The sequence below is a fragment of the Alcanivorax jadensis T9 genome (genome assembly GCF_000756655.1).
Lineage (GTDB): Bacteria > Pseudomonadota > Gammaproteobacteria > Pseudomonadales > Alcanivoracaceae > Alcanivorax > Alcanivorax jadensis.
Genome location: NZ_ARXU01000001.1, coordinates 344,909 through 400,667, shown reverse-complemented (window position 1 = coordinate 400,667; position 55,759 = coordinate 344,909). Strand labels below are relative to the sequence as shown.

Here is a 55,759-nt window from a genome sequence, read left to right as displayed (position 1 = left end):
GCCGGGCGGTGTTCGGGTAGGCCGGGTTGCCATCGTAGAGCACCAGGGTGGCACCGGTATGCAGACCACACAGCAACCAGTTCCACATCATCCAGCCGCATGTGGTGAAATAGAACAGGGTGTCATCTGCGCCCACGTCCGCATGCAGCTGCAATTCCTTGGTCTGCTGCAGCAGGGTGCCGCCGGCGCCATGAACGATGCATTTGGGCTGCCCGGTGGTGCCGGAAGAATAGAGAATGAACAGCGGATGATTGAACGGCAGTGCGGCGAAGTCCGGTGCCGGCCCGGCACTGTCGAGCCAGGTTTGCCAGATGAGTGCCCGTCGCACCGGTGTACTGTTGCCCTTGCCGGGCACCACCACCATCAATGCCGGTTTCAGGGCATCATGCAGGGCGTCGATTCGCTCGCCCAGGTCGATCCATTTGCCGTTGTAGTGATAGCCATCACAGGCTAGCAGCACGGTGGGTTCGATCTGGCCGAAGCGGTCCAGCACGCCGGATACGCCAAAGTCCGGCGAACAGGATGACCATACCGCGCCGATCCAGGCAGCACCCAGGGCGGCGATCACCGTCTCAATACGATTTGGCATGAAGCCGGCGACCCGGTCGCCAGGTTTAACGCCGGCAGCCTGCAATTGGGCAGCCACCTTGCCGGCGGCTACACGCAGGCCGGCGTAACTGACCTCGGTGCGGGTGCCGTCTTCCAGCACGCTGATCAGGGCCGGGTGAGTATCGTTGCGGTGTAACAGGTTTTCCGCATAGTTCAGCGTTGCTTGCGGAAACCAGCGGGTGTCCTGGAAACGGTCGCGGCGGGTGAGTACGGTGTTGCCGGGCTCACCCACCAGACCACAGAAGTCCCACACCTGTTGCCAGAATGCCTCCGGTTGCTCCACTGACCAGGCATGCAGGGCATTGTAGTCGTCCAGCGGCTGGCCACTGTGGTGGCGGGCCTGTTCCCAGAATCTGGCCAGTCGGCTGTTCTGTTGTGCTTCACCCGGTTGCCAAAGCGGTGCGGCCATTGTGTTCTCCCAAGGGTCTGGTGTCCGGCAGCAGGTGTCCGGCGGTTTCAATCAGGTTGGTCATCGCGGCCGAAAGGCCGCGATTGTCAGTCGTCAGCGGTTTCTTCAAATTCCACCAGCAGGGTGCCTTCGCTGACGCTGTCGCCGGCTGCCACATGAAAGTCATGCACTGTCCCCGGCACCGTAGCGCGCAGGGTGTGCTCCATCTTCATGGCCTCCAGTGTAATCACCGCATCGCCAGCAGCAACGGTATCGCCGGCCGACACGTGCAGGGCCACGATAGTGCCGCTCATGGGCGCGATGAAGCCGGCTTCTTCGTCGTGCCGGGCACTCTCACGGCTGGGGTTCAATGTGACCGCATGGGCCTGACCGGCCACGAACAACAGCAGGGTGTGATCACCTTTGCGGGCATGGCGTGCGCGCAGACCAAGGTTTCCCCAATGCAGGGTGATGTCGTGATCCGTGAGAGTGGCACTGAGAGGCGCTTGTTGGTCGCCCACGGCGGCACAGCCGTCCTGCTCGCGAACGGTTACCAGGTCGCCATCGACTTGAAGTAGCGTCTGCCGGAAACGCCTGCCCAGCGGCCGCCAGCCCTGCAGGCTTTGCCAGGGGGAACTGCTGGCGTTGTTGGCGGCGAATACCTGGCTGGCGGCCAGGGCCAGCAGCGCTGGATCAGTCCCGTTGGCCTCCAGCAGTTGCGGGCGGTGTTCCAGAAGACGGGTATCCAGTTCGCCACCGGCAAAGGCATCGTCGTTGAGCACCCGGTGCAGGAAGGGAGCGTTGTGATGGATGCCGGTCAGTTCCAGGGCTTCCAGAGCAGTGATCAGTTTCTGGCGGGCCTCATTGCGAGACGCACCATGGCAGATCAACTTGGCGATCATGGGATCGTAATGATCGTCCACCCGGTCGCCATTCTCATAACCAGCATCCACCCGGGCCACCTCATGGGGCCAGCGCAGGTGGCTGAGCAGACCGGAGGAGGGCAGGAAGCCCTGTTCCGGATTTTCCGCATACAGCCGCACTTCCATGGCGTGGCCATGGCGTGTGATGTGACCCTGTGCCTTGGATAATGGTTCGCCAGCGGCGACTGCGAGCTGCCAGGCCACCAGATCCTCGCCGGTGATCATCTCCGTCACCGGGTGTTCCACTTGCAGACGGGTGTTCATTTCCATGAAGTAGAACTGGCCATCGGGACCGTAAAGGAACTCGACGGTACCGGCACCACGGTAATCAATAGCCTTGGCGGCCTGAACGGCGGCGTGGCCGAAGGCTTCCCGGGTGGCCTCGTCCAGTCCCGGTGCCGGCGCTTCTTCAATGATTTTTTGATGGCGGCGCTGTACCGAACAGTCGCGCTCGAAAAGGTGCACGGCATTGCCGTGATTGTCGGCGAATACCTGCACTTCTACGTGGCGAGCGGTGGGCAGATAGCGTTCCAGTAGCACCCGGTCATCGCCGAAGGCGCCGCTGGCTTCGCGGCGTGCCGCCGCCAGTGCTTCGGTGAACTCGCTGGCGCTGTTGACCACACGCATACCTTTGCCACCACCACCGGCTACGGCCTTGATCAGTAGCGGGAAACCCACCTGCTCGCTGGCGCGAACCAGGTCGTCATCACTGGCGCCTTCTTCATCGAAACCGGGCAATACCGGTACGCCGCTGGTCGCCATCAATTGCCGGGCGGCGGCCTTGTCGCCCATGACCTCGATGGCGCGGGCATTGGGGCCGACAAAAATGATGCCGGCGTTTTCGCAGGCGGCGGCAAAGGCGGTGTTCTCGGAAAGGAATCCGTAACCCGGGTGAATGGCATCGGCGCCGGTATCTTTGGCGGCAGCGATGACCTTGTCGATCACCAGGTAGCTTTCCCGCGCTGGTGCCGGGCCCAGGCAGACCGCCTGATCCGCTTCACGCACATGGGGCAGGGTGGCATCCGCTTCCGAGTAGACCGCCACGGTAGCGATGCCTTGCTGACGGCAGGTGCGGATAATGCGCCGGGCAATTTCGCCACGGTTGGCGATCAGGAGTTTTTTTATCTGTGCCATGTTGTTGCCTTTGTCCTGCCGTAGGAGCGTCGCTGGCGGCGCGATTCCGGCATGGGTTATCGCGCCGCCAGGGGCGCTCCTACGGATAGTGGATCAGATCCAATTTGGGCTTCGTTTTTCCAGAAAGGCACTCAGCCCTTCCTGGCCTTCTTCGCTGGTACGCAGCTTGGCGATGAGGTCGGCGGTGTCGTTGAGCATGCTCTGATCAATAGGGCCGTCGCTGACGCGGGCGATCAGATTGCGTGCCGCGATCTGGGCCCGGGGGGCGGCGCTGAGCAGGGCGCTGGTGAGGGTGTTAACTGCCTCATCCAGTTCATTTTCCGGTACCACTTCGTGGGCAAGCCCAAGAGCGACCGCCTTGCTGGCAGGAATGACCTCAGCGGTCATGAAATAGCGATTGGCCTGGCGGGCGCCCATGGCGCGGACCACATAGGGGCTGATCACAGCCGGTACGATGCCCAACTTCACCTCGCTGAGACAGAAGCGGGCATTGTCGGCAGCCACCGCCATGTCAGCGGCGCAGATCAGACCCAGAGCGCCTCCGAAGGCGGCACCCTGCACCCGGGCGATGACAGGTTTGGGACTTTGGTCGATGGCCTGCATCAGCCGCGCCAGTTTCAGTGCATCATCCCGGTTCTGTTGCGCATCCAGCTTGCCCATGGCGCGCATCCAGTTGAGATCGGCGCCGGCAGAAAAATGGTTACCGGCGGCCTGCAACACCACAACGCGCACGCTGTCATCGCTCCCGACGTGTTCAAACGCATCGGTGAGAGAGGCGATAATGGTGTCGTCGAAGGCGTTGCGCTTGTCCGGATTGTCCAGCGTAATGCGGGCCACCGGGCCTTCGATCTGTGTTGTTACACTCATATCCTGCTCCAGGTTTTAGCATGTTGCGTGAAGCGTGCCTGCGTACAAGCGTCCCCGTCACATCCGAAACACGCCATAACGCGTCTCTTCAATCGGTGCGTTCAAGCTGGCAGAGATGGCCAGCCCGAGTACGTCACGGGTATCCGCCGGATCAATCACGCCGTCGTCCCACAGTCGTGCGCTGGCGTACCAGGGTTGCGCCATTTCCTCGTAGCGCTCGGTCATGTCTGCCTGAAATGCCGTCGCTTCCTCGTCACTCCATTGCTGACCTTTCTTCTTCAGCGAAGCCTGCTTGACCTGGGTGAGGACGCTGGCAGCCTGTTCACCGCCCATCACACAAATACGGGCATTGGGCCACATGAACATGAAGCGTGGATCGTAGGCGCGCCCGCACATGCCGTAATTGCCGGCACCGAAGCTGCCACCGGTGATCACGGTAAATTTGGGCACGCTGGCACAGGCCACGGCGTTGACCATCTTGGCGCCATGTTTGGCGATCCCTTCGGATTCGTATTTCTTGCCCACCATGAAACCGGTGATGTTCTGCAGGAACAGCAGCGGAATCTTTCGCTGGTTACACAGCTCGATAAAGTGCGCGCCTTTCTGGGCGGATTCGGAGTAGAGGACCCCATCGTTGGCGAGAATGCCCACCGGGTAGCCGTGGATGTGTGCAAAGCCGCACACCAGGGTGGTGCCGTAGCGGGCCTTGAATTCATCCAGTTCGGAGCCGTCTACCATACGGGCAATCAGTTCCCGCGCCGGCATGGGCTGGCGGGTAGTGGTGGGGATGACGCCGTAGAGTTCCCTGGAATCGTAGGCAGGCGGGCGTACCGCCTGACGGTTTACCTGATCCGGTTTGTGCCAGTTCAGGTGCGCGATGGAGCGGCGTGCAAGCTCAAGGGCGTGGGGTTCGTCATCGGCCAAATGGTCGGCCACCCCAGACTGCTCACAGTGAAGATTGGCACCGCCCAGCTCTTCGGCGGTGACCACCTCACCGGTGGCGGCCTTCACCAGGGGTGGGCCGGCCAGGAAGATGGTGGCCTGTTCCTTCACCATGATCACTTCGTCTGCCATGGCCGGCACGTAGGCGCCGCCGGCGGTGCAGGAGCCCAGCACCACACTGATCTGGGGAATGCCCCGGGCAGACATGTTGGCCATGTTGAAGAAGATGCGGCCGAAGTGATCCCGGTCCGGGAAGACTTCGTCCTGACGGGGCAGGTTGGCGCCGCCGGAATCCACCAGATAGACACAGGGCAGACGGTTTTCGGCGGCAATGGCCTGGGCCCGCAGGTGTTTCTTGACGGTCAGCGGGTAGTAACTGCCGCCTTTTACTGAGGGGTCGTTGGCGACGATCATGCATTCCACACCGTGGATCTGACCGATGCCGCCCACACACCCTGCTGCCGGAACGTCTTCACCATAGACGCCTTCGGCAGCCAGGGCGGAAATCTCCAGGAACGGCGAGCCCGGGTCCAGTAGAAGATTAATTCGCTCCCGCACCGGCAGTTTGCCGCGTTCGCGCAGACGCTGCTCGGCGGCCTCACCACCGCCGTGGGCGATGTGGTCCAGTTTGTCCTGAAGCTGCTGGCGCAGTGTCAGGTTGTGTTCCCGATTGGCCTGGAATTCCGGGCTGGCGGGATTGATCTGGCTATTGATCTTGGGCATAGGAGTCTCGCAAAAACCGTTTCTTACCACAGAGGTCACAGAGCACACAGAGACCAGGTTTTCCTCAGTGAACTCTGTGCCCTCTGTGGTGAAAATTTCTTTTGCTGGCCTGGTCAGGCGGTCTCGTTAAACAGCTCGCGACCGATCAGCATGCGACGAATTTCACTGGTGCCGGCGCCGATTTCATATAGCTTGGCGTCACGCAGCAGTCGGCCGGTGTTGTAATCATTGATGTAGCCGTTGCCGCCCAGGGTCTGGATCGCTTCCAGGGCCATTTTTGTCGCGTTCTCGGCGCAGTAGAGAATCACGCCGGCGGCATCCTTGCGGTTGGTTCCACCGCGGTCGCAGGCCTGGGCCACGTGATAGAGATAGCTGCGGCTGGTGTTGAGCATCACGTACATGTCGGCGATCTTGCCCTGCATCAGCTGGAATTCGCCGATGGCCTGGCCGAATTGTTTGCGTTCATGGATGTAGGGCACCACCTCATCCATGCAGGCCTGCATCACGCCCACCGGACCACCGGACAGAATGGTGCGCTCATAGTCCAAGCCGCTCATCAGTACCTTTACGCCCTCATTTTCCTTGCCAAGGATGTTCTCGGCGGGGACTTCGCAGTTTTCAAACACCAGCTCGCAGGTGTTGGAGCCACGCATACCCAGCTTGTCCAGCTTCTGGGCCCGGGAGAAACCGGGGAAGTCACGCTCGACGATGAAAGCCGTAATGCCACGGGGGCCCGCGCTGGTATCAGTCTTCGCATAAATTACGTAGGTGTGGGCGTCAGGGCCGTTGGTGATCCACATCTTGTTGCCATTGAGGATGTAGCGGTCGCCTTTCTTTTCGGCGCGCAGTTTCATGCTCACTACATCAGAGCCGGCGCCGGGCTCGCTCATGGCCAGAGCGCCGATGTGCTCGCCGCTGATCAGTTTGGGCAGGTACTTGTCTTTCTGCTCAGCGCTGCCGTTGATGGCAATCTGGTTGACACACAGATTGGAATGGGCGCCGTAGGACAAGCCGATGGAGGCAGAGGCGCGGGAAATCTCTTCCACCACGATGGTGTGGGCCAGATAGCCCATATTGGCGCCGCCGTATTCTTCGCCGGCAGTGATTCCAAGAAGACCCAGATCACCCATCTTCTTCCACATCTCCAGGGGGAACTCGTTACTGCGGTCGATCTCGGCGGCAATGGGAGCGATTTCCTTCTGGGCGAAGGCGCGGGCCGTATCACGCAAGGCGTCAATGGTTTCGCCCAGGTGGAAGTTGAAGGTGCTGTTAAACATTTTCCTTGGACTCCAGTTGGTTAAGACTTTCCAGGCAGCGTTGTTCTGCGTTATCCAGTTCCTGGTGCAGTAGCTGGATATCACGCAGTTGCTGATCAAGCTGTACGCGGCGCTGGTGAATTTTTTCCTGTAAGGCGAGCAACTGGCTGCGATTGTCGCTTTGTGGCTGGTACATGCCGATCAGTTCGCGGGATTCGGCCAGCGAGAAGCCCAGGCGCTTGCCACGCAGAATCAGTTTCAGGGTGACCCGGTCGGCGGGGGTGTAGACCCTTGTCTGCCCGCGGCGCTCCGGGGCTACCAGGCCCTGGTCTTCGTAAAAGCGGATGGTGCGGGTGGTGACATCAAATTCCCGGGCCAGCTCGCCGATGCTGTAGGTCTGTTTTTTGCTCATGGTAAAAGAGTAGGGGAAGTTTACGTTAACGTAAAGTATCTGATTTTGGCCCTTTCGGTCCGTGACACAGTGTTTACCCCTGCCTAGACTGCGGCTACCGAATAAGGGGGATACGCATGAAAGACGCATGGAGTCGCTGGGTGGTGACACATCCGGTGTGGGTACTGCTGGCCTGCACGGGCCTGTGCCTTGCCATGGCCGGTGGCATGAGCCACTTCCATAACAACAACGATCCACGAATTTTCTTCACGGAAGAGAACCCGGACTTCAAGCGCTTTGTGTCCCTGGAAGACAGCTTCACTGCCAACGAGATGGTGTTGTTTGTGGTGCATCCGAAAAACGACCGGGTGTTTGAACCGCAAACGCTGGCGGCCATTGAAGCCCTGACCGATGATGCCTGGACGTTGCCACATTCCACCCGGGTGGACTCGCTGACCAACTTTCAGCACACGGAAGTGGAGGGCGATGACCTCTTTGTGGCCCCACTGGTGGAAGATGCGCTTACCATGTCGGCGGAGGATATCGAGCAAGCCCGTGAGATCGCCCTGAACGAGCCCGCGCTGGTCGGCCGACTCGTCTCGGACAAGGGGCATGTGGCCGGGGTGGTTGCCACGGTCACCATGGGGGAGGGCAATACCGAGGCCCCGGAAATCACTGCCGCCGCCCGGGAAATGGCGCGGGCCTATGGTGAGCAATACCCGGACATCGAATTCATGGTGACCGGTACCGTGGTGTTCTCCCAGGCCTCTGCTGAAGCCACGGAGCAGTCCATGGCGACCACGCTGCCACTTGCATTTTTGGTAATGCTGCTGTGTCTCTGGCTGATCCTGCGTAGTGCCATGTTTGTGGCGGTGACCGTGGTGGTGATCGCCTTCTCGATTGCCTCGGCCATGGGGATTGCCATGTGGCTGGGTATCGAGTTCTCGCCCATCGTGGGTATGGCGCCGGCCATGATCCTGACCCTGGCGGTGGCGGATTCCGTGCATCTTCTCGCCAGCTATCGGCATGAGCGTCTGCAGGGAATTGCCAAGACGCCGGCGCTGCTTGAAAGCCTGCGTATCAATCTGCAACCAATCTGGTTGACCAGCCTGACAACGGCGATCGGCTTTGCCATTCTCAATTTTTCCGAATCACAACCGTTCCGGGCGCTGGGCAATGTAGTACTGATCGGGGTGCTGCTGGCCTTTGTGTTCTCGGTACTGCTGCTGCCGGCGCTCGTGATGCTGTTGCCGCACCGCATCGAGCCGGGCAGACAGCGTGATTATGCCCCCTGGATGAGCGCACTGGCCGGTCATCTCAGCCGTCATTACAAGCGCTGGCTGGCAGGCATGTCGGTTGTCGTCGTGGTGTTGACGGCGAGCGTGGGGCTTAACCGTACCAACGATGTGTTCAACGAATACTTTGACGAGACCTTCGAGGTAAGGCGGGTCAACGATTTTGCCATGTCGGAAATGACCGGCATGCACCGTATTGATTATGCGGTTCCCTCCGGTGAGTCCGGCGGCACCATGGAGCCAGAATATCTTCAGCATCTTGATGATCTGATGACCTGGCTGGAGCAGCAGGATGAAGTGGTCTACGCCACCTCCTATACCAATGTGATCAAACGCCTTAACCGGGACTTGCACGGCGGTGACCCTGCTTACTATCGCATTCCGGACTCCCGGGAACTGATTTCCCAGTACACACTGTTGTACGAGTTGTCCCTGCCCCAGGGGCTGGGACTGGAAGACCAGCTCGATATCGACAAGCGCCAGGCTCGCGCCATCGTGGTACTGGAAAACATCGGCTCAAAGCCGGTGCTGGATTTCAACGACCGGGTTGAGCAGTGGATGCAGGATAACTGGCCCGCGGCCATGCAAACCAAAGGGACAGGCATGGATATCCTGTTCGGCCGGGTCACCATGCGTAATATCGAAAGCATGCTGGGCGGCGCCCTGATCGCACTGATCAGTGTCTCGCTATTGCTGATCTTCGCACTTCGCTCGGTTCGCTATGGTCTGTTGTCGTTGATTCCCAACCTGTTGCCGGCGGCCATGGCGTTTGGTCTCTGGGGGCTGATCAATGGCGAAATCGGTCTGGCGGTATCGGTGGTGGCCTGTATGACCCTGGGGATCGTGGTGGACGATACGGTGCACTTTCTCAGCAAGTATGTGCGTGCCAAACGGGAGCTGGGCCTGAATACGGAGAAAGCCGTGGACTATGCTTTCCGGACCGTGGGAGTGGCCTTGGTAGCCACCTCCGTGGTGCTGGTGGCCAATTTCGCGATTATTGGCACTAGCCACTTCTATCCCAATGCCAGCATGGGGTTGCTATCGGCGATCACCATTGCCATGGCGCTGTTTGTGGACTTTTTCTTCTTTGTACCGTTACTGATTGCCCTGGATCGTGCGCGGCGGAGTAGCCAGCCCGGAAAAGCAGTGCTAACGTAGCGCGACACGTCCAATCAGGTTCCACGGAACACGACACAGTGTCATACAAGAAAGATCGAAAGGTTCTCAAGCGCGTCGATTACGGGGCCGCCAAGAACTCCCTGATGGGGGTGTTGGCGGCCCTTCTGATTTATGCCCTGGTTTTTGCCTGGGGGCAGGTCTATCAGAGTTTCGAACTCGAAGCGCTCATCGGAGGCGGGGCCGTTCTGGCTGTCACCGCCTATCGACTATGGCTGGTTGCCCGTTTCGATGCCCTCTACGGCTCGGGGCCGGCACGCTGGCGCAAGCTGTTTGGCGCAGGTTTGGCCATGCATGCCCTGCTGTGGGGTATCCTGCCGGCCTGGCTGGCCTGGCGACTTGGCTCCGGTTTCAACTTCTTCGCGGTACTGCTTTATAACGTCGGTGTCACTACGGCCCTGGGTAGCTCCTGGATGGCCGGTCTGCGGGTGCGTCAGGCGTATATCGTGCTGATGTTCCTGCCCACCGTGCTGGTACTGCTGATCACCGGGTCGCTGCACGACTGGGTGATCGCGATCATGATCAGCATCTATGCGTTCTACCTGTTCCGGCTCTATCGCGGCCAGTATGAAACCTTCTGGCATGCCATGACCCGCGAACGCCGCGGACGGGGCGAAAGCAGCAGTCAGCAACCAGTGCGCAGTAGCACGGAGGTGCAGCTCAGTCTGGTCTACCGCCTGGCCCACGAACTGCGCACGCCGATGAATTCCCTCATGGGAATGATGTCCCTGCTGGAAGATACCCGTCTGGATGATGAGCAGAAGGATTACCTGCAAGTAGCCGGGCGTAGCGGCAAGCTGCTGTTGTCGCTGATTGATGACGTACTCGATTATTCCCGCATCCTGTCCCGGCGGGTCACTCTCAATTCCGAGTTCTTTGATTTCCGCACTGCCATTGAGCAGGCGCTGGAAGCCTTCGGCCCCATGGCTCAGACCACGGGGCTGGAACTTACCTGTGTGATCGACCGGTTGCTCCCCAAACGCATTCGCGGCGACCGTGAGCGCCTCATGCAGGTGCTCAACAACCTGTTCAGCAATGCCATCAAATTCAGTGATAACGGCGAGATCCGCCTCGACGTAGATTTTACCGTGGAAAGCGAAAGCAACGGTGTGTTGAGGGTGCGGCTCAGCGACCAGGGCTCGGGAATGGATCCGGAAACCCTGCGCCACCTGTTCCAGGACCGCTTTATCGAAGAGGGCCAGGATGTCTACAGCAGCCGCCATACCGGCTTCGGCCTGCTGGTCTGCAAGGGCCTGATTGATGCCATGGGAGGCACTCTGGGCGCCGAGAGCGTACCTGGAGAGGGCTCCACCTTCTGGTTCACCGTGCCGGTGCAGATGCAGCCGGACATGCGCGAAGCCCAGGATCTGATACGAGCCCTTGATGGCGCCGAGGCCGTGGTAGTGGGCGCCGCCTCCGGTACCGTAGCCTGCCTGCAGGAAGAGCTCGAGACGCTTGGTTGTCAGTGTTCCTCCGCCCAGGGCTATGACCATGCGTTGCAGGCCCTGCGGGCCGGCCACCGTGAACACAGCGATTTTGATCTGCTACTGGTGGATACCTGGACGCGGCCGGAACTGGCCCTGAACCTGTGCCGCAACGTGCTGGAAGATCCTTCCCTGCGACCGGTGCGGTTGGTGCTGCTGGCCACTATCGAAGAGCGCGGTACCCCGGCGGTGCAGAAGCTGATCGACAAACACGAACTGGTGGTGGTGGTGCGCCCGGCCCATCGCCGCAGTCTGCGCAATGCCCTGGCTCGCCTGGTGGGCCTGCAGCGTCAGCAACCGGTCGGCGATGCGCCCATGCAGACCCGTGAGGAGCGCCAGCGGCGCAAGCAGTTCCGGCTGATGCTGGTCGAAGATAACGAGGTCAACCAATTGGTGACTCGGGGCATGCTGAGCAAGCTGGGTTATCAGGTGAAAACCGTCAGTAATGGGGAAACAGCACTGGCCCTGGTGAACCAGGAAGGGTTTGATCTGATCCTGATGGATTGCATGATGCCGGAAATGGACGGGTTTGAAGTGACCCGGCGGCTGCGCGATCGCGAGAAGCAGAACGATGGAGCGCGTACACCGGTTGTGGCGATTACCGCCAACACGGCGGAAGGCGTGCAAGCGCGTTGTCTGGCGGCGGGAATGGATGATTTTCTGGCGAAACCGGTGCATCTGGACGCACTGGAAACGGTTCTACGGCGCTGGTTGCCTGCGGAGCCGGATCTTGATGAGGATGATGAATGACAAGAAAAGCCTTGCTGCTGGGGGCCACCGGACTGGTCGGTAACGACTGTCTTGCCAATCTGCTGGAAAGTGATGAGTACGAACAGGTACGGGTACTTTGCCGTCGACCCCTTTCCATAGAGCATCCCAAACTGGATGTTCAGGTGGTTGATCTGGATAAGATGGAAGCCTGCCAGTCGTATTTTCAGGTAGATGATGTGTTTTGCTGCCTGGGCACGACCATGAAGAAGGCCGGGTCCCGGCAAGACTTCCGTCATGTGGACCATGATCTGGTGGTACTGGCCGGGCAGATGGCCCTGCGCGCCGGCGTGCAGCGTTTTCTGGTGGTGTCGGCCGTCAATGCCAACGCCCGCTCTCCGTTTTTTTATGCCCGGGTAAAAGGCCAGATGGAAAAAGCGCTGGTTAAACTGGAATTGCCGTTACTGGCCATCCTCCAGCCCTCCCTGCTGCGCGGGCAGCGAAATGACCGGCGGCCGGCTGAGGACTGGGGTAATATCTTCAATCGCGTGATCGAGCCGCTAACCCGCTGGACTGATGCCCATTGGCTGCCAGTTGACAGCCAGAAGGTGGCGGATGCCATGGTAGGCATGGCCCTTGAGGGGCCGCAGACCGGTCTTTACAAACTACGCTACCGGGATTTTCTGGTGTTTGCCGGCAAGTTCCGTAACCCACGAGAAGTGAAAGGCGAATAGGGGAGTTGGATGCAAGGGCGCGAATCTGGCCGCCACCCTGGAACACCTTTCTCACTACTGTTTTAAGGAGTCAGTATGACCTTTGTGACCTGCGATCTCTGTGATGAGAATGCCGACAGCGTGTCTGTGGTAACCGGCCATAACTGGTTCAGCTACGGTGGGCGCAGTGCCTTTGGTGGGGAAGTGGTGACAGTGAAATGCTTCGAGGACAACAGCCGCGTCAAGGAGCACCTGGCCACTGACGGCAAAGGGAAAGTGCTGGTGGTCGACGGTGGCGGTAGCCTGCGCAATGCCCTGATCGGTGACATGATTGCCGAGAACGCGGTCAAGAATGGCTGGGAAGGGGTGATCATCTATGGCGCATGCCGCGATGTGGATGAGCTGGCCAAGCTGGATATCGGTGTTGTCACCCTGGGCTGCGTGCCGATCAAATCCGTGCGCCGCGATGAAGGGCAGCTCAATATCGACATCACTTTTGGTGGCGTGACCTTTCACCCGGGGGAGTATGTGTACGCGGATAACAACGGCATTATTACCTCGCGCCACGCGTTGCTGTAACCCATCTTTGTAAGCTGCCCTGATAGAGGGCAGCTCTCAGACGCGGATTTCTGGTGCTAGCCCAAATGACGCTTTTGCTTGCATATCGCGGATATACATCATCAATTCTTGTTCTGCCTCCCAGTGGGTATCAAAAGGGCCTTCAACGGTATTCTCCCGGGTCGAAAAGAACCAACGTCCCCCTTCGTTGAAAAAACGATCGCTGCGAAACCACGTCTTTGCTTCCATGTCTTCGGCTCTGACTTTCATAAAATTCCCTTTTTGCATATAAGTCTTTTCAAAAGGTAACATTGCGTAACTGTTTGCATCTACAGCCATTCGTCGTTCAGAGGCTAAACAGAGTCCGTGGTGATCAGAGCAATATCTGTTATAAAAGGAACGATTGGCCTATTTCGGTCCGATACACAGGAAAGTTCTCTCTCATGCTGAAGTCCATTCGGGTTGCCGATTACATGACCCGCAACCTGGTTACCCTGAAACCTCATGTTTCGGTCAATGATTCCATTCGTATCCTCCTGGAGAACCGGATTTCCGGTGCCCCAGTGGTGGATGATTCAGGAAGTTTGGTAGGGGTTTTTTCCGAGTCAGACTGTCTCAAGGGCGCTTTGCAGGCCAGCTACCATGAAACAGAAATTGGCTCGGTTGCCGAGTACATGACCCAAGACCCTCAGACTATCTCTCCGGATAGCTCAATACTGGATGCGGCAGAAATCTTTATTGCCGATCACCGGCGTCGTCTTCCGGTGGTGGACAAGGGTAAGCTTGTCGGTCAGATCAGCCGTCGCGATCTACTGCGGGCGATGGATGATTTCAGTCGCAAGCACACCCTGTAAGGAATCAACAGTGGCCGGCTGCCGGCTCCAGGAAGGTACAGCTAATACCTAGATTCGAAGTTGCAGTTCTCTGTTCGGCTCTTTCTCTGAGCTATTGCAGGAAGTAGCAGCAATGACAGAGGCTGACCTTTTCATCAGTAATCACTATCGCAAGGGGGGGGGGGGCATGAACCAGCCTTACCAAGCTCCATCGGCGGATGTTTGTATCGCCAAAGTTGATGAGCGCTATCAGCCAAAATTCTTTGCCGCATCAGGTCGTATCGGCCGAATGCGCTACGTCGTCTATGCCTTCGGTTTGACCATGCTCTCCTACCTGGCGATTGCTATTGTGGGTGGCATTCTGGCGGCAATCATGGGCGGCTTTGACAGCGCTTCTGCCAATTCCGGGGCCACGATGCTGCTGGGCTTCCTGGCCATGGTCGTGATGCTGTTTATTCTGGTGATGACGGTGATCTATGCAATTCGCCGCTTGAATGACATCAATGCCAGCGGTTGGTTTGTGCTGTTATTTCTGGTTCCCATTGTGAACCTGATCATGGGGTTGCTGTTGATCTTCATGCCGGGCACCAAGGGACCGAACAAATTCGGGCCCAAACCGGTTGCCAACAGCGGCGGTGTGGTAGCGGCTTTTGTTGTGGTGGCGGTGTTGTTCGTGGGGTACATCGGCGTACTGATGGCAGTGGCCGTGCCGGCCTACAACCAATATGTGGAGCGTGCCCAAGCTGCTTCTGAAATGCAGTACGACTACGACTACTGAGCAATAGCGCTGCATACATTGACCATAAAAAAAGGGGCTCCGGAGAGCCCCTTTTTCATGCCTGCGAAACCTTACGGCAGCAGGTGGGAAACGGCGTCACGTTCTTCCGCCAGTTCCTTCTCGGTGGCTTCCATCTTGCCACGGGAGAAATCGTTCACTTCCAGACCCTGAACGATGCTCCAGTCGCCATCCTTGCAAGTGCAGGGGAAGGAGTAGATCAGGCCTTCCTGGATGCCGTAGGAACCGTCGCTGTAGATGCCCATGGAAACCCAGTCACCGTCGGCAGTACCGAGGGCCCAGGAACGCATGTGATCAACAGCTGCGGAGCCAGCGGAAGCAGCAGAAGATGCGCCGCGGGCCTTGATGATGGCGGCACCACGCTGCTGTACTTCCGGAATGTAGGTGCCTTCGTACCAGTCTTGCTCAACCTGGTCGATGGCTACCTTGCCGTCCACTTCGCAATGGTGCAGGTCCGGGTACTGGGTGGAAGAGTGGTTGCCCCAGATGGTCATCTTGGTGATGTCGTTGACCGTCTTGCCCAGTTTGTTGGCCAGTTGCGCCATGCCACGGTTGTGGTCCAGGCGGGTCATGGCAGTAAACTGACGCGGGTTGATGTCCGGCGCATTGCGCTGGGCAATCAGGGCATTGGTGTTGGCCGGGTTACCGACAACCAGCACCTTGATGTCTTTGCTGGCGTTGTCGTTGATGGCTTTGCCCTGGGCTGAGAAGATTGCTGCATTGGCTTCCAGCAGATCTTTACGCTCCATGCCTGGACCACGCGGACGAGCACCAACCAGCAACGCGTAGTTGGCGTCCTTGAAGGCCACGTTGGCATCGTCGGTGCCAACGATGCCGGCGACCAGCGGGAAAGCACCATCTTCCAGTTCCATGATAACGCCTTTCAGGGCTTCCATGGCCGGGGTGATTTCCAGCAGTTGCAGAATAATGGGCTGGTCTTTGCCGAGCATGTCGCCGGAGGCGATACGGAACAGCAGGGAATAGCTGATTTGGCCAGCGGCGCCGGTAACGGCTACGCGTACGGGTGCTTTCATTAACAATCTCCTAGCTTTAATTCGGGAGAACTTATGGGGCTGAAACCAGGGGAGCCACTGAGCAATGGCGAATTCCGCCATGGGTCAGGGGTCCCGGACGGGGCGCATTATAAAGGAAGCAAAGGCCTATTCATACTTGGACCGAGGTCTTGAGCCGGAGCGAACTGATTTGACACGAGGCAATGAATGACGAAATGGGATGTGGTGGTGGTTGGCGCCGGCCAGGCCGGTTGTGCCGCCGCCTGGGACCTGGCGGCGGCGGGGCAGCGTGTGCTGGTCCTGTCACGGCCTGCCGGGCAGGGCAAACCCTGTGCTGGTGGAGTGACGGCGAAGACCCTGAATCGCTACCGGTTTTCCATCGCCCCGGTGGTTCGGGAAGTGGTGTCCACGTTGTGGGTAGGTCGCTTTCCTGCCGGTAGTCAGGCTTTGCAAGCTGCCAGCCCCTTCTGCGTGATGACCGAACGTGCCGAACTGGATGCGTTCTGTCGCCAACAGGCCCAGGAGCAGGGAGCCAGCTTTGCCGAAACCCGGGGGATTCAGACCCTGCGGCAGGATGGCCGCTCTGTCACCCTGACCACCCGTGAGGGCGAGCGCTTTCAGGCCAGCGCAGTGATTGCTGCCGATGGCGCCCACAGCCCGGTACGCAAGCTGTTGGGGGAGTGCCGTTATGGCGGCGCCGTGGCTATCGAGGGATGTGTGCCCCGGGAGCAGCTCTCCTGGTATCCGGGCATGACACTGGATTTTGCGGCAATCAAAGGTGGCTACGGCTGGCTATTTCCCAAGGGCGATCATGTCAACGTAGGGCTTTACGTGTGGCGTCAGGGAATAGCCTCGCCGGGCCGTGAGCAGCTTGATCGCTACAGTCAGCAACAGCTGGGCGTCCGTCCCTCGGGGGTGCAGGGCTACCCGCTGGGCACCTGGCTGCCACTGGCCCGTTTGTGTCAGGGGAGAATCCTGTTTGCCGGTGATGCGGCCGGTTGTACCGAAGCGTTGCTGGGAGAAGGGATTTATGGCGCCGTTCTCAGCGGCCAGCTGGCCGCCCAGGCGATTCTTGCCGGGCAACTGGCGAGCTACTCCGGGTGGTTGGCGGGCTGGCGGGAAGAGATGGCGACGGTAGAGCAGCTGGCGCGGCTGTTCTACCCGTTGATGCCTCTGTCCACCCGCATGCTGCAGGGCAATCTGGGGGAGACCCTGGTGGAGGGGTTTGCCCGTGGGCTTACGCTGGGCCAGTGCAAGCGCCGCTGGCGCGGCGCATCAATGGTCGGGGGATAACGCGCTACCTTGCTGTTCCCGGTAGTGCACCGGGGTGACGCCGAACCAGCGTTTGAAGGCCCGATTGAAAGCGCTTTGTTCCGAATAGCCCAGATCCAGAGCGATCTGGTTTACCGAGCGGTCGCTGTGCAATAACCAGTCACAGGCAAGGCGGCGGCGTTCATCTTCCAGCAGGCTGGAGAAATCCGTGTTTTCTGATCGTAACTGGCGGCGCAGGGTCCAGGGCTTGATGCCTAATTGGTCGGCGATAGGTTCCAGTTGCGGGACCCCCTGCTGCAGGCGTTTTTGAATCTCCAGGCGTACCTGTTCCAGCAGATTGTCGCGGGCATGGTACTGGGTGACCGCCCGCTGCATGCGAGAACGTGCCACCTTGTGCATTTCCGGGTCTGCATCGCGCAGCGGCAGGTCCAGCAGGCTGGCATCGAGGACGATGGCATTCTGCGGCTGCTCGAAGGCGACCTCACAGCGGAAGATGCGCTGGTATTCCTGCTCCTCGCCCTGTGGTGGGTGGCGAAACAGCACCCTGGCCGGCGACATTTCCTTGCCGATCAGCCAGCGGCCGTAAGTGATGGCGCCGGCGAAGTTGGCATCTATGCGAGCCGGATACGTGGCCAGGTCTTCCAGGTCGCTTTCCCAGATCAGCCACAGGGACTTGTCACGCCACTCGAAGCGCAGCTGGGCACATTCACTGGTGACCTTGGTAAAGGGGATCATCAGCTCGATGGCGTCACCGAGGGTGGCGCTGGACATGCTGGCATAGCCGAGCTCGCCTATGAAGCGCGGGCGGATGCCTTCGCCCATGTGCAGACCGAAAAGCGGATCACCGCTCTTCTGCATAGCCTGCTTGAGTAGCTGGTTCTCAACCGTCATGGCAATGCGGGACTGGGGGTTTTCCAGATCGTCGTTGCTGATACCCAGATCCACCAGGGCACCACTCAGATCGACACCGGCACGCAGGGCGGCATCCAGCAGGAACTCAAGCCAGAAAGGGGCGACGGTACGTAATTTCAGTGAAGAAGACAGGCTGGCGGACATCTTGGCTCGCGTCGTTTTTGTTATCTGCGGAGGCTACTAGATAACGAGAGGCGGGCGGGGAAGTCAACGGTTCAGGTGAGACAAAGAGGAGAGAGCAGGGGCGGCGGTACCGCCCCTGAGACTGGCAAAAAGCGATTACTTCGCTTCTTTGGCCAGCTTGTTGACCTTGCGAGTCAGGGTGGCCAACTTCTTGTTCAGGGCTTCTACCTCATCACGGGTGGGCAGACCCAAAGCGGAAGCAACCTTGCCTCGCACTTCGTCCAGCTGGGACGGCTGCTTCTTGGCAGTAGTTTTTTTCTGTGGCTTGGCCACGGCTTTCTGACGCTTCTCGCCAGTTTTCACCAGGGTCTGGAACAGCTCAGTGCCGTTTTCTTCCAGACGGGTGTAAGCACCACGTACGGCGGTGTTCAGTTTTTCCAGAGCCGCTTTGGCTTCGGTGGTAACTTGTTCATAGCGCTCGTTGAGTTGCTCGATCGTAGCGTTGCTCATAGGGGGCTTCCCTCCGTAGAAAAAATGGATTAGCAAAGCCCTCTGGCGGTGGCTGCGAGGGCGTGAACAAGTGTAAGTCAGGATTCTGACAGTGTTGTTTATGTTGTCTAACAATTAAACACGAGGTTTGGCCTACTCATCAGTAGGTAATTTGCTAAGGTCTACATCCCCCCTGTGCGGGCTCAGCCACCGTGGCGTCTGCAGAACCATTTCCCGGCGAATGAAACACGTTGGGCGCGGCAGGGTTGTCGGACAGAAATCAGAAAAGGATCCATCCATGTCAGCAGTGATTCGCCAGGGCCACTATCAAGGACTTGCCAGTAATGGTGTCACCGAATACAGAGGCATTCCGTTTGCCTTGCCGCCGCTGGGTGAGCATCGCTTCAAGGCGCCCCGGCCGTTGCCGGACGCTGATAATCAGGTGACGGCGGATCAATATCCCCAGCCCTCGCTACAGATGAAGAACCCGTTGATGGGAGTTCACGAGTCCAGTGAAGACTGTCTGTACCTGAATATTTGGGTTCCTGAGGGAGAGGGGCCCTTTCCGGTGATGGTCTGGTTCCATGGCGGTGCCTATCTGGCCGGCTCCATTTCCCAGCCTCTGTATAACGGTGCGGAACTGGCCCGTAGCCAGAAGGTGGTGGTGGTGAATGCGGCCTATCGACTGGGGGCCATGGGCTTTGCCGATTTCACGGCGGTGGCGTCGGAGCTTCAGGCCGACAGCAATCTGGGGCTGCGGGATCAGGTGGCAGCCCTGGAGTGGGTGCAGGAAAACATTAGCGGTTTTACCGGTGATGCCGATCGGGTCACCGTATTCGGGGAATCCGCGGGTGGCTTCAGTGTCTGTGCGCTACTGGCATGCCCGCGGGCGGCATCGCTGTTCCACGCTGCCATTGTCCAGTCCGGCGCGGCAGATTTTGTTCTGGCGCCGGAACAGGTCCGCAAGGTCACCGATGCCTTTGTGGCCGCTCTGCCCGGCGAAGGCAGTGCCGCAGAGAGGCTGCGCGACTGCTCCGACAAAGACTGGATCAAGGCCCAGAATCAGGCGGTAAAAGTGCTGGTGGACCGCGGCCTGCGCACGACAACCCCACAGTTCGCCATGAATTTTCTGCCCATGGTGGATGGGGATCTGTTGCCGCAGCTACCGATAGAAGCCATTGCCGCCGGCGCTGCCGCGGACAAGCGGCTGCTGGCCGGAGTCTGCCAGGATGAATACCACTTTTTCCAGTACGCCGGGGTGCTGGCCGGAACAGTAAAAATGGCATCCGTGCGGGACGTGGATGATCAGGAAATCCAGCGTCGCTTTGAACGGGGGCTGCCGGGCAATGGTGCCCGGGCGTTCGATTATTACCGCACCACGGTCAAGGCGGCCCCCCGCCGCAGTCCGCTGGACGTGTTTTCAGCCATGGAATCCGATCGTCTGTTCCGGGTGCCCACGGTACGTTTGCTGGATGCCCAGAGCCGTCACAATCCGGATTGCTGGGGATTCCAGTTCACCTGGCAGAGCGAGCCCTTTGGCTTGCCGCTGGGGGCCTGCCATGTGGTGGATGTGCCCTTTGTGTTTGGTGTCACCGATACTCCGGCGGGAATTTATTTCACCGGCGGCGGTGATGCGGCCAGAGCCCTGTCCCGACAGGTGCAGGATGCCTGGGGGGCGTTTGCCCACGGCGATGATCCAGGCTGGCAGGGCTGGTCCGTCGGGCGGCAGGTGCGCCAGCTGGGACCGGGCGATGAGATGGCCGGTTTGCTGGATGATGCTGCCGAAGCCCTCTGGGAAACCATCATTCCCGTCCCGAAGTAAGGGGGTGGTGTCCGACCGCCGGACATTTCTCAGAATCACCCAAAGCGCGTAGAATACCGCCCCCGCGCAGCCCCGGTGCCGCGCTATACTGGTTGTGATCTGCGACATTTTGGATGTGGGTGAGTAAGAGTGGTGAGTGGCATGAGCGTAGCAACATTGATCGAGCGCAAGGTTTCCGAGGCCGTCCCTGTGGCACATTTGGCTCTGGAAAACGAAAGCCACAAACACAGTGTGCCGCCCAATTCGGAAACCCACTTCAAGCTGGTGCTGGTGAGTGATGCCTTCGACGGCATGTTGCCGGTACGACGCCACCAGATGCTTTACAAGGTGCTGGCCGACGAGCTGGCGGGCCCGGTGCATGCACTGGCGCTACATACCTATACCGTGGCGGAGTGGCAGGCCAAAGGCGGCGAGGTGAGTGAATCTCCTGACTGTCTTGGCGGCAGCAAGCATGATCCGGAGTTCAAGGCGTGAGTCAGCATAAAGTGGAAAGGTCGGACAGCATTGTCGTTGCTGCCCTGTACAAGTTTGTCCGTCTGGGTGATTTCGAGCAGTTGCGTGAGCCACTGCTGGCGCTGATGCTGGCGCAGGATGTGCGCGGCACTCTGTTGCTGGCCGGGGAAGGCATCAACGGCACCATCTCCGGGCCACGGTCCGGCATTGATACGGTGCTTGGCTGGCTCCGTGAGGATCCGCGACTGGCGGATCTGGAGCACAAGGAATCCTTCCACGACGAGCATCCCTTCCTGCGCACCAAGGTCAAACTCAAGAAGGAAATCGTCACCATGGGCGTGGAGGGGATCGATCCCAACCGCACCGTGGGGACTTACCTGAGCCCGGAAGAATGGAATGCGGTGATCAGTGATCCGGAAACCCTCCTGATCGATACCCGTAACGATTACGAAGTGGAAGTGGGCACCTTCAAGGGCGCCATCAATCCGGAAACCCGCACTTTTCGTGAGTTTCCTGACTATGTGAAAGACACGCTGGACCCGGCCAAACACAAGAAAGTGGCCATGTTCTGCACTGGCGGGATTCGTTGTGAAAAATCCACTGCCTACCTGAAAGAGCAGGGCTTTGATGAGGTCTATCACCTGAAGGGCGGCATCCTCAAATATCTGGAAGAGATGCCCAAGGAAGACTCCCTGTGGGAAGGCGAATGTTTTGTCTTCGACGAAAGAGTCACCGTCGATCACGATCTCAATCCTGGCGAATTCGACCAGTGCCATGCCTGCCGTCGTCCCATTAATGACGACGAAAAAGCATCGGAAAAATTCCAGCTTGGCGTCTCTTGTCCCAAGTGCTACGACGAGTCATCTCCAGAGCAGAAGGCGCGTTTCGCCGAACGCCAGAAGCAGATAGAACTGGCCCGCGCCCGGGGTCGCCAACATCGTGGCCAGAACCCCCGCAAGCCGTCCTGAGAATCAAGGTTATCCCCAGCGTTAGCGAACTGTTGGCGCTTCTCTCATCCATGGCGTGACGGATTCGGGTTAGACTGGCGCTCATCGGATGTGGTCGTGGAGCTTCCATGAAGTGTTTGCTTGTCAGCCTGTTGGCGTTGGCCTCCACCATCGCAGGGGCTGAGCCCGTGCAGGTTGCTGTTTCTGCCAATTTTTCCTCCCCATTGAAACAACTGGTCCAGCGTTATCACCAGCAATACCCGCGGGCAGACATCCAGATCACGGTTGGCTCCACCGGCAAACTGGCGGCCCAGATTCGCCAGGGGGCGCCCTACGATATTTTCCTGGCTGCCGATGCTCGGCGGCCGCAGGAGCTTGCTTCCGAAGGGTGGATTCAGGCTGGCACAGTGCGCACCTATGCCATTGGCAGGCTGGTGCTATGGTCTCCGGATGCCGGAGCCGTTCTCGATGGCTCCTCACTGGTGGCCGGCATGGTGACCCCCGTGGCCATGGCCAATGCCCGTACCGCACCCTATGGCGAAGCCGCCGAGGCAGTGCTGCAACAATTTCCACTTCCGGATTCGGTGACCCTGGTACAGGCAGAGAATGTGGCGCAGAGCTATCACTTTGCCCATAGTGGCGCCGCAGAGGCTGCCTTTGTGGGGTTAAGCCAGGTCCAGGACCAGGGAGGGCGACAGTGGCGTATTCCCGACGCGCTCTATCCACTAATACGTCAGCAGGGTGGTGTGCTGAGGGGTATGCCTGCAGCACAGCATTTCTACGATTTTCTGTTTTCTGGCGAGGCTCAGGAAATGATACGCAGTCTGGGTTATCGCACCGATGAGGTCGCCGATGATGTTGAGTGATGGCGACTGGCTGGCCCTGTGGGTCGGGGTCAAACTGGCGGTGGTTACCACCCTCATCCTGCTTGTGGTATGTACGCCGCTGGCCTGGTGGCTGGCCCGGCGTCGCTTGCCGGGGCAGGCGCTACTGGAAGCCTTGCTGGCACTGCCCCTGGTGTTGCCGCCGTCGGTATTGGGGTTTTATCTTCTGATCGGGCTGGGACCGAGTGGCCCGGGCGGCTGGCTGGCGCAATGGGGCGGTGCCCGCTCTCTGGCGTTCAGCTTTACCGGCCTGGTGATCGGTTCGCTGGTCTATTCGCTGCCCTTTGTTCTGCAACCTCTCAAGAATGCCTTTGCGGCCATTGAGCCACGGCAACTGGATATGGCGGCGGTCTCTGGGGCCCGTCCCATGGACCGTTTTTTCTCGCTGGTGATTCCCCAGGCCCGACATGGCTATGCCAGTGCTGTGATTCTCGGTATTGCCCATACCCTCGGGGAATTTGGTGTGGTGCTGATGATCGGCGGCAGCCTGGCCGGGGAAACCCGGGTGGCCTCAGTGGCTCTCTATGAGCATGTAGAGGCCGGGGACTACGCCAGTGCGCATCGGTTGGCGGCGGTGCTGTTGGTGGCGTCGGTGTTAATGCTGTGGGCCCTGTTTCGCTGGCAACGCAAGCAGAACACCGGGGTGATGCCATGAGTCTGGCATTCTCCCTGTCCGGCCAGGTGGGGTCGTGCCGTTTGCAGGCGCAGGCGCAGCTTGCTGCCAATGGTGTGACGGTCCTGTTCGGCCCTTCCGGGTCCGGTAAAAGTACGTTGTTGCGAATGCTGGCCGGGCTTCAGGATTGCGATGGCGAGATTCGCTTCGGTGACCAGCTCTGGCAAACCGACGACGTCACGCTGCCGCCATGGCAGCGCCCCCTGGGCATGATGTTTCAGGAGCCGACCCTGTTTCGCCATTTGAGTGTGCGCGGCAATCTGGACTATGTGGTGAAACGTCGGGGAGCAGCATGGGACCTGGACAGCGTGGTAAGTCAGGCGCGTATTGAGGATTTGCTGGGGCGTTCCGTGGAGACACTTTCCGGGGGTGAGGCTCAGCGGGTGGCGCTGGCTCGAGCGTTACTGGCCGGGCCGCAACTACTGTTACTGGATGAACCCCTGTCAGCTCTGGATCACGGCCACAAGCAGGAATTGCTGAAGATGATCAGCGATATCGCCAGGAAGGTGCCGGTGATTTATGTCACCCATGATCTGGATGAGTTGCTGACCCTGTCGCGACAGGTCTGGCTGATGGAGCAGGGACGCATCGTGGCCAGAGGCAAGGCTCACGAAGAACTGGCACGGCTGGATGGCCCGTTGGCCCAGCGTGGCGATGCCACGGCCTTGCTGTACGGTGAACTGGGAGATTACGACAACCGGGATCATCTGCAGGCGGTGACCGTTGCACAACAGACATTCTGGCTACCGGCGGCGCAGCCGGTGTCTGGCGAAGAGCCGGTACGCCTTCGCATTGCCGCCCGGGATGTGAGCCTGTGCCGCCAGGCGCCGCAGGATTCCAGCATTCTTAATATCCATCCGGTGCAGGTGGCAGCCTTGCGCGAAGTAGGGCCGGGACAGGCTGTGGTACAGCTGGCTCTGGGGGATCAGCGTTTGCTCGCCCGCATCTCCAGCCGCTCCGCCCGGGAGCTTGAGGTGTTCCCCGGTGCGCGGCTTTATGCGCAGGTGAAGGCGGTGGCGTTGGGATAAGCTACAAGCTATAACGCGAGCATGGGTTTGCGTGTTTTCAACGCAAGAGGCCGCTCCCAAACTTTGGGCGCGGCCTCTTGCTCTCAAAATAAACAGAACCTTCAATCGCGTTGTAGCTTGCAGCTAGAGGCTATTCTCCTCCCGCCTGGCTGCGCCAGTCTGCGGCCAGGCCGAAGCGTAGTTCGCCGGTGGTGATGGTGCTGGTGCCGGAGAAGAAGAACATGGCCACGGTGATGATCTGCAGGCTGAGAATAACCCCCGGTGACCAGAGGGCTCCCAGGCCGGCAGCAAGATCCGCCGCCAGGCCCCCATGGGCAGGCAGGATCAGACTGATGGCAATCCCATAGAGCGCGGCCAGCAACGCCATCATCTGGTATACCGAGAACAGTCTGCTGCCGCCACGATAGTCCGCCCGCAACGTTTCCGAATATACCCGCCACAACTGACTTCCTACCAGGCTCAGGGCAAAGGCCAGGGCAAATTGGCTGTGGAAGAAGAGGGCACTACAGACCAGCGCGAGCGCGGTATAAACCACACAGGTGACCGCCTGGATGGGGATCACTTTTACCGCTTCCATTTCCCCGGCAAAGGCAATCTTCTTGGTCTTGCCGATAAACACATGATTCAGGGTACAGAACAGGCGTTGGGCCCAGCGCGGTGAATGGCGCAGGGCCTTGCCGTAGCAACAGCCGAAGCTGATACAGGCCAGCCGTCCAATGCCTTCACCCAGTACATAGGCAATCGACATGGCGGCCAGCATGGGCAGAATCGGTAAGGCAGTCTGCCACCAGTGCTGGCTGGCCAGGTCCGCCAGCCACAGGAACAGCGGGGCGATAATAATGCCGACAAAGCTGGCACCGCCGACGGTGAAGCCATGGCGGTTTTTTTCCACCACGGTGGCAATGATCTTGGCGGCGGGCAGGCAGATTGCCAGTATCCCGAGGGTCAGCAGCAGTGCCGTGCCCAGCGACACACCGGCGGAAGCAGTCAGCAGAATAAAGCAGGTAACGCCGAGCCCGCCGGCGATACCGGTAAAGAGCCCGTAGAAGGTCAGGTTCAAACCCTGCCAGGAGCCGTCATGGTTTTTTTTCAGCGGTAACGAAGCCACGAATTGCCAGCGCTCTTCCGGCAGATGACGGAACAGAAAGCGAAAGCCTGCCCCGAAGATCAGGGCGCACCCCAACAGAAACAAATCCACAGCCATAGCGAGCTCCTTCAGCGGTAGCGTCAGGACCGAGCATGCGGCTGTATCAGTGCGGATCAATGACAGGTGGGTGACGGTTGCATGAAGGTGAAACGCGGCATCAGCCAACATGCGAGGAAGCGCGGACAATGCTTGAATAACGCGAGAGAGAAATGCTTAACGGATGTGCTGCGGGTTAATCTCGATTGCGCAAAAAACACTCGGCGGCTTGCACGATCAGTTCGGTGACGGAGCGGTCTTCCATCAGGGCCTGCATTTTCAGGCGTTTGTGCAGATCGGCGGGTATATCGGCAGTGAGCCGGCGGTAGCCATCACGCACGGCTCCCGGGCGCTGCGGCTTCGCGGCTTTCTTCGGACCGGGTTTACGAGCGGCACCGTTACGCTTGCGGGGGCGCTGCTGCTCTTCAATAGTGACGAAATCGATCTGTTCCATGGGTGCTGCAATGAGGCCGGCGAAGACAGTCGCCAGATTACTGGAAAGTGCTGCAAATAGACAGGATTGGCAGTTAATTTTATAGTGCAAAACCTTGATTAAAAAAGCGTTGTCGCAAAGGCAACGATAAGAACAGGGGTTGGGGGAGAGGATGGAAAATGTGGATGTCCTGATCATCGGCAGCGGCTTTGGCGGCTCGGTGATGGCCTGCCGGATTGCGGAGAAGGGAAGTCGGGTGGTGGTGTTGGAACGGGGGCGGCGCTGGTTGTCGGACGATTACCCATCGGTGTCCCAGCGCGATTGGTTCTGGGATGAAGACGAACCGGAAAAACAGAACGGCTGGATCGATTTTCGCTACTTCGGCGACATGAGTGTTGCCATGGGCGCTGGGGTGGGCGGTGGCTCCCTGATCTACGCCAATGTCAGCATTGAGGCCAAGCCGGAGGCCTTTGCCCAGGGGTGGCCGGAGGCCATCGATTACGTCACGCTCAAGCCCCATTACACTACCACTGGCGTCATGCTCAATGTGCAGGAACTGCCGGGCAATCAATGGACCCCGCGAACCCATCTGATGAAGGAAGGGGCTGACGCCGTCGGGGCCGGTGACCGGTTTCGTATTGTGCCCCAGGCGATCACCTTTGATCCCGACTGGAGCCCACAACGGGATGATCCATACTCCTATGGCCACAGCCAGACCTGGGTAAACCCTCAGGGCAAAACCCAGGGCACCTGCGTGCATTGTGGTAACTGCGATCTGGGCTGCCCGGTGCAGGCCAAGAATACCCTAGATCTGAATTACTTGGCGGCGGCGGAGAATGCCGGTGCTGATGTCCGTCCCCTGCATCATGTGCGCACCATTCGTGCCCTGGAAGGCGGCGGTTATGAAGTGCTGGCCAGGGACCTGGACAGCCATTGCTGGCGCCGTTTCAAGGCGGAAAAGGTGATCGTGGCTGCCGGTTCCATGGGCTCTACTGAACTGTTACTGCGCTGCCGGGATCAGTACAAGACCCTGCCGAAACTGAGTCGCAAGCTTGGCCACAACTGGTCCTGCAATGGTGACTTCGCCACCATGGCATTTTATGAGGAGCGCCAGATTTCTCCCACACGGGGGCCGACCATTACCAGCGCCATTGATTACCTGGATGGTGAAGATGGTGGCGCTCGTTATTTTGTGGAAGATGGCGGCGTGCCCGATATTCTCGGCAGCTGGATGGAGCGACTGGGCAAGGATCCCCGCTTCGCCAATACTCGGCTGGGTGCTGCCATGCTCAAGTATGGAGAGAGCAGTGATCCCTTTGCCAGGATGATGCCCTGGTTCGGGCAGGCCATGGACGATCCCGGTGGCCGTTTCTATCTGGGCCGTCGCTGGTACTGGCCCTGGAAGAAAGACCGCTTGAAACTGGATTGGGACTATCGCAAGGCGGAAAAGGCGGTACAGGGCCTGGCAGACCGCCATCTGTCGCTGACCGCTGCGACCGGCGGTGATCCGATGACGCCGGCCACCTGGGACTGGTTCAAGGATTTGGTGACCCCGCACCCGCTGGGCGGCTGCAATATGGCAGATTCTGTGGAGCAGGGCGTGGTAGACCACCGGGGAGAAGTGTTCAACTATCCCAATCTGTTTGTGATTGATGGCGCCATGGTGCCACGGGCGCTGGGTTTGAACCCGTCACGGACCATCGCCGCACTGGCCGAGTATGCCGCCAGTGAAATGGGTTGAGGTTCGCTTCATGCCACATACTTTATGCGAGACGGAACACCGTGCATTTTGCGGGTTTTCAGCAAGACAGGCGTGCTGCTCATTGGCGGCTACGATACCTTGGTAGTCAGTAGAGAATCAGAGAGGAATCCATAATGGCCGATGCCCGTTTCCATATCGTCTTTACCGGTCAGCTGGTGAAAGGGTCGGACCTTGCGACGGTAAAAAGCAACCTGGGAAAAATCTTCAAGATGGATGCCGCCCGGGTGGAGAAATTGTTTTCCGGGCAGCCGGTGGTGTTAAAGAAAGATGCCGACCAGGCCACCGCCATGAAATTCCGCGCAGTGCTGAAACAGGCCGGCGCAGAGTGTGAACTGCGGCCGGTAGCCGATCCCGTCCAGGCATCCGCTGGTGCATCTGCGCCGGCACCCGAATCCCGCGCAGCGTCTCCGGCCCCGGACAGTCGCGAACCGACAGAACCCTCGTCTGGCGAGCTGGAAACGGTGGGCACCATCCGCACCGGGGGAACCGGTTTTTCCGGGGCCTTCTCGGTGGCGGAAGTGGGGGCGGAAATTGATAACAGGGAAAAGGTCGCTCCTCCGCCTGCGCCGGACGTGGATCACTTGACTATGGCTCAGCCGGGGGAAGTGCTGGGGCAGAAAAAAGCGGAGGAAATGCCGGTGGCACCGGACATCAGCCATCTGTCGCTGAAAGACGACTGACGCCCGTGCTGTTGTGGCATCAGGGGCTGGATGCGGCCTGGAATACGGTGTCCCGCTCGTTGCCTTCCAGGCGCTTCAGTAGCCGGTGGCGGCTTTGCAGTGCCGGGTAAACCGGGCTGTCGGGGGAGATGGAAATCACCAGCGTTTGCATTAGTTCACGGGCACCGTGCACATCCCGCTGGCGTATCAGTTTGTCCAGTTGGGCAAAGGCCTCGTTATCTGCGGCCAGGGTATCCAGCTCAGCCAGTTGTTGCGGATTGGCGGTGAGCTGGCGAGCACGGCGTATCGCCACCTTGGCCGCGCGGGTATCGCCCAGATCAAGTAACTGGCGAATCACCGCGTAATTTTCACTGAGATCCACCGCGTCACCCTTGGCTTTTTCCGGCGGCGTTTTCAGGGGCGTTTCTGAGGTTTTTTCAGACGCCGGTGGCGTGGATGCTGCAGGGGCTGGCGACTGAGTAGCCGCGTTATCATCGGTGAGCGTCAACGTCCAGTTGCCCAGCTCACAGCCACTTTCTGTGCTGACGTTTACCTGCCACTGGCCTCCGGGAGCCAGATCAAGGCCGGCAAAGGTTTTCGACGACCAGGTGCGCCAGTAATCCGAGCCCACCGCCAGCGGCACATCAACAATGGGTTCACCGTTGTAGGACCAGGTATGGTGCAGCTGCTCGCCATTACCATCCTGGATGGCGGTAAAGAACAGTAGCTCATTGACTGAGAGTGGGGCGGTTGTGAGCTGAGCGAGCGGTTCCCGTTCTTCCACTGCAGTGGTGAAAGCGGCACTGACCAATGTCGGGCACGAGTTGTCGGTGGCAGTTTCAGCGAAGGCCAATGCCGGAATCAGCAGGCCGGTGACAATGCAGATACGCACCTTGATACCCCCAGAATGTTGTCCGGCTGCCGCTTTTGTCTGGATAGTTTTTGGATAGCGGCAGCATCTACAACAAGACTAGTGGCACAGCGGCAACAACGCGCAGAACTGCGTCACGTTAGCGGTGAACATTCGGGTAAAGACAATCAGTCTGCCGAGGCGGATTCATCACCCTGATCCGGACCATGGAACGCCAGGTAGAGCTCTTCCAGTATTTCCGGAATGCTCAGGGCCATTTGCCGTACCACCTGACTGTTGTCCCAGAGCGTGTCCAGGGCTTCGTCATCATCCACCCCTGAAATCAGGATGAAGGGCAGCAGCATTTGCGCCATCTGTTCTTCATCATCCTGATACCAGTTTTCTTCGGCCACAAAGACGCCGGTCATGAAACCGGCACACCAGCTTGCCAGATCCTGGCCGTCATCTTCCTGATAAGGGTCAAGCAGGCAGGGCAGGTTGACGGCGTCGCCACCGAGTAACTGTGTTACCAGTCGTTCGCGCAGCCGGTTGAGAGCATCAGTGACGTCCTCGGGAACCGGCATTTCCAGCTCTTCGCTGTAGTCCACCGTTTCCACGTCTGGCCCGACGGCCAGGGCACAGAGCATGCCATGGATTTCCGTCCAGGTAGGGGCGTCTTCGCCAAGGTCCTGGAAGTACTGGCGAACGGTGTTTTTCAGGCTGGGATTGGTAATGTCTGACATGGAGTCCTCCGCTGCCGGCAAGCATACCGGGAGTTATCGGCGGTCTCCAGGTATTCAGCTCAACGGCAGCTGGACCACCTGGTTCCGGCCCCGGGATTTGGCTCCATACAGTGCGCTATCAGCCCGCTTGATCAACTGGTCCGCCGTTTCCCCGGGCTGGAAGGCGGTCAAACCGGCAGAGAAAGTGGTTTTGATGTCACTGGCAAAGGAATAACCCTGTTCGGCGAAGCGCCTGCGCAGGCGTTCCAGAGCGGCTTCGCAGGCGGCTTCCGTGGCATGGGGAAACAGCACCACGAATTCCTCACCACCGTAGCGGGCCAACAGGTCCGATTTGCGCAGGCCCTGGCTGGCAATGCGGGCAAAGCGGCTGAGCACTTCGTCGCCACTATGATGGCCGTAGTTATCATTGACCCGCTTGAAATGGTCCAGATCGATAATCGCCAGATAAAGGGGGGTGTGGTTGCGGTTGGCGAGGGAAAGCTCTTCCTCCAGTCGTTCGAGAAAATGGCGGCGGTTATACAGCCCGGTAAGATCATCGCGCACCGCAATGGCTTCCAGGCGAGAGTGGGCATCACGCAGGTTTTCACGTTGATCCCTGACCCGGTTCTGCAAGTTGTGGATGTAGCCCCCCATATAGATAAACCAGCAGAGGATCAGGGCAAGAATGATCCAGTGCCCGATCAGAAACGAAAAGATCGCCTGTTGGGGGGTTTCCAGCCACTCGTATACCTGCAACGTGGTGAAGCAGAAAAGGGTAAAGCCGGCCATGGCCATTTGCCGGCGCCTGTCCAGGGCAAAAATGCCAAACGTCATCACCATGAAGTAGATGCTCAGCATGGCGCCACGTAGCTCGCGGGTATAATGCAGGATCACCGTGGTCAGGATGATGCCGGTGGCCATCTGCAAAATGGTCAGGCTGGGGTCGCCGAGGCGTTCGCTGAGACCACTACGGATGAGCAGAAAGAACACCAGGTTGATGGCAAATAGCACCGAGAACATCATCAGGTGCGGTGTATTGGGCGCAAAGGCACTGAGCTCGACGCCGAGGATGGTGCCCACCCATAGCAGGCAATAGGAGTAAACGGCCATGATCTGGCGGCGGAGGCGGATGGCGCGCTCCGGCGGTTCGGCGGGAATCAGGGTAAGCACGTAGGTAATCGGATCCTGTAGGTTGCCTGCTGGCTTTTTGGTCAACTTTACCGTTTTTCTCATTCCAGGTCACAGGGATGTCATTGTGAGAGGTAGACAGGGCCTGACAAACTGTCTCGAGTGAAACAATCGTTTGATTGGTTGTGTTAATTCGACCTCCTGAGGCCCGATCATGTCGACCCCCCTGTTTGATCTCACGCTCACCGAAGAGCAGCGCATTACCCGCGAGAGCATGCGACGTCTTGCCCGCGATTCCCTGTCGTCCCAGGCCCGAGCTGCTGACGATGCGGCGCAGGCCAATCCGGCGCTACTGGATGCCATTAGTGGTTTCGGCCTGGCCTTGATGCCCATGCCGGAAGCCCTAGGTGGCGTTGCCATGCCTCGTTCGCCGTTATCCAATGCCCTGGCCGTGGAAGATCTGGCCCAGGGAGACATGTCCCATACCCTGGCCGCACTGCAACCGATGGCTGCAGTGAATGCACTGATGGATTTCGGTGACGAGCAGCAACAGGAACGGTGGCTCCCAGTCTTGGCGGCGGAGACCTTTACTGGTGCAGCGTTGGCGGTCAACGAGCCCCGTGCCACCTTCGAGCCTGCTGCGCCGGCCACCATGGCCAGCCAAGACGGCGACACCTACACCCTCAACGGCGTGAAAAGTCTGGTCCCCATGGCTGCCCAATGTGAGTGGTTTGTAGTGGTGGCTGCTATCGATGGCGAGGTGGCGGGCTTTGTGGTGCCGGCGGAGGCGGAAGGGTTGACCATTGAGTCCGAGCCGTACATGGGGTTGCGTAGTGCCAACATGGCGACGCTGACCCTGGAAAACGTGGCCATCCCGGCCCGTGACCGGTTACCGCGCTTCGACCTGAATCGTCTGCTGGGCCTCAGCCGTATCGGCCAATGCGCCCTGGCGGTGGGCTGCTGTCAGGCGGTGCTGGAATACAGCATCCCCTACGTGAAAGAGCGCAAGGCGTTCGGGGAGCCTATTGCCTGGCGTCAGTCCGTGGCCTTCATGGTGGCCAACATGGGTATCGAAATTGAAGGCATGCGCCTGATGATGCTGCGCGCTGCCAGCCGGGCGGAGCAGGGCCTGGATTTCCACAAGGACGCCTATCTGGCCCAGTTGCAGTGCATGGAAAAAGCCATGGAGATCGGCACCAACGGTATCCAGCTGTTTGGTGGCGCCGGCTTTGTGCGCGATTACCCGCTGGAAATGTGGTACCGCAACCTGCGCAGCATTGCCGTGTTGCACGGCAGCCTGATGGTATAGGAGAGAGTCATGATCAATCTGGAAATTCCGGCCAAGCTCGAACAGGTCCAGCAGATGGCCCAGCAACTGGCAGCGGGAGTGTTTCGCCCCATTGCCCGCAAATACGACGCCATCGAACACTGCGATACCCCGGAGGAGCTGAAGCCGGTGGCGCAGATGATGGCAGCCATGCCCCGCGGCGGTGGGAAAAAGGGTGCCAGTGACGAGATCAAGAACGGTAGCAACATGACCGGCATCCTGGCGGTGGAAGCCATGTGCTGGGGCGATGTGGGGTTGATGCTCTCCATTCCCGGCTCCGGGCTGGGCAATGCGGCGGTGATGGCCGTGGGCACCCCGGAGCAGAAAGAGAAGTATGGCAAGCTCTACTGTGCCATGGCGATTACCGAGCCCGGCGCGGGTTCGGATTCCGCTGCGGTCAGTACCACCGCTGAACTGGACGGTGATGAGTGGGTGCTCAACGGTGAGAAAATCTACTGCACCGCGGGCCAGCGCTGTGATGCGGTGGTGGTCTGGGCGACCCTGGACAAGTCATTGGGCAAGGCGGCGATCAAGTCATTCATCGTTCCTCGCGATAACCCCGGCCTGCAGCTGGTGCGCGTGGAAGACAAGATGGGCCTGCGCGTGTCAGATACGGCGGCCCTGTCGTTCAACAACTGCCGAATCCCCAAGGACCATATCCTTGGTTCGGCAGAAATTGGCGATACCGAAGAGGCCCGCAAAAAGGCCTTCGGCGGGGTGATGCAGACCTTTGATAATACCCGTCCCCAGGTGGCAGCCATGGCATTGGGCGTGGCCCGTGCGGCACTAGAGATAACCAGAGAAATATTGGAAAAAGAAGGGGTTGAGGCTGATTTCTCGAAACAACCTTATAATTCTACGGCGCGGGAGCTGGAGCTGTACCGGCTGGAAGCGGACCTGGAAGCCGCCCGCCTGATGACCCTGAAAGCCGCCTGGATGGCAGACAATGGCCAGCCCAATTCCAAAGAAGCCTCCATGTGCAAGGCCAAGGCCGGGCGCATGGGCAATGAGGTAACCCTCAAGTGCGTGGCCCTATGCGGCGAGCTGGGCTATTCCGAGCGGACGTTGCTGGAAAAGCTGGCTCGGGATTCAAAGATCATCGACATCTTCGAGGGCACCCAGCAGATCCAGCAACTGATCGTGGCACGGCACCTGCTGGGGCTGTCGTCCAGAGAGCTGAAATAATATGTCGACAAGGCCGCTGTAGGAACGGAGCGTAGTGGAGTAACGCACGTAGTTCCGTGCGGCCCTAAGGGTGAGCGAAGCGAATAATGCCTCTCGAGGCGCGAACCGCGCTTGCGCGGAAATCGTCCGCAGGACGATCAGGAGTTTCAGGGCTCGCCAGTTGTATGGAGGTTAGTCTGTAAGCTAGAAGGCAACTTGCCACGGCCAGTTCGCGCCTCGAGAGGCGCTCCTACAGCGGCTGCGTAGTTGGCGTATTTGCTGTTTCAGCCTTTGGATTTCCCGGCCATGGCATTACCCTTGCGGTGTCTTTGACTTCAAGGAGCGTGTGAGATGGCCGAAACGCTGGCTGGCAAGGTGGTGTGGATTACCGGGGCCTCCTCCGGGATTGGCGAGGCGTTGGCGAAGGAATATGCGCGCCGGGGCGCAACCCTGGTGCTCTCCGCCCGTCGGGAAGAGGAGCTGAAGCGGGTCCAGGAGGGTCTGGTCAACGGTGATGACCATCTAGTGTTGCCGCTGGATCTGACGGAAGTCGAAGCCATGCCTGCTGCCGTGGCGGCGGTGCGGCAGCGTTTTGATCGTCTTGATCAGGTGGTCCACAACGGCGGCATTTCCCAGCGCTCCCTGGTGGCCGACACCGATTTGGCGGTGGATCGGCGAATCATGGAGGTGAATTTCTTTGGCACCGTGGCGCTGACCAAGGCGGTATTGCCCTGGCTGAAAGAGCAGGGCCGAGGCCGGTTTGTGGTGGTGACCTCGCTGGTCGGTGAGCTGCCCACGCCTTTGCGCAGTGCCTACAGCGCCAGCAAGCACGCTCTGCACGGTTTCTTCGAATCCTTGCGTGCCGAGGAATACGATGCTGGTATCCGGGTGACCCTGGTGATGCCCGGCTTTATCCGCACCCAGGTCTCCCTCAACGCGCTCACCGCCGATGGCTCTGCCCAGGGCAGTATGGATGAGGCTCAGGAAGCCGGTATTGCCCCTGACGAATGCGCCAAACGGATGGTGAAGGCCGTGCAGCAAGGCCGCGATCAGGTTATCATCGCCGGCCGCGAGGGTGCCGGTATCTACCTGAAACGCTGGAGCCCCGCGCTGTACCGCCGATTGATCCGCAAAATGAAGGTCACATAATCGCCCACACGCTTCACGCAAAATCTGCTTGTTGCGCCATTGCTGTTGCGTGAAGCGTGGTGGCTGTTACACAGAGAGAGAAAGGGTTCCCATGGACACGCTGGACGCCAAACAACGGACTCGCCTCAACAAGCTGCAGAAGAAGCTGCGGCGCGAGGTCGGTCGTGCCATTGCTGATTTCAATATGATCAGTGAGGGCGACAAGGTGATGGTGTGCCTGTCTGGCGGCAAGGATTCCTACACCATGCTGGAAATCCTGCGCAATCTGCAGCATTCGGCGCCGGTGAATTTCGAGCTGGTGGCGGTGAACCTGGACCAGAAGCAGCCGGGGTTCCCGGAGCATGTACTGCCGGAGTACCTGGAGCGGGAAGGGGTGGCCTATCACATCCTCGAGAAGGACACCTATTCCATCGTCAAGGAGAAGGTGCCGGAGGGGAAAACCACCTGTGGGCTGTGTTCACGGCTGCGTCGCGGTAGCCTCTATGGCTTTGCCGAAGAGATCGGCGCCACCAAGATCGCCCTGGGCCACCACCGCGATGACATCGTCGAGACCCTGTTTCTGAACATGTTCTTTGGCGGCAAGATGAAGGCCATGCCGCCCAAGCTGCGCAGCGACGATAACCGCAATATTGTTATCCGTCCTCTCGCTTACAGCCGCGAGAAGGACATCATCGAGTTCTCCAACTTCAAGGATTTCCCGATCATCCCCTGCAACCTGTGTGGCTCTCAGGAGAACCTGCAACGCCAGGTGATCAAGGAGATGCTCAACAAGTGGGACCGGGATCAGCCAGGGCGCATCGAGAACATCTTTGCTGCCATCCAGAATATTGCCCCCTCGCAACTGGCCGATACGCGCCTGTTCGACTTCGAAAATCTGGAAGACGGCCAGCAGCAGGGCGGTGAGCAGGCTCACCGACTGGACGTGGTCAACCTGTTCGGCTGATCAAAAAAGCATCGTTTCGGCGATTTTGCCACTAAACATGATTCACGGCGCCGTTTCCGGTAAAATACCCGCGCCTTTTTGCGGTGCGGTCTGTCAGGCCGCCATGTAACCGTTTCCCCGGGCTTCTGCGACTTCCTCCGACCCCCTTCAAGCGGGGTCGACCCTTGGGTTTTCGCCGAATGTCCCGATTAACCAAGACTCTCTCGACCAGAAGGGTAGGAGCACCATGACCGATCGTATTCAGAAGGGTAGCCTTGAAATCGCTGCCGAACTCCATGATCTGGTAGTCAACGAGATTGCGCCGGGTACCGGCGTGGACCCGGAACACTTCTGGGCCGAGCTGGAAAGCATCCTCAAGGACCTGGCGCCCAAGAACAAGGCGCTGCTGGAAAAGCGTGAAACCATCCAGGCGCAGCTGGACGAGTGGTACAAGGCCCGTAAAGGCCAGGCCATCGACATGGCTGAGTACAAGCAGTTCCTGACCGAGATCGGTTACCTGCTGCCGGAAGGCGAGGACTTCAACGTTACCACCGAGAATGTGGATGACGAGATCGGCACCATCGCTGGGCCGCAGCTGGTGGTACCGGTGAAAAATGCCCGTTTCGCCCTGAACGCCGCCAATGCGCGTTGGGGCAGCCTGTATGACGCCCTCTACGGCACCGACGTGATTTCTGACGAAGGCGGCGCCGAGAAAGGCGGGGCTTATAACCCCAAGCGTGGCGCCAAGGTGATTGCCTGGGCCCGTAACTTCCTGGACCGCTACTTCCCGCTGGCCTCCGGCTCCCATAAAGACAGCACCGGTTACGCCATTGTTGATGGCAAACTGGAAGTGTCCCTGGGCGCTGAAAAATCCGGCCTGAAAGACGAAGGCCAGCTGCAGGGTTATGTGGGCGAGGCCTCTGCCCCATCCGGTATCCTGCTCAAGCACAACAACCTGCATGCAGAAATCCAGATCGATGCCAGCCACCCGATTGGCACCGACGACGCTGCCAACATGAAAGATGTGCTGCTGGAATCTGCCATCACCACCATCCAGGACTGCGAAGACTCCGTAGCCGCCGTGGATGCGGAAGACAAAGTCGAGGTGTATCGCAACTGGGCCGGCCTGATGAAGGGCGACCTGCAGGAAAGCTTCCAGAAGGGCGGCAAGACCATGACCCGCGCCATGAATCCGGATCGCGAGTACACCGCGCTGGACGGCGGCACCCTGACCCTGCACGGCCGCTCCCTGTTGCTGGTGCGGAACGTGGGCCACCTGATGACCAACCCGGCTATCCTGCTCAATGGCGAGGAAACCCCGGAAGGCATCATGGACGGCATGATCACCGTGCTGGCCGGCATTCATGACCTGAAGAAACTCAACAAGCTGAGCAACAGCCGCACCGGCTCCATGTACATCGTGAAGCCGAAGATGCACGGTCCGGAAGAAGTGGCCTTCGCTGTTGAGCTGTTCGAGCGTGTCGAGAAGGCCCTGGGCCTGGAAAAGAACAGCCTGAAGATCGGCATCATGGATGAAGAGCGCCGCACTACCGTGAACCTGAAAGAGTGTATCCGTCAGGCGAAAGAGCGTGTGATCTTCATCAACACCGGCTTCCTGGACCGCACCGGTGACGAAATGCACACTTCCATGGAAGCAGGCCCCATGGCGCGTAAGGGCGACATGAAAGCCCTGCCGTGGATCAATGCCTACGAAGACTGGAATGTGGACATCGGTCTGGAATGTGGTCTGCCGGGTCACGCCCAGATCGGTAAGGGCATGTGGCCCAAGCCAGACGAAATGGCCGAAATGATGGCCACCAAAGCCGGTCACCCGAAAGCCGGTGCCAACTGTGCCTGGGTGCCGTCCCCGACGGCTGCGACCCTGCACGTTACCCACTATCACGAGATTAACGTGGCAGAAGTCCAGAAAGAGCTGGCTAACCGCAAGCGTGCCTCCCTGGACGATATCCTCACCGTGCCGTTGCTGACCCGTGAGCTGTCCGCCGAAGAAATCCAGCAGGAGCTGGACAACAACGCGCAGGGCATTCTGGGTTACATGGTTCGCTGGATCGACAGTGGCGTGGGTTGCTCCAAGGTGCCGGACATCAATGATGTGGGCCTGATGGAAGACCGCGCCACCCTGCGGATTTCCAGCCAGCACGTAACCAACTGGTTGCACCACGGCATCACCAATCAAGAGCAGGTGACCGAAACCCTGAAGCGCATGGCAGAAGTGGTAGATCGTCAGAACGCCAACGACCCCACCTACGTGCCCATGGCCAAGGATTTTGACAACTCCGTGGCCTTCCAGGCAGCGATGGAGCTGGTGTTCGAGGGCTGCTCCCAGCCCAGCGGCTACACCGAGCCGGTCCTGCACCGTCGTCGCCGTGAGCTGAAAGCCCAGTAAGACAAAAAGCCCCGCACCGCGGGGCTTTTTTTCGCTACAAGCTACGCTTCGCTGGAAATGCTTTCTACGAAGCTACTGTAGGAGCGGCGCTTGAGCCACGAACCTTGCGCAGCAAGGAAGTCGCCCGTAGGGCGATCAGGGCTCCCAGAGCTCGACAGGTTTCTGCACTGTGTGCGGCGCCTGCATGGTCCCCGATAACGGTGCGGGAAACGTGACCGGGAGCGTGTTACTGCGTTTGCCTGAGACTGCCATGCTTGATCGCCCTGCAGGCGATTCCGCGCTCCGCGCGGTTCGCGGTTCGCGGCTCAAGCGCCGCTCCTACAGCAGCTTCGAGTGCGACGCTATTCCTTTTCCACCATCACCTCCAACGGCAGATTGAACTGCTGGCTGCTGCTCTGCACCCCGCCAAAACCACGCTGGTCCTGTTTGCGGTCTACGCGGATGCTGCCCATGGGCTGCCAGACCCCGGGCTGTACTCTCAGGGTGGTGCCGCTGGACTGGGTCTGTGCCAGTCCCGGGCCGCCAGTTTGGTCATAACGTTGGCTGACCTGTAGCACCACGCTGCCGTCCGGGGTCAGTTGCGGGATTACCTGGATACCCTGTTGTAGCTCAGCAAGCACGGTGCCGTAATAACCGCCGCCGAGGGCGAGCAGGGTGCCCTGGCTGATATGGGCTGGGTAACCGCTGAGGGTGCGAATCTGGTAATGGTCCTGCAGGCTGCTGTGCTGCCGGCTTTGTTCAATGCGGATGTCACCGGAGACCCCGCCGGGAATGCGGCCCTGGATACGGGTATCCACTCCGCTACGCTGGCCGCTGCTGGTACCTTGACGACGAAGATGAACAACCAGAGCGCTGGGTGCGGCTTCCAGGCTGCCCAGCGCACCTTCCAGTTCAGCCATATTGCTGTCGGTGGTGCGGATGATCAATTTGCCCTGATAGGCCCGGACGCTGCCGCCGGGGGCCAGTAGGGGTTCGATCACCGACACCAGTGCCGGGGCATCCGGGCGGGGTAATACGTGGATGCGCATGGAGTCTGCCATGGCCTGGCCGATCATCCCCAGAAGCAGGCTGAGCAGCAGAACGAGATGTCGGCAGCGGTGTATTCGTCGTTGCATCATGATCGACTCCGGCAGGCTTTTTCTCACTCTATCATGGCCGCTGCATTACGCATCTCTACAGGATCACAGGCATAATGGCGTCCGCCTGAAGTTGCCCCAGAGTTGCCATGTTTGCCAACAGCCGTAGCGTTACCTCGAATCAGACCGGAATCCACAATGACCTGGAGCGGGTGGTCCGTCGCCATCTGCAAAGTCCCTGGCAGGCGCCTATTGCGGACCATGATGCTCAGGCGTTTGCGCAATTGCAGCAGTGGCGGCAAGCGCAAGGCGCTGAGCGACCGCTGATGCTGGATTCCGGCTGTGGCACCGGGCGCTCTTCCTTGCTGCTTGCCAGCCAGCACCCGGAGGCTCTGGTGGTGGGGGTGGATCAGTCCGCTGCCCGCCTGGAGCGTGCCGGCAGGCGTTTTCAGGCACTGCCGGACAATCTTTTGCTCTTGCGGGCGGATTGCGCGGGTTTGTGGCGGCTGATGGCCGGGGAAGGCCGGCAACTCCTGCGCCATCAGATTCTTTATCCGAATCCCTGGCCGAAAAGCGCACATCTGAAGCGGCGCTGGCACGGTCATCCGGTGTGGCCCACGATGTTGTCGCTGGGTGGCGTGCTGGAAATGCGCAGTAACTGGTTGCTGTACCTGCAGGAGGTGCGGGACGCGCTGGCGATCAGTGGCATTGATGCGGCGCTGTCGGAACTGCCGCTGCAAAGCGAACCGTTGACGGATTTCGAGGAGAAATACCAGGCCAGCGGTCAGGTGAACTGGCAGCTGACAGCGACTCTGTAACGCGGCGGGTAGGGAGGATTAGCCGAAGGCGTAATCCACCAGATTCCTGGTGCCAGACTTTCCACCCTACAAGATTCTATAAACGCAGCTCTCGCAACTCTATTGAGGAGGCTGCCCGTTCCCAGTGTTCCTGAAACTGTCTGGACAGACGTGGCGCGCGGGGAAGACGATGGCCGCACAGGTCGAGTCGGCCGGGCCGTGGCCAGCCCGCAGCTTCGAACAGTCCGGTCCCATCGCCGATAGCAAAGCAGAGCTGGTTGTCACGGTCATCATCCTGGCACTGGCGCATCTGTATGCGAGAGGGAAGCCGGCGGGCCAGATGGACCAGGCGATGTCCGTTACGCACGGCCTTGTCCTGGCTGTCGTACTGAATGCGGATATCGGTTTTTGCGCTGCGCAGGGCCAGGCGCTTGAGGGCATCGCAAACAGCGCTGTCGGCGGTCAGGGCGTCCAGCTCCGGGACCCGCAGCCAGAGGCTGCGACGGCAGGCGGAAATCAGCGAAGCGAGTGCAGCGCCGGCCTCGCCGAATTCAGGATGGAGCAGGGTGTCGTCGTCACCGATGACAAAAGGCATCAGGCGAGGGGTTTGAACATCTGCCGGTGGGGGATGTTGGCATCCATGAAGATGCCACCGGACACCGCAAAGCCGGCCGCTTCGTAAAAGCTGGTGGCGTGGGTCTGGGCGTGCAGGAAGATTTCTTCCATGCCCTTGGCCCGGGCGGCTTCTTCCGCGGCTACTAGCAGGGAGCTGCCGACACCATTGTTGCGCTGCTCGGAAAGGACGCACAGTCGGCTGATCTGGCCGCTGGGAAGAAGGCGAATACAACCGACCGGATTCTGCTCCCGGTCCAGGGCCAGAAAATGGATGGCCTTGTCATCTTCGCCATCCCACTCCAGCTCTTCGGGGACGTGCTGTTCGTTGATGAAGACCTTCTGGCGAAGGGCTCGCAGGGCGGTGTCGTTTTCGTCCCAGCGGGTCTCGATAATGCTGATAGCCATAGGGGTCTCGTTATAGTTGGGCGAAGTAGCCCTGTTCAATCCAGTCATGTAGCAATTCACTCCCGGCTGGCTGCAGTACGGCATCCAGCGCTTCCTGGGTATAGCAGCGCTGGCGGGCCAGCAGCTGTACCAGTGGTCGTTGTTGTTCTGTCAGTGAGTAGGGCTCACCGTTTAGCCAGGCAATGTTGCCCTGCAAAATCAGGCGCACACTACCATGGCGGACCAGGGCGATCGAAGGATCGCGCTGGCGAATATGGGCATCATCGACGGCAAATTCAAGTCCATCCAGCCGGGGAGTGGACAGCCAGCGATAAACTGCCCGCTCTATCGCCGCCGGGTTGAGCAGGTCCAGGGCGCCGCGAACCAGTTGCTGCCGGTCTGCATCGGCCAGTACCGCCGGATCCTTGGGCACCTGCCGGTCCGCGTCGGTAAACAGCTCGCTGTCCGCATCGGCCAGGCATTCGCCGGCGATTTCCGCCATCAGCATCTGGTAATCCGGGGCCCGGAAACCCACCGACCAGGTGATGCAGTCGCTGTCTTCGGCGACACCATGGTGGGCCATGCCGGGGGGCAGGTAGAGCACATCGCCAGGGTTTGCCACGAACTCTTCGCGCACCGGCATGTCGGCCACCAGCTTCAGGTCAGGGTGTGGCAATTTCGGCGTTTTTTCGTCGCAGACATCACCGATCTGCCAGCGGCGGCTGCCGGCGGCCTGGATCAGGAAAACGTCATAGCGGTCGAAATGGGGGCCGACGCTGCCACCCTTGGCGGCATAGCTCATCATGATGTCTTCCAGCCGCCAGTTGGGCAGGAAGGCAAAGCTGTCCAGCAGCAGGGAAACATCGGTCAGATAATGGTCCACGGACTGCACCAGCAAGGTCCAGTCCCGCTCGCCCACCTCGGCAAACACGGTTTCCTCGAATGGCCCCTGTTTGAGCTCCCAGTTGCTGCCAGCAGTGCCGCGAATAATGCGGGCTTCCACGTTTTCTTCCAGCGCCAGCCCGGCCAGGGTGTCCGCGTCAGGTTCATCCAGGCCGCTGGCAGCGCCGGGCATGAACAGTGGCTTTTTCTGCCAGTAATCACGCAAAAACGCTGCCGGGGTGAGCGGCAGCGTGAAGGTGGGCAGGCCCGGAGCGTCGCTCATCAGATATTACGCGCTTGCTGGGCCGCGTTGCCGATGTAGCTGGCCGGGGTCATGGCCAGCAGGATTTCCTTGGCTTCATCCGGGATCGCCAGATCATTGATGAAGGCAGTCAGGGTGTCCTGGTTGATGCCATCCTTGCCACGGGTCAGCGCCTTGAGCTTTTCGTAGGGCTTCTCGATACCGTAGCGACGCATGACCGTCTGGATCGGCTCTGCCAGCACTTCCCAGGCCGCGTCCAGGTCGTCGTTAAGACGTGCCGGGTTCACTTCCAGCTTGCTGATGCCTTTCAGGCTGGCTTCGAAAGCAATCAGGCTGTGCGCCAGGCCGACGCCCACGTTACGCAGCACGGTGGAGTCGGTCAGGTCGCGCTGCCAGCGGGACATCGGCAGTTTGGCGGCCAGGTGATCCATGATGGCGTTGGCCAGGCCCAGGTTGCCTTCGGAGTTTTCGAAGTCGATCGGGTTGACCTTGTGCGGCATGGTGGAGGAACCCACTTCGCCTTCCACGGTTTTCTGCTTGAAGTAGCCCAGGGAGATGTAGCCCCACACGTCCCGGTCGAAGTCGAGCAGGATGGTGTTGAAGCGCATCAAGGCGTGGAAGTACTCGGCCACGCAGTCGTGGGGTTCGATCTGGGTGGTATAGGGGTTGAAGGTCAATCCCAGGCCTTCCACGAAGCGGCGGGCAAAGGCTTCCCAGTCAACGTCCGGGTAGGCGGACAGGTGAGCGTTGTAGTTACCCACGGCACCGTTGATCTTGCCCAGCAGTGCCACGGCGGCGAACTGGTCGCGCTGGCGTTGCAGGCGGGCCACCACATTGGCCATTTCCTTGCCCACGGTGGTGGGGGAGGCGGATTGGCCATGGGTGCGCGACAGCATCGGCTGGTCCGCCTGGGCGTGAGCCTGGCGGCGGATGGCGCTGATTACCTGATCCATCTTCGGCAGCAGGATTTCCCGGGCTTCTTTCAGCATCAGGGAGTAGGACAGGTTGTTGATGTCCTCGCTGGTGCAGGCGAAGTGAACGAACTCGCTCATGCCGGCCAGCTCATCGTGCTCGGCCATCTGTTCCTTGATGAAGTATTCCACCGCTTTCACGTCGTGATTGGTGGTGGCTTCGATGGCCTTGATGCGTTCGGCGTGATCGACGTCGAAATCGCGGGTAACACCGCGCAGGTGCCAGGCCGCCTGACCGCTCATCAGCGGTACTTCGGGGATGTTCTTGTCGTGGGCGAGCTGTTCCAGCCAGCTCACTTCCACATGCACGCGGAAGCGGATAAGGCCGTATTCACTGGTGGTGTTGCGCAGGGCATCCACCTTGCCGGCATAGCGGCCATCGACCGGTGAAATGGCAGTCAGAGAGGTAAGGCTGGACATGGAAATGGCTCCCGAATCGTTTCCGTGAGGGTAAAAGCGGCGCAATGATACCGTAAAACCGCAAAGGCTGCGTTGTTGTTTGCCGGGTTAGCGGATGCCACCCGTAGGAGCCCCGCTTGAGGGGCGAACCGAGCGAAGCGAGACGACAGAGCGTGATGGCTGCGGCAAGCGTTTCAGGAGATGTGCAGGGTTCTGATTCGCCTGATCGCCCTTCGGTCGATTATCGCGTTACCGCGGGGTTCGCGGCTCAAGCGCCGCTCCTACAGGTGACTTTAGGTAAGCATTACAAGTTATTGATATCTATAGATTCTATAGCAGTCAAAAGTCGCTTTCTCTGGAACAGAAGTTGCCAGCGGCGGCCGCCGAGCTGGTGCCAGAGGAAGGCGGCGCGGACGCCGGCCAGGAACAGTGCCCGGACCCGGGCGGCCTTGTTTTCGTCCTGCAGGTGGGCCGGTTCGCCTTTTACCTGGATACGAAAACGGAAGGTGCCCAGGGTGTCCACATAAATACCGCCCAGCCGGTGGCAAAAGGCGTCGTCTCGAACACTGCTGAAATGGGCCTGCTGGCCATCTAGGGCCTTGAGGCGGTGGCGCAGGATGTTCACGGTGTCATCGTTCTTGCGCAATTTGGCTGCCAGGTGCAGCAACGCCAGGCCGTAATTGAGCGGGCGCAGGTTGCCGCCGGCTGAATCCCGGTTAAGGCTGCGGTTGAGCAGGCTGACGCCATCACGGAGCAGGGCCGGTTGTGAGTAAATGGTGTCAAAACTTTCTGCATCCAGAGCCATGACGCCCTGCATCAGGGCCTCGAAAGCCCGTGGATCACAATCGCCGCGAAGAGCAATGTCGTCGGCCAGCTGGGCGGCCTGGAAGACGGCTGCCAGAGCCAGTAGCTGCTGCTGTTGCGGGCTGAAGCGTTCGCTCATGCGGTCTCCTCTATCACTGCGCCGCCCAGGCATACGGGCCCATCATAGAACACCACGGACTGGCCGGGTGTCACGGCCCGCTGGGGTTCGGCAAATACCACCTGAACACGGCCATCCCCGGCGTCGCTGACGGTGCAGGCCTGGTCCGGTTGCCGGTAGCGGGTCTTGGCGGTGAGCCGGGCGGGCAGGGTCGGCGGTGCCAGGGCGACCCACTGCATGGGGGCGCTGGTCAGTTCGCGGCTGTAGAGCAGCGGGTGATCCGTGCCCTGGACGGCGACCAGCACATTTCGCTCAAGGTCCTTGCCGGCCACGTACCAGGGCGCATCGCCGGCGTTGGCGCGACCACCAATGCCCAGGCCCTGGCGCTGGCCCAGGGTGTAATACATGAGACCATCGTGGTCGCCGATCACATTGCCATGGTCGTCTTCGATCTTGCCAGGCTGGGCGGGCAGGTACTGCTCAAGAAAATCCTTGAATCGGCGCTCGCCGATAAAGCAGATCCCGGTGGAGTCCTTCTTCTTGTGGTTGGCAAAGCCCTTTTCTTCGGCGATGCGACGCACTTCCGGCTTTTCCAGGTCACCCAGTGGGAACAGGGTGCGCTCGAACTTGTGGTGATCCACGGCGTGGAGGAAGTAGGTCTGGTCCTTGTTGGTATCCACGGCCCGCATCAGGCGCCCCTTACCGTCGTGGCTCACCTGGGAATAGTGGCCGGTAGCAATATAGTCCGCGCCCAGGGTGATAGCGTGGTCCAGAAACGCCTGGAATTTGATTTCCTTGTTGCAGAGGATGTCCGGGTTGGGGGTGCGACCGGCCTTGTATTCAGCCAGAAAATGTTCGAATACCCGGTCCCAGTACTCCGCAGCAAAATTGGCCGTATGTAGCTCGATACCCAGTACGCCCGCTACCTGCATGGCATCCATCAGGTCTTCCCGGGCGGTGCAGTAGTCGGTGCCATCGTCTTCATCCCAGTTCTTCATGAACAGGCCTTCGACGTGATAACCCGCATCCAGCAGCCGCGCAGCGGCCACCGAGGAATCAACACCGCCGGACATGCCGACGATCACATGGGTGTCTTGTGGGGCTTTTGCAGAAACTTGGCTCATGGTGCTGCCTTCATGTCAGCCGCGCTGCAGCGGCCAGGGGTGCTGATAGATGGTGTCCAGTGGCAGGCGCCGACCTGACAGATAGTCGTCCAGGCATTTTTCCACCAGGGCGCTACGGTGTTGAGGGCGACGGTTGCGCAGTTCGTCCGGTGTCAGCCATTCGGCGCCGAGAATACCGGTATCCAGCTTCTGGCCCGGATCATGGCTGACCGGCCTGGCCACGAAACAGGTGCGGTAGTAGACCCCGGCACCGCGGAAGGGCTGAAAGATATACCAGCCCAGCAGGTCGGTGATTTCCACCTGCCAGGCGGTTTCTTCCAGGGTTTCCCGGTAGGCCGCCTGCATCAGGTTTTCACCGAATTCCACATGCCCGGCGGGCTGGTTCAGCACTTCCTTGCCCTTGCTCATTTCCCGAACAAAGAGGAAGCGCCCGTCTTGTTCCACCACACAGGCCACAGTAATGTGCGGCTCAAAGCTGTTCATAGCAACCCTACCGGTACTGGCCCCGTCCAAATGGGGCACAATAATAACGCAATCCGTTCTGTCACCATGGATCCATGGATTCAGACGGACAATAAAGGCGGGAATGGTAGCGCAGCAGCGCCACAGACAACAGGAGTGATCAATGCCCGGTGACCGGTTTACCCACCTGGATGACCAGGGACGCGCCCAGATGGTGGACGTGACCGACAAGGCGCAAACGCAGCGAGAGGCGACCGCCCGTGCGCGTATCCGCATGCAGCCGCAAACCCTGGCAATGATCCGCGATAAGCGGCATCCCAAGGGGGATGTGATTGCCACCGCTCGTATCGCCGGGATCCAGGCGGCCAAGAAAACCTGGGATCTGATCCCCATGTGTCACCCCCTGTTGCTTAGCAAGGTGACGGTTGCGATTGAAGAAGCGGGGCAAGATGGCCTGGAAATTCTCACCACCTGCAAGCTCAAGGGGGTGACTGGTGTGGAAATGGAGGCGCTTACGGCGGCCTCGGTGGCCGCACTGACACTCTATGACATGTGCAAGGCAGTGGATCGTGGCATGGTGATTGAAGAGATCTGTTTGCTGGAGAAGAGCGGTGGTCGCAGTGGCCATTACCAGCGAGAGGATTGCGAACTGGACGACGAGCGATGATAGAAGTGCGTTTTTTTGCCGCCCTGCGCGAGCGGGTCGGCAACGACAATATGACAGTATCCCCACCGGAGGCGGTTAATACAGTAGCAAAGCTGGCGGACTGGCTGACAGAACAGGACCCGCGAGTCGCTCAGGCGCTGGCCGCTACGCCGCGGCGTATGGTGGCAGTGAATGAGGTGCTGGCTACCGAGGATGCGGCGATTTGTGACGGTGATGTGGTGGCCCTGTTCCCTCCGGTGACCGGCGGATGAAAACCCGTATCGAGATTCGTAATGGCCCACTGGATAGTACCGAGCCGGCCGCATGGCTGGGTGATGCCGGCCTCAGCGGTGCCCAGGTGCAGTTTGCCGGGCAGGTGCGCGATGAGCAGGGCAGGGTGGAAGCGCTCCATCTGGAGCATTATCCGGGGATGACAGAGTCGGTGCTGAGCACCATTGTCGAGCAGGCCGCAACGCAGTGGCACCTTAATGGTGCCTGGGTGGTGCACCGGGTTGGCACGATATCGCCTGGTGATGACATCGTTCAGGTAGCGGTGAGTGCCGCTCACAGACAGGCCGCCTTCGAGGCCTGTGCGTTTATCATGGATTTGCTGAAAACCCGGGCACCATTCTGGAAGAAAGAGCTTATCGGCGGCCGCTGGTTTTGGGTCGAGGCCCGCGAGCGGGATGCCGAGGCCGCGGCCGCCTGGCTGCAGGGGCTTTCGGGGCATGAATTGCCGTAGAGTGCCATTTTCCGGGAGCCAGGCCGGTCAAGTCCCAGTCGCCGATCTGCCAGCGAACCAGGCGCAGGGTGGGGTAGCCAATGGCCGCCGTCATGCGTCGTACCTGCCGGTTTCGACCTTCGTCTATGGTGAGTTTCAGCCAGCTATCCGTTACCGTTTTACGAGTCCTGACCGGGGGGTGGCGCGGCCATAGATCGGGTGCCGGGATGGCTTCCACCTTGGCTGGCCGACAGGGACCGTCCTTGAGAGTGATCCCCTGGCGCAGTTTTTGCAGTTCCTGCTCCCCGGGCGTACCTTCCACCTGCACCAGATAGGTCTTGGGCAGATGAAAGCGCGGCTGGCTGATGCGTGCCTGCAGGGGACCGTCATCGGTTAGCAACAGCAGCCCTTCAGAATCCCAGTCCAGCCGCCCGGCCGGGTACACACCGGGTACTGGCACGAACTCCCGCAACGTTCGGCGCCCCTGATCGTCGCTGAACTGGGAAAGGACCTGAAAGGGTTTGTTGAGCAAAATCAGTTGCGCCATATGGCCTGACATTCCTGATGGCTGTCATTGATGATTTGAGTCGCGTTACCGGGTGGCTACGCTAACAAGGGTAGGCGGTCGGTGCTATACTCGCCAGCTGATGCAGAATACGGTTTATCTGGAGGGAGCACTCCTGTTCGGTCTCGCTGATCTGACGGCCAAAAGCCGGCTCATATCGGGCGGGAAGCACTGCCAATACAATTGGGACCTGTAATTTTATGACCACCCCTAAAATTATCTATACCATAACTGATGAGGCGCCAGCGCTGGCGACCTATTCCTTTTTACCCATCATTGAAAAATTTACGTCGATCGCTGGCATAGACGTTGAAAGCAGTGATATCTCACTGGCTGCACGCATTCTCGCTACGTTCCCTGACTATCTGTCAGAAGATCAGAAGGTGGAGGATGCTCTTTCTGAACTCGGTGCTTTGACGCAAGATCCTGAAGCCAACATCATCAAACTCCCCAATATCAGTGCCTCCATTCATCAGCTCAGGGAAGCTATCGCGGAGCTGAATGAACACGGGTTCAAGGTGCCTGAATATCCTGATGAGCCTCGCAGCGAAGAGGAAGAGGAGATCCAGGCCCGCTACACCAAGATTCTGGGTTCAGCGGTCAACCCGGTACTTCGCGAAGGCAACTCGGACCGTCGCGCCCCGATTGCGGTAAAAAATTACGCCCGCAAGAATCCTCATAGTATGGGCTACTGGAGCCAGGCATCCCGTACCCATGTTGCCCATATGCGTGGCGGTGACTTCTTTTCCCATGAGACCTCCACCACGGTTGAGAAGGCATGCAACGTACGCATCGAGTTTGAGGATGCCAATGGCAACATCACTGTCATGAAGCCGGAATTACCGCTTCTTGATGGGGAAGTGATTGATGCCATGTACATGAGCAAAAAGGCGCTGTGTGATTTCTTTGACGAGCAGCTCGACGATGCCAAGAACACGGGCATACTTTTCTCCCTGCACGTAAAAGCCACCATGATGAAGGTGTCTCATCCCATTGTGTTCGGCTATGCGGTTCGTCGTTTCTATAAAGAGCTGTTTGACCAGCACGGTGAAACCCTGGAACAGATCGGCGCCAACCCGAACAACGGCTTGAGCCATATCTACCAGAAGATCGAGGAACTGCCGATTTCCCAGCGGCTGGAAATCGAATCCACCATTCGGGCCTGTTACCTGCATCGTCCTGAACTGGCCATGGTTGATTCAGACCGTGGCATTTCCAACCTGCATGTGCCATCAGACGTTATTGTCGATGCCTCCATGCCGGCGATGATTCGCCAGGGCGGGAAAATGTATGGCGCAGACGGCAAGCTGAAAGACACCAAGGCCGTTATTCCTGAAAGCACCTATGCCACTATCTATCAGGAAGTCATCAATTTCTGCAAAACCCATGGCGCCTTCGACCCGGTGACCTGTGGTTCTGTGCCTAATGTGGGTTTGATGGCGCAGAAAGCCGAGGAATATGGCTCTCACGACAAGACCTTCGAAGTAAAAGGGGACGGTACCATGCGTATCGTCCGAGAAGATGGCCAGGTGCTACTGACCCACGAGGTGGAGAAGGGCGATATCTGGCGCATGTGCCAGGCGAAGGACCTGCCTATCCGTGATTGGGTGAAGCTGGCAGTAAACCGAGCCCGGCAAAGCGGTACACCTGCCATTTTCTGGCTGGATAAAGAGCGGGCGCACGATGCGCAGCTTATCCAGAAGGTCAGGGAATACCTCAAGGATCATGATACCGAAGGGCTTGATATTCGCATCATGTCTCCGGTTCAGGCGATCCGCTATACCATGGAGCGCATGATCCGCGGCAAAGATACCATTTCGGTGACAGGTAATGTGTTGCGTGATTATCTGACGGACCTGTTCCCGATACTGGAGCTCGGTACTAGCGCCAAGATGCTTTCCATTGTGCCTTTGATGGCCGGCGGCGGTCTCTATGAAACCGGTGCTGGCGGCTCTGCGCCGAAGCATGTGCAGCAATTCACGGAAGAAAATCACCTGCGTTGGGACTCGCTCGGCGAATTTCTGGCCCTGTCGGTGTCCATTGAAGAGCTTGGCGAAAAGTATGGCAACAAGAAGGCCAGCGTCATTGCCGCTGCCCTGGATAAGGCCAACGAGCAGTATCTTGAGCAGAACAAGTCACCGTCACGGAAGGTGGGTGAGCCCGATAACCGGGTAAGTCATTTCTATGTGGCCATGTACTGGGCCCAGGCACTCGCTGCACAGGATGATGACGCTGAGTTGAAAGACAAATTCACTGAGATTGCCTCTGCACTCACCGAAAACGAAAATGACATCGTCAAGGAAATGATAGCGGTGCAGGGTTCTCCCATTGATATTGGTGGTTACTATAACCCCGACTTCAGCAAGGTCTCCGCTGCCATGCGGCCAAGTGCCACCTTCAACAATATTATGGATAAACTGTAAGCGTCAGACGCAACGAAAAAAGCCGGCGAAAGCCGGTTTTTTTCTGTCAGGCGATACCCGTTATGCGGTGCTCGCATTGCTGAGCTTGTCCCTGTTTGCCCACTCCGGGCATGCTGGTACTTCTGAGCACCATTGCGGTGATTTCGCTTCTGTGGAAGGGGATCTGAATGATCTGAGGAGCCGCAGAGGAGGGTAGAATCACGGTGAACCCGGGTTTGCCCCTGATGTCCGCGAGCTTCATCTCGGTGCTATACTCGCCGACAGGCGCCTAATTCGCTTTTATTCAGAGGGAGTAGTGTAGATGGGATACCAAAAGATCACGGTCCCCGCAGACGGTGACAAAATCACAGTCAATGCGGACCTGTCCCTGAATGTCCCCAACCACCCGATTATTCCTTATATCGAAGGGGACGGCATTGGTGTTGATATCTCACCAGTGATGATGAACGTGGTGAATGCCGCAATCGAAAAAGCCTATGGAACCAAGCGTGGCATTACCTGGATGGAAGTCTATGCCGGGGAAAAGGCCACCGTCGTCTATGGGCCCGATGTATGGCTGCCCGAAGAGACCCTGGAAGCGCTGCGTGAATTCACCGTGGGTATCAAGGGACCGCTCACCACCCCGGTAGGTGGTGGCATCCGCTCTCTGAACGTGGCCCTGCGTCAGGAGCTCGATCTTTACACCTGTATGCGCCCGGTACGCTACTTTGAAGGGGTTCCAAGCCCGGTGGTTCACCCCGAACTGACCGACATGATCATCTTCCGCGAGAACTCCGAAGATATCTATGCGGGTATCGAATGGGCGGCGGACAGCCCGGAAGCGACCAAACTGATCCGTTTTCTGCGTGAGGAAATGGGCGTTACCCAGATTCGATTCCCGGAAGGCTGTGGTATCGGCATCAAGCCGGTGTCCCGTGAAGGGACGCAGCGACTGGTTCGCAAGGCGATCCAGTACGCCATCGATAACGACAAGGATTCCGTCACCCTGGTGCACAAAGGCAACATCATGAAGTACACCGAGGGGGCCTTTAAAGACTGGGGGTATCAGCTTGCCGGGGACCGTTTCGGCGCTGAATTGCTGGATGGCGGCCCCTGGATGACCATGAAGAACCCGCGTACCGGCAAGGACATCATCATCAAGGACGTGATCGCGGATGCTTTCTTGCAACAGATCCTGATGCGTCCAGCCGATTACAGTGTGATTGCCACCCTGAACCTGAATGGTGATTACATTTCCGATGCCCTGGCAGCGGAAGTGGGCGGTATCGGTATCGCGCCGGGCGCCAACATCGGCGGCTCCGTATCCCTGTTCGAGGCGACCCACGGTACTGCACCGAAGTACGCCGGCCAGGACAAGGTGAATCCCGGCTCCCTGATCCTGTCAGCGGAAATGATGCTGCGTCACATGGGCTGGAATGATGCTGCCGACCTCATCATTAATGGGGTGGAAGGGGCGATTGCCGCCAAGACCGTGACCTACGACTTCGAGAGGCTGATGCCGGATGCCACCTTGCTGAAGTGCTCTGAATTCGGTGAGGCAGTGATTGAGCATATGGGTATCTGATCAGCCAGATACCCGCTCATGGCACTGTCAGGAAGGTGTCGGCTGTTTTTCAGCGGCGCCTTCTTCGTTATCCGCTTCGACGTATTCCCCATCAGCGCGCAGATTGACGGCGTGAAAGCCCTTGTTGGCCGGCTGAACCTCGTATTCCACGGGTTGGCCCGCCTTCAGGCTCTTGTAGCCCTCCATCTGGATATAGGAGTAGTGGACGAACAGATCCTCCCCCCCTTCATCGGGCCTGACAAACCCGTACCCCTTGGCATTGTTAAACCACTTTACTCGTCCCGTTGCCATGGTCCTTCCCTCTTGCCTATCCAATGGCTGTCATTGTTTGTTGTTATCCCCGGGCCGACTGCTACGCTAAACTGGTAACCGGAGTTATCGTGCAACTTTTAAACATGCGTCGCAGGGTGTCAAGCCTGTGAAATATTCATGGGCTGGCAGCCTGCTAGGGATTGAAAAATCCGTTACCGCCCATCATTTCTTCATTGCCTGCTGACGCCAGCAGGGTTACAACGGTTTCGAGGCATTATGAACTGGCAACAACAAGGGCACTCGGTGATGGCTCACGGAAAAGATGATCTCCGTAACGGGCCTGCAGATACCCCCTCCGACCCGGATCGCCATGGTGATCTGGCGGTGGAGGAGGCCAGGCCGAAGTTGAAGCCCCCCTCCATGTACAAGGTGTTGATGCTCAATGATGACTACACCCCCATGGATTTTGTGGTAGAGATACTGGAAGACTTCTTCAATCTGGGCCGCGAGCAGGCAACCCGTGTGATGCTCACGGTCCATACCGAAGGAAAGGCGGTGTGCGGGGTTTATCCCCAGGATATCGCCGAAACGAAAGCCACTCAGGTGGTGGAATATGCCCGTGAAAATCAGCATCCGCTGATGTGTCAGGTGGAGAAGGCCTGATTCAGGCCCCCCAACTGAATGTCCGGGTACTGCAGTGAGGTAGCCTTATGCTCAGCAAAGAACTGGAAATGACGCTCAACGAAGCGTTCCGCCACGCACGTAGCCACCGGCATGAATTCATGACCGTTGAGCATTTGCTGCTGGCGCTGCTGGATAACGAGGCGGCCGTCGAGGTTCTGCGTGCCTGTAGCGCAGATCTGGAGGAACTGCGCGATTCGTTAAGCCAGTTTATCGAGGATTCCACGCCGTTACTGCCGGAAAGCGATCCTGACCGCGATACCCAGCCAACCCTGGGTTTCCAGCGGGTGCTGCAGCGTGCGGTGTTCAGCGTGCAGTCGTCGGGCAAGAAAGAAGTGACCGGCGCCAATGTGGTGGTTGCCATCTTCAATGAGCAGGAAAGCCAGGCAGTGTATTTCCTCAACTGCCAGGATATCCATCGCCTGGATGTGGTGAACTTTATTGCTCACGGCATCTCCCAGGTGCAGGACGCTGAGCCGTCCATGGAGGCGGATCAGGACATGGAGAACGGTGGTGAGAGCGCGCCGGCAAGTGCCCTGGAAAACTACGCCAGCAACCTGAATGAACTGGCCCGTGCTGATCGCATTGATCCGCTGGTGGGTCGGGCTTTCGAGATTGAGCGGGCAGCGCAGATTCTTTGCCGTCGCCGCAAGAACAACCCGCTGCTGGTCGGCGAGCCCGGTGTCGGCAAAACGGCCATCGCCGAAGGCCTGGCCCGCATGATCGTGGAAGAGAAGGTGCCGGAGCCACTGCTGGACGCCACCGTCTACTCGCTGGACCTGGGCGCGTTGCTGGCTGGCACCAAGTACCGGGGCGATTTCGAGAAGCGCCTGAAATCGGTACTGGCGGAGTTGAAGAAAGACCCGAACTCGATTCTCTTTATCGATGAGATTCACACCATCATTGGGGCGGGTGCTGCTTCCGGTGGCGTGATGGATGCCTCCAATCTGCTCAAGCCGATGCTCGCCAGCGGTGAACTGAAGTGCATGGGCTCGACCACCTTCCAGGAATACCGGGGCGTGTTCGAGAAGGACCGTGCCTTGTCTCGTCGATTCCAGAAGATCGATGTGGTGGAACCCTCCGTAGAGGATACCGTTGGGATTCTCAAGGGGCTGAAGAGCCGCTTCGAAAAGCACCACGATGTGAGCTACAGCGATGCGGCCCTGAAAGCGGCGGCGGAACTGAGTGCCCGTTATATCAATGATCGCTACCTCCCTGATAAGGCCATCGATGTGATCGACGAGGTCGGCGCCTGGCAGCGCCTGCGCCCGGAAGATCAGCGCAAGCACACCATTGACGAATCCGATGTGGAAGACATGGTGGCCAAGATTGCCCGCATTCCTCCCAAGCAGGTGTCCTCGTCTGACAAGGAGCTGCTGCGCAATCTGGAGCGGGACCTGAAGATGACTGTGTTCGGCCAGGAAGAGGCCATCGACACCATCTCGGCAGCCATCAAGCTATCGCGTGCCGGTCTCAAGGGTGAACACAAGCCCATTGGCAGTTTCATGTTTGCCGGCCCCACCGGGGTGGGCAAGACCGAAGTGAGCCGTCAACTTGCCCGGGCCCTGGGTGTGGAGCTGGTGCGGTTTGACATGTCCGAGTACATGGAGCGTCACACCGTCAGCCGGTTGATTGGCGCGCCGCCAGGGTATGTGGGCTATGACCAGGGTGGACTGCTTACCGAAGCCGTGACCAAGACGCCGCACTGTGTACTGCTGTTGGACGAAATCGAGAAGGCTCACCCGGAGGTGTTCAATATCCTGTTGCAGGTGATGGATAACGCCACCCTGACTGATAACAACGGTCGCAAGGCGGACTTCCGCAACGTGATTGTGATCATGACCACCAACGCCGGCGCAGAGGTCCTCAACAAGCGTTCCATCGGTTTTACCGAGCAGGACAACAGCACGGACGGCATGGAGATGCTGAAGAAGGTATTTACGCCTGAATTCCGCAATCGTCTGGATGGCACCATCCAGTTCCTGCCGCTCACCAGCGAGGTGATCCTCGGTGTAGTGGACAAATTCCTGGTGGAACTGCAGGCGCAGCTGGACGAGAAGGGTGTGGTGCTGAACGTGGACAAGGCCGCCCGTACCTGGCTGGCAGACAAGGGCTACGACAAGGATATGGGTGCCCGCCCCATGGCACGCCTGATCCAGGAGCAGCTCAAGAAGCCGCTGGCGGAAAAATTGTTGTTCGGGGAGCTGTCCGAGAACGGTGGCCAGGTCGATGTGACCGAGAAGGATGGCCAGCTGTCACTGACCGTGAAGGCGGCGGAACCGGAGCCAGCATAAAGAGAATCAGTGAAAAGTTAGTAGCTAAGAAAAAACAAAAATACCCCCGGCTCTGTGAAAAGACGGGGGTATTTTTTAGCTGTTAACTGTTACTTATTAACTGTTAACTGCCTTTCACTTATTTCATGCGGAACGTAATACGGCCCTTGCTCAGGTCGTAGGGGGACATCTCCACCTTGACCCGGTCGCCGGTGAGAATGCGGATATAGAATTTACGCATCTTCCCGGAGATATGGGCGGTAATAACATGACCGTTGTCCAGCTTCACACGGAACATCGTGTTCGGCAGGGTTTCAACGATGACACCTTCTAGTTCAATCTGCTCTTCTTTCGCCATCCAACGAATACCTTGGGTTACCGGCTATTAGCGGGCGCAATTGTGCCGGAAAAGACGGCTGGCTGCAAAAGAAGTTGGGAAGCGGTTTAAAAGCGGGTTATTCGGCTCGTTGGAGAGGGCCTGGAGAAGCCATTCAGTCCGGGTCGAACTCTTTCCAGGCGCCGCTTCGCAGGATTTCCAGGGGGCGGTACTGGCTCTTGTATTCCATCTTCTGGCACTGATTAATCCAGTAGCCCAGATACAGGTAGGGGAGTTCCAGGTGCT

General features: G+C 59.1%; 55 protein-coding genes (2 of these 55 cut by a window edge). 28 read left to right on the top strand and 27 right to left on the bottom strand.

The window, feature by feature from the left end:
• The 6 genes from T9A_RS01865 to T9A_RS01840 all read right to left on the bottom strand — a co-directional run.
• Positions 1-1,018: the 5' portion of an acetoacetate--CoA ligase gene (locus T9A_RS01865; RefSeq protein WP_035244580.1), read on the bottom strand. It extends 923 nt beyond the left edge of the window; only the first 1,018 of its 1,941 coding nucleotides appear in the window; the start codon lies at positions 1,016-1,018; its stop codon lies beyond the left edge, outside the window.
• Between the two features lie 86 nt (positions 1,019-1,104).
• Positions 1,105-3,054, bottom strand: a complete 1,950-nt coding sequence (locus T9A_RS01860) for an acetyl/propionyl/methylcrotonyl-CoA carboxylase subunit alpha (protein ID WP_035244579.1) — start codon at positions 3,052-3,054, stop codon at positions 1,105-1,107.
• A gap of 93 nt (positions 3,055-3,147) precedes the next feature.
• Complete coding sequence (locus tag T9A_RS01855; RefSeq protein ID WP_035244577.1) at positions 3,148-3,921, bottom strand: enoyl-CoA hydratase/isomerase family protein; 774 nt, start codon at positions 3,919-3,921, stop codon at positions 3,148-3,150.
• Between the two features lie 57 nt (positions 3,922-3,978).
• Complete coding sequence (locus tag T9A_RS01850) at positions 3,979-5,586, bottom strand: carboxyl transferase domain-containing protein (RefSeq protein ID WP_035244575.1); 1,608 nt, start codon at positions 5,584-5,586, stop codon at positions 3,979-3,981.
• A 113-nt stretch (positions 5,587-5,699) separates the two neighbouring features.
• The gene (locus T9A_RS01845; protein ID WP_035244573.1) at positions 5,700-6,863 is read right to left on the bottom strand and encodes an isovaleryl-CoA dehydrogenase; all 1,164 of its coding nucleotides are present in this window, start codon (positions 6,861-6,863) and stop codon (positions 5,700-5,702) included.
• Complete coding sequence (locus tag T9A_RS01840) at positions 6,856-7,254, bottom strand: MerR family transcriptional regulator (protein WP_035244572.1); 399 nt, start codon at positions 7,252-7,254, stop codon at positions 6,856-6,858. The genes T9A_RS01845 and T9A_RS01840 overlap by 8 nt, the downstream gene beginning before the upstream one ends.
• A gap of 116 nt (positions 7,255-7,370) precedes the next feature.
• On the opposite strand from T9A_RS01840, the gene T9A_RS01835 reads away from it, so the two are divergent.
• The 4 genes from T9A_RS01835 to rraA all read left to right on the top strand — a co-directional run bounded on the left by T9A_RS01835 (position 7,371) and on the right by rraA (position 13,188).
• Positions 7,371-9,686, top strand: coding sequence for an efflux RND transporter permease subunit (locus T9A_RS01835; protein WP_035244570.1), 2,316 nt, complete (start codon positions 7,371-7,373; stop codon positions 9,684-9,686).
• Between the two features lie 38 nt (positions 9,687-9,724).
• Positions 9,725-11,938 (top strand): response regulator, encoded by a 2,214-nt coding sequence (locus T9A_RS01830; protein ID WP_035244568.1) that lies wholly within the window; start codon positions 9,725-9,727, stop codon positions 11,936-11,938.
• The gene (locus T9A_RS01825; protein ID WP_035244566.1) at positions 11,935-12,630 is read left to right on the top strand and encodes an NAD(P)H-binding protein; all 696 of its coding nucleotides are present in this window, start codon (positions 11,935-11,937) and stop codon (positions 12,628-12,630) included. The genes T9A_RS01830 and T9A_RS01825 overlap by 4 nt, the downstream gene beginning before the upstream one ends.
• A gap of 75 nt (positions 12,631-12,705) precedes the next feature.
• Positions 12,706-13,188 (top strand): ribonuclease E activity regulator RraA, encoded by a 483-nt coding sequence (gene rraA, locus T9A_RS01820; protein ID WP_035244563.1) that lies wholly within the window; start codon positions 12,706-12,708, stop codon positions 13,186-13,188.
• Between the two features lie 36 nt (positions 13,189-13,224).
• Here the strand turns inward: rraA and T9A_RS01815 are convergent, their stop codons facing one another.
• Complete coding sequence (locus tag T9A_RS01815) at positions 13,225-13,506, bottom strand: DUF6316 family protein (protein ID WP_232221960.1); 282 nt, start codon at positions 13,504-13,506, stop codon at positions 13,225-13,227.
• A 104-nt stretch (positions 13,507-13,610) separates the two neighbouring features.
• On the opposite strand from T9A_RS01815, the gene T9A_RS01810 reads away from it, so the two are divergent.
• Positions 13,611-14,021 (top strand): CBS domain-containing protein, encoded by a 411-nt coding sequence (locus T9A_RS01810; RefSeq protein ID WP_035244561.1) that lies wholly within the window; start codon positions 13,611-13,613, stop codon positions 14,019-14,021.
• Between the two features lie 166 nt (positions 14,022-14,187).
• Positions 14,188-14,778, top strand: a complete 591-nt coding sequence (locus T9A_RS01805; RefSeq protein WP_035244841.1) for a DUF805 domain-containing protein — start codon at positions 14,188-14,190, stop codon at positions 14,776-14,778.
• Between the two features lie 71 nt (positions 14,779-14,849).
• Here the strand turns inward: T9A_RS01805 and T9A_RS01800 are convergent, their stop codons facing one another.
• The gene (locus T9A_RS01800; RefSeq protein ID WP_035244559.1) at positions 14,850-15,830 is read right to left on the bottom strand and encodes a malate dehydrogenase; all 981 of its coding nucleotides are present in this window, start codon (positions 15,828-15,830) and stop codon (positions 14,850-14,852) included.
• 186 nt (positions 15,831-16,016) lie between these two features.
• Between T9A_RS01800 and T9A_RS01795 the strand changes: the two genes are divergently transcribed.
• Positions 16,017-17,102, top strand: coding sequence for a geranylgeranyl reductase family protein (locus tag T9A_RS01795; RefSeq protein WP_035244556.1), 1,086 nt, complete (start codon positions 16,017-16,019; stop codon positions 17,100-17,102).
• On the opposite strand, the gene T9A_RS01790 is transcribed toward T9A_RS01795, so the two are convergent.
• Together T9A_RS01790 and T9A_RS01785 are read right to left on the bottom strand one after the other, a co-directional pair.
• Positions 17,085-18,137: an AraC family transcriptional regulator gene (locus tag T9A_RS01790; RefSeq protein WP_035244555.1), complete on the bottom strand. Its 1,053-nt coding sequence runs from the start codon at positions 18,135-18,137 to the stop codon at positions 17,085-17,087. The genes T9A_RS01795 and T9A_RS01790 overlap by 18 nt on opposite strands.
• 135 nt (positions 18,138-18,272) lie before the next feature.
• Positions 18,273-18,626: a phasin family protein gene (locus T9A_RS01785; RefSeq protein ID WP_035244553.1), complete on the bottom strand. Its 354-nt coding sequence runs from the start codon at positions 18,624-18,626 to the stop codon at positions 18,273-18,275.
• Positions 18,627-18,903: 277 nt separating this feature from the next.
• Here T9A_RS01785 and T9A_RS01780 point away from each other — a divergent pair, with 277 nt between their 5' ends.
• From T9A_RS01780 to modC, 6 genes are all read left to right on the top strand, one after another.
• Positions 18,904-20,427, top strand: coding sequence for a carboxylesterase/lipase family protein (locus T9A_RS01780; protein WP_035244552.1), 1,524 nt, complete (start codon positions 18,904-18,906; stop codon positions 20,425-20,427).
• Between the two features lie 141 nt (positions 20,428-20,568).
• Positions 20,569-20,901 carry a BolA family protein gene (locus tag T9A_RS01775; RefSeq protein WP_035244551.1) on the top strand — a complete coding sequence of 111 codons (333 nt, stop codon included), beginning with the start codon at positions 20,569-20,571 and terminating at the stop codon, positions 20,899-20,901.
• Positions 20,898-21,848, top strand: a complete 951-nt coding sequence (trhO, locus tag T9A_RS01770; protein ID WP_035244549.1) for an oxygen-dependent tRNA uridine(34) hydroxylase TrhO — start codon at positions 20,898-20,900, stop codon at positions 21,846-21,848. Before T9A_RS01775 ends, trhO begins: the two co-directional genes overlap by 4 nt.
• 107 nt (positions 21,849-21,955) lie before the next feature.
• Entirely contained in the window at positions 21,956-22,693 is a 738-nt protein-coding gene (modA, locus tag T9A_RS01765; RefSeq protein WP_035244546.1) for a molybdate ABC transporter substrate-binding protein, read from the top strand.
• A complete protein-coding gene (modB, locus tag T9A_RS01760; RefSeq protein WP_035244840.1) occupies positions 22,683-23,366 on the top strand; it encodes a molybdate ABC transporter permease subunit in 684 nt (227 codons plus the stop codon). The genes modA and modB overlap by 11 nt, the downstream gene beginning before the upstream one ends.
• Positions 23,363-24,412 carry a molybdenum ABC transporter ATP-binding protein gene (modC, locus tag T9A_RS01755; RefSeq protein WP_035244544.1) on the top strand — a complete coding sequence of 350 codons (1,050 nt, stop codon included), beginning with the start codon at positions 23,363-23,365 and terminating at the stop codon, positions 24,410-24,412. The genes modB and modC overlap by 4 nt, the downstream gene beginning before the upstream one ends.
• Positions 24,413-24,542: 130 nt before the next feature.
• On the opposite strand, the gene T9A_RS01750 is transcribed toward modC, so the two are convergent.
• Together T9A_RS01750 and T9A_RS01745 are read right to left on the bottom strand one after the other, a co-directional pair.
• Positions 24,543-25,616 carry a prolipoprotein diacylglyceryl transferase family protein gene (locus T9A_RS01750; RefSeq protein WP_035244542.1) on the bottom strand — a complete coding sequence of 358 codons (1,074 nt, stop codon included), beginning with the start codon at positions 25,614-25,616 and terminating at the stop codon, positions 24,543-24,545.
• Between the two features lie 175 nt (positions 25,617-25,791).
• Positions 25,792-26,049 (bottom strand): hypothetical protein, encoded by a 258-nt coding sequence (locus T9A_RS01745; RefSeq protein ID WP_035244540.1) that lies wholly within the window; start codon positions 26,047-26,049, stop codon positions 25,792-25,794.
• A gap of 151 nt (positions 26,050-26,200) precedes the next feature.
• Here T9A_RS01745 and T9A_RS01740 point away from each other — a divergent pair, with 151 nt between their 5' ends.
• Together T9A_RS01740 and T9A_RS01735 are read left to right on the top strand one after the other, a co-directional pair.
• Positions 26,201-27,769 carry a GMC oxidoreductase gene (locus T9A_RS01740; RefSeq protein WP_035244538.1) on the top strand — a complete coding sequence of 523 codons (1,569 nt, stop codon included), beginning with the start codon at positions 26,201-26,203 and terminating at the stop codon, positions 27,767-27,769.
• A gap of 134 nt (positions 27,770-27,903) precedes the next feature.
• Entirely contained in the window at positions 27,904-28,470 is a 567-nt protein-coding gene (locus T9A_RS01735; protein WP_035244536.1) for a hypothetical protein, read from the top strand.
• Between the two features lie 19 nt (positions 28,471-28,489).
• Here T9A_RS01735 and T9A_RS16540 read toward each other — a convergent pair whose 3' ends face one another.
• The 3 genes from T9A_RS16540 to T9A_RS01720 all read right to left on the bottom strand — a co-directional run bounded on the left by T9A_RS16540 (position 28,490) and on the right by T9A_RS01720 (position 31,254).
• Positions 28,490-29,341 (bottom strand): DUF2914 domain-containing protein, encoded by an 852-nt coding sequence (locus T9A_RS16540; RefSeq protein WP_052042427.1) that lies wholly within the window; start codon positions 29,339-29,341, stop codon positions 28,490-28,492.
• 146 nt (positions 29,342-29,487) lie between these two features.
• Entirely contained in the window at positions 29,488-30,042 is a 555-nt protein-coding gene (locus T9A_RS01725) for a YecA/YgfB family protein (protein ID WP_035244534.1), read from the bottom strand.
• Positions 30,043-30,096: 54 nt separating this feature from the next.
• Positions 30,097-31,254: a GGDEF domain-containing protein gene (locus T9A_RS01720; protein WP_232221959.1), complete on the bottom strand. Its 1,158-nt coding sequence runs from the start codon at positions 31,252-31,254 to the stop codon at positions 30,097-30,099.
• Between the two features lie 109 nt (positions 31,255-31,363).
• Here T9A_RS01720 and T9A_RS01715 point away from each other — a divergent pair, with 109 nt between their 5' ends.
• From T9A_RS01715 to T9A_RS01695, 5 genes are all read left to right on the top strand, one after another.
• Positions 31,364-32,458: an acyl-CoA dehydrogenase family protein gene (locus T9A_RS01715; protein ID WP_035244532.1), complete on the top strand. Its 1,095-nt coding sequence runs from the start codon at positions 31,364-31,366 to the stop codon at positions 32,456-32,458.
• Between the two features lie 9 nt (positions 32,459-32,467).
• Positions 32,468-33,661: an acyl-CoA dehydrogenase family protein gene (locus T9A_RS01710; protein WP_035244530.1), complete on the top strand. Its 1,194-nt coding sequence runs from the start codon at positions 32,468-32,470 to the stop codon at positions 33,659-33,661.
• A 330-nt stretch (positions 33,662-33,991) separates the two neighbouring features.
• On the top strand, positions 33,992-34,789 hold the full coding sequence (locus tag T9A_RS01705; RefSeq protein ID WP_035244528.1) for an SDR family oxidoreductase: 798 nt from the start codon (positions 33,992-33,994) through the stop codon (positions 34,787-34,789).
• Between the two features lie 91 nt (positions 34,790-34,880).
• The gene (gene ttcA / locus T9A_RS01700) at positions 34,881-35,732 is read left to right on the top strand and encodes a tRNA 2-thiocytidine(32) synthetase TtcA (protein WP_035244526.1); all 852 of its coding nucleotides are present in this window, start codon (positions 34,881-34,883) and stop codon (positions 35,730-35,732) included.
• 226 nt (positions 35,733-35,958) lie between these two features.
• Positions 35,959-38,118 carry a malate synthase G gene (locus T9A_RS01695; RefSeq protein ID WP_035244524.1) on the top strand — a complete coding sequence of 720 codons (2,160 nt, stop codon included), beginning with the start codon at positions 35,959-35,961 and terminating at the stop codon, positions 38,116-38,118.
• A gap of 341 nt (positions 38,119-38,459) precedes the next feature.
• Here the strand turns inward: T9A_RS01695 and T9A_RS01690 are convergent, their stop codons facing one another.
• Positions 38,460-39,236: a type II and III secretion system protein gene (locus T9A_RS01690; RefSeq protein WP_232221958.1), complete on the bottom strand. Its 777-nt coding sequence runs from the start codon at positions 39,234-39,236 to the stop codon at positions 38,460-38,462.
• 107 nt (positions 39,237-39,343) lie between these two features.
• Between T9A_RS01690 and trmB the strand changes: the two genes are divergently transcribed.
• Positions 39,344-40,012, top strand: a complete 669-nt coding sequence (trmB, locus tag T9A_RS01685) for a tRNA (guanine(46)-N(7))-methyltransferase TrmB (RefSeq protein ID WP_035244523.1) — start codon at positions 39,344-39,346, stop codon at positions 40,010-40,012.
• Positions 40,013-40,088: 76 nt separating this feature from the next.
• Here the strand turns inward: trmB and T9A_RS01680 are convergent, their stop codons facing one another.
• From T9A_RS01680 to T9A_RS01650, 7 genes are all read right to left on the bottom strand, one after another.
• Complete coding sequence (locus T9A_RS01680) at positions 40,089-40,586, bottom strand: DUF7931 domain-containing protein (protein WP_035244521.1); 498 nt, start codon at positions 40,584-40,586, stop codon at positions 40,089-40,091.
• A complete protein-coding gene (locus T9A_RS01675; RefSeq protein ID WP_035244519.1) occupies positions 40,586-41,011 on the bottom strand; it encodes a GNAT family N-acetyltransferase in 426 nt (141 codons plus the stop codon). Before T9A_RS01675 ends, T9A_RS01680 begins: the two co-directional genes overlap by 1 nt.
• Positions 41,012-41,021: 10 nt before the next feature.
• On the bottom strand, positions 41,022-42,155 hold the full coding sequence (locus T9A_RS01670) for a JmjC domain-containing protein (RefSeq protein WP_052042426.1): 1,134 nt from the start codon (positions 42,153-42,155) through the stop codon (positions 41,022-41,024).
• Positions 42,155-43,525 (bottom strand): adenylosuccinate lyase, encoded by a 1,371-nt coding sequence (gene purB / locus T9A_RS01665; protein WP_035244518.1) that lies wholly within the window; start codon positions 43,523-43,525, stop codon positions 42,155-42,157. The genes T9A_RS01670 and purB overlap by 1 nt, the downstream gene beginning before the upstream one ends.
• A 283-nt stretch (positions 43,526-43,808) precedes the next feature.
• Positions 43,809-44,447 (bottom strand): high frequency lysogenization protein HflD, encoded by a 639-nt coding sequence (gene hflD, locus T9A_RS01660; protein ID WP_035244516.1) that lies wholly within the window; start codon positions 44,445-44,447, stop codon positions 43,809-43,811.
• On the bottom strand, positions 44,444-45,550 hold the full coding sequence (gene mnmA / locus T9A_RS01655) for a tRNA 2-thiouridine(34) synthase MnmA (protein WP_035244514.1): 1,107 nt from the start codon (positions 45,548-45,550) through the stop codon (positions 44,444-44,446). Before mnmA ends, hflD begins: the two co-directional genes overlap by 4 nt.
• Positions 45,551-45,565: 15 nt before the next feature.
• Positions 45,566-46,033, bottom strand: coding sequence for an NUDIX hydrolase (locus T9A_RS01650; protein ID WP_035244512.1), 468 nt, complete (start codon positions 46,031-46,033; stop codon positions 45,566-45,568).
• A gap of 142 nt (positions 46,034-46,175) precedes the next feature.
• Here T9A_RS01650 and moaC point away from each other — a divergent pair, with 142 nt between their 5' ends.
• From moaC to T9A_RS01635, 3 genes are read left to right on the top strand one after another with little or no spacing between them, the layout of a single operon-like run.
• Positions 46,176-46,679, top strand: a complete 504-nt coding sequence (moaC, locus tag T9A_RS01645; protein WP_035244511.1) for a cyclic pyranopterin monophosphate synthase MoaC — start codon at positions 46,176-46,178, stop codon at positions 46,677-46,679.
• Positions 46,676-46,930 (top strand): molybdopterin converting factor subunit 1, encoded by a 255-nt coding sequence (moaD, locus tag T9A_RS01640; protein ID WP_035244510.1) that lies wholly within the window; start codon positions 46,676-46,678, stop codon positions 46,928-46,930. The genes moaC and moaD overlap by 4 nt, the downstream gene beginning before the upstream one ends.
• The gene (locus T9A_RS01635; protein WP_035244508.1) at positions 46,927-47,400 is read left to right on the top strand and encodes a molybdenum cofactor biosynthesis protein MoaE; all 474 of its coding nucleotides are present in this window, start codon (positions 46,927-46,929) and stop codon (positions 47,398-47,400) included. Before moaD ends, T9A_RS01635 begins: the two co-directional genes overlap by 4 nt.
• On the opposite strand, the gene T9A_RS01630 is transcribed toward T9A_RS01635, so the two are convergent.
• A complete protein-coding gene (locus T9A_RS01630; RefSeq protein WP_035244506.1) occupies positions 47,303-47,926 on the bottom strand; it encodes a pseudouridine synthase in 624 nt (207 codons plus the stop codon). The genes T9A_RS01635 and T9A_RS01630 overlap by 98 nt on opposite strands.
• 218 nt (positions 47,927-48,144) lie before the next feature.
• Between T9A_RS01630 and T9A_RS01625 the strand changes: the two genes are divergently transcribed.
• Entirely contained in the window at positions 48,145-50,367 is a 2,223-nt protein-coding gene (locus tag T9A_RS01625) for an NADP-dependent isocitrate dehydrogenase (RefSeq protein WP_035244504.1), read from the top strand.
• Positions 50,368-50,668: 301 nt separating this feature from the next.
• Positions 50,669-51,931 carry an NADP-dependent isocitrate dehydrogenase gene (gene icd, locus T9A_RS01615; RefSeq protein WP_035244501.1) on the top strand — a complete coding sequence of 421 codons (1,263 nt, stop codon included), beginning with the start codon at positions 50,669-50,671 and terminating at the stop codon, positions 51,929-51,931.
• A gap of 27 nt (positions 51,932-51,958) precedes the next feature.
• Here icd and T9A_RS01610 read toward each other — a convergent pair whose 3' ends face one another.
• The gene (locus T9A_RS01610; protein WP_035244500.1) at positions 51,959-52,222 is read right to left on the bottom strand and encodes a cold-shock protein; all 264 of its coding nucleotides are present in this window, start codon (positions 52,220-52,222) and stop codon (positions 51,959-51,961) included.
• Between the two features lie 267 nt (positions 52,223-52,489).
• On the opposite strand from T9A_RS01610, the gene clpS reads away from it, so the two are divergent.
• Positions 52,490-52,846 (top strand): ATP-dependent Clp protease adapter ClpS, encoded by a 357-nt coding sequence (gene clpS / locus T9A_RS01605; RefSeq protein ID WP_052042425.1) that lies wholly within the window; start codon positions 52,490-52,492, stop codon positions 52,844-52,846.
• Between the two features lie 47 nt (positions 52,847-52,893).
• Positions 52,894-55,158 carry an ATP-dependent Clp protease ATP-binding subunit ClpA gene (clpA, locus tag T9A_RS01600; protein ID WP_035244498.1) on the top strand — a complete coding sequence of 755 codons (2,265 nt, stop codon included), beginning with the start codon at positions 52,894-52,896 and terminating at the stop codon, positions 55,156-55,158.
• Between the two features lie 118 nt (positions 55,159-55,276).
• Here clpA and infA read toward each other — a convergent pair whose 3' ends face one another.
• Together infA and T9A_RS01590 are read right to left on the bottom strand one after the other, a co-directional pair.
• A complete protein-coding gene (gene infA / locus T9A_RS01595; protein ID WP_008929746.1) occupies positions 55,277-55,495 on the bottom strand; it encodes a translation initiation factor IF-1 in 219 nt (72 codons plus the stop codon).
• A 133-nt stretch (positions 55,496-55,628) separates the two neighbouring features.
• On the bottom strand, positions 55,629-55,759 hold the 3' end of the coding sequence (locus tag T9A_RS01590; RefSeq protein ID WP_035244496.1) for an arginyltransferase. It continues 583 nt past the right edge of the window; 131 of the gene's 714 nt are visible here — the last part of the coding sequence; its start codon lies beyond the right edge, outside the window; its stop codon occupies positions 55,629-55,631.

What these genes read in the sequence shown, in the direction of transcription:
- T9A_RS01860 (WP_035244579.1), bottom strand. Translation starts at nt 3,054, where the DNA reads ATGGCACAGATAAAAAAACTCCTGATCGCCAACCGTGGCGAAATTGCC.
- T9A_RS01855 (WP_035244577.1), bottom strand. Translation starts at nt 3,921, where the DNA reads ATGAGTGTAACAACACAGATCGAAGGCCCGGTGGCCCGCATTACGCTG.
- T9A_RS01850 (WP_035244575.1), bottom strand. Translation starts at nt 5,586, where the DNA reads ATGCCCAAGATCAATAGCCAGATCAATCCCGCCAGCCCGGAATTCCAG.
- T9A_RS01845 (WP_035244573.1), bottom strand. Translation starts at nt 6,863, where the DNA reads ATGTTTAACAGCACCTTCAACTTCCACCTGGGCGAAACCATTGACGCC.
- T9A_RS01840 (WP_035244572.1), bottom strand. Translation starts at nt 7,254, where the DNA reads ATGAGCAAAAAACAGACCTACAGCATCGGCGAGCTGGCCCGGGAATTT.
- T9A_RS01835 (WP_035244570.1), top strand. Translation starts at nt 7,371, where the DNA reads ATGAAAGACGCATGGAGTCGCTGGGTGGTGACACATCCGGTGTGGGTA.
- T9A_RS01825 (WP_035244566.1), top strand. Translation starts at nt 11,935, where the DNA reads ATGACAAGAAAAGCCTTGCTGCTGGGGGCCACCGGACTGGTCGGTAAC.
- rraA (WP_035244563.1), top strand. Translation starts at nt 12,706, where the DNA reads ATGACCTTTGTGACCTGCGATCTCTGTGATGAGAATGCCGACAGCGTG.
- T9A_RS01815 (WP_232221960.1), bottom strand. Translation starts at nt 13,506, where the DNA reads ATGGCTGTAGATGCAAACAGTTACGCAATGTTACCTTTTGAAAAGACT.
- T9A_RS01810 (WP_035244561.1), top strand. Translation starts at nt 13,611, where the DNA reads ATGCTGAAGTCCATTCGGGTTGCCGATTACATGACCCGCAACCTGGTT.
- T9A_RS01805 (WP_035244841.1), top strand. Translation starts at nt 14,188, where the DNA reads ATGAACCAGCCTTACCAAGCTCCATCGGCGGATGTTTGTATCGCCAAA.
- T9A_RS01800 (WP_035244559.1), bottom strand. Translation starts at nt 15,830, where the DNA reads ATGAAAGCACCCGTACGCGTAGCCGTTACCGGCGCCGCTGGCCAAATC.
- T9A_RS01795 (WP_035244556.1), top strand. Translation starts at nt 16,017, where the DNA reads ATGACGAAATGGGATGTGGTGGTGGTTGGCGCCGGCCAGGCCGGTTGT.
- T9A_RS01790 (WP_035244555.1), bottom strand. Translation starts at nt 18,137, where the DNA reads ATGTCCGCCAGCCTGTCTTCTTCACTGAAATTACGTACCGTCGCCCCT.
- T9A_RS01785 (WP_035244553.1), bottom strand. Translation starts at nt 18,626, where the DNA reads ATGAGCAACGCTACGATCGAGCAACTCAACGAGCGCTATGAACAAGTT.
- T9A_RS01780 (WP_035244552.1), top strand. Translation starts at nt 18,904, where the DNA reads ATGTCAGCAGTGATTCGCCAGGGCCACTATCAAGGACTTGCCAGTAAT.
- T9A_RS01775 (WP_035244551.1), top strand. Translation starts at nt 20,569, where the DNA reads ATGAGCGTAGCAACATTGATCGAGCGCAAGGTTTCCGAGGCCGTCCCT.
- modA (WP_035244546.1), top strand. Translation starts at nt 21,956, where the DNA reads ATGAAGTGTTTGCTTGTCAGCCTGTTGGCGTTGGCCTCCACCATCGCA.
- modB (WP_035244840.1), top strand. Translation starts at nt 22,683, where the DNA reads ATGTTGAGTGATGGCGACTGGCTGGCCCTGTGGGTCGGGGTCAAACTG.
- modC (WP_035244544.1), top strand. Translation starts at nt 23,363, where the DNA reads ATGAGTCTGGCATTCTCCCTGTCCGGCCAGGTGGGGTCGTGCCGTTTG.
- T9A_RS01750 (WP_035244542.1), bottom strand. Translation starts at nt 25,616, where the DNA reads ATGGCTGTGGATTTGTTTCTGTTGGGGTGCGCCCTGATCTTCGGGGCA.
- T9A_RS01745 (WP_035244540.1), bottom strand. Translation starts at nt 26,049, where the DNA reads ATGGAACAGATCGATTTCGTCACTATTGAAGAGCAGCAGCGCCCCCGC.
- T9A_RS01740 (WP_035244538.1), top strand. Translation starts at nt 26,201, where the DNA reads ATGGAAAATGTGGATGTCCTGATCATCGGCAGCGGCTTTGGCGGCTCG.
- T9A_RS01735 (WP_035244536.1), top strand. Translation starts at nt 27,904, where the DNA reads ATGGCCGATGCCCGTTTCCATATCGTCTTTACCGGTCAGCTGGTGAAA.
- T9A_RS01725 (WP_035244534.1), bottom strand. Translation starts at nt 30,042, where the DNA reads ATGTCAGACATTACCAATCCCAGCCTGAAAAACACCGTTCGCCAGTAC.
- T9A_RS01720 (WP_232221959.1), bottom strand. Translation starts at nt 31,254, where the DNA reads ATGAGAAAAACGGTAAAGTTGACCAAAAAGCCAGCAGGCAACCTACAG.
- T9A_RS01715 (WP_035244532.1), top strand. Translation starts at nt 31,364, where the DNA reads ATGTCGACCCCCCTGTTTGATCTCACGCTCACCGAAGAGCAGCGCATT.
- T9A_RS01710 (WP_035244530.1), top strand. Translation starts at nt 32,468, where the DNA reads ATGATCAATCTGGAAATTCCGGCCAAGCTCGAACAGGTCCAGCAGATG.
- T9A_RS01705 (WP_035244528.1), top strand. Translation starts at nt 33,992, where the DNA reads ATGGCCGAAACGCTGGCTGGCAAGGTGGTGTGGATTACCGGGGCCTCC.
- ttcA (WP_035244526.1), top strand. Translation starts at nt 34,881, where the DNA reads ATGGACACGCTGGACGCCAAACAACGGACTCGCCTCAACAAGCTGCAG.
- T9A_RS01695 (WP_035244524.1), top strand. Translation starts at nt 35,959, where the DNA reads ATGACCGATCGTATTCAGAAGGGTAGCCTTGAAATCGCTGCCGAACTC.
- T9A_RS01690 (WP_232221958.1), bottom strand. Translation starts at nt 39,236, where the DNA reads ATGATGCAACGACGAATACACCGCTGCCGACATCTCGTTCTGCTGCTC.
- trmB (WP_035244523.1), top strand. Translation starts at nt 39,344, where the DNA reads ATGTTTGCCAACAGCCGTAGCGTTACCTCGAATCAGACCGGAATCCAC.
- T9A_RS01680 (WP_035244521.1), bottom strand. Translation starts at nt 40,586, where the DNA reads ATGCCTTTTGTCATCGGTGACGACGACACCCTGCTCCATCCTGAATTC.
- T9A_RS01675 (WP_035244519.1), bottom strand. Translation starts at nt 41,011, where the DNA reads ATGGCTATCAGCATTATCGAGACCCGCTGGGACGAAAACGACACCGCC.
- T9A_RS01670 (WP_052042426.1), bottom strand. Translation starts at nt 42,155, where the DNA reads ATGAGCGACGCTCCGGGCCTGCCCACCTTCACGCTGCCGCTCACCCCG.
- purB (WP_035244518.1), bottom strand. Translation starts at nt 43,525, where the DNA reads ATGTCCAGCCTTACCTCTCTGACTGCCATTTCACCGGTCGATGGCCGC.
- hflD (WP_035244516.1), bottom strand. Translation starts at nt 44,447, where the DNA reads ATGAGCGAACGCTTCAGCCCGCAACAGCAGCAGCTACTGGCTCTGGCA.
- mnmA (WP_035244514.1), bottom strand. Translation starts at nt 45,550, where the DNA reads ATGAGCCAAGTTTCTGCAAAAGCCCCACAAGACACCCATGTGATCGTC.
- T9A_RS01650 (WP_035244512.1), bottom strand. Translation starts at nt 46,033, where the DNA reads ATGAACAGCTTTGAGCCGCACATTACTGTGGCCTGTGTGGTGGAACAA.
- moaC (WP_035244511.1), top strand. Translation starts at nt 46,176, where the DNA reads ATGCCCGGTGACCGGTTTACCCACCTGGATGACCAGGGACGCGCCCAG.
- moaD (WP_035244510.1), top strand. Translation starts at nt 46,676, where the DNA reads ATGATAGAAGTGCGTTTTTTTGCCGCCCTGCGCGAGCGGGTCGGCAAC.
- T9A_RS01635 (WP_035244508.1), top strand. Translation starts at nt 46,927, where the DNA reads ATGAAAACCCGTATCGAGATTCGTAATGGCCCACTGGATAGTACCGAG.
- T9A_RS01630 (WP_035244506.1), bottom strand. Translation starts at nt 47,926, where the DNA reads ATGGCGCAACTGATTTTGCTCAACAAACCCTTTCAGGTCCTTTCCCAG.
- T9A_RS01625 (WP_035244504.1), top strand. Translation starts at nt 48,145, where the DNA reads ATGACCACCCCTAAAATTATCTATACCATAACTGATGAGGCGCCAGCG.
- icd (WP_035244501.1), top strand. Translation starts at nt 50,669, where the DNA reads ATGGGATACCAAAAGATCACGGTCCCCGCAGACGGTGACAAAATCACA.
- T9A_RS01610 (WP_035244500.1), bottom strand. Translation starts at nt 52,222, where the DNA reads ATGGCAACGGGACGAGTAAAGTGGTTTAACAATGCCAAGGGGTACGGG.
- clpS (WP_052042425.1), top strand. Translation starts at nt 52,490, where the DNA reads ATGGCTCACGGAAAAGATGATCTCCGTAACGGGCCTGCAGATACCCCC.
- clpA (WP_035244498.1), top strand. Translation starts at nt 52,894, where the DNA reads ATGCTCAGCAAAGAACTGGAAATGACGCTCAACGAAGCGTTCCGCCAC.
- infA (WP_008929746.1), bottom strand. Translation starts at nt 55,495, where the DNA reads ATGGCGAAAGAAGAGCAGATTGAACTAGAAGGTGTCATCGTTGAAACC.